Here is a 57671-nt window from a genome sequence, read left to right as displayed (position 1 = left end):
CTCACATGACGGTGTCCGACGCCACCCTGCGCCCATTCGAGACCGCCGAACTCGGCCTCGCCGACTTCGCAGCCGCCCTCGCACAGGGCAGGATCAGCTCCGTGGCCGCGGTCGGCGCCGCACTGGACCGGATCGAGGCGAGTCAGCCGACCCTGAATGCCTTCCGTATCGTCCGGCGCGAAAAGGCACTCGCCGAGGCCGTCGCGGCCGACGAGCGCTTGGCCGCCGGCGAACGTCTCCCTCTGCTCGGCGTGCCGATCGCGATCAAGGACGATACCGATATCGCCGGTGAGCCAACGGCATTCGGCTGCGGTGGCGAGCTCCCGCCGAAAACCGAAGACGCGGAATCGGTTCGACGACTGCGCGCGGCCGGTGCGGTGATCGTCGGCAAGACCAATACCTGCGAACTCGGCCAACTGCCGTTCACCAGCGGCGCCGCCTTCGGCCACACTCGCAACCCATGGGGTGCCGAATACACACCGGGCGGCTCATCCGGCGGTTCCGCGGCTGCCGTCGCGGCCGGATTGGTACCCGCCGCACTGGGTTCCGACGGCGCGGGCTCGGTCCGCATCCCGACCGCGTGGACCAATCTCGTCGGCATCAAACCACAGCGCGGCCGCATCTCCACCTGGCCCGCGGCCGAGGCATTCCACGGCCTCACCGTGAACGGACCGTTGGCCCGAACCGTCGCCGATGCCGCCCTGCTGCTCGACACCGCCGCCGGACCGCATCCCGGCGATCTGCACACCCCCGAACCGCTCACCATCTCCGATGCCGTCGGCCGCGATCCAGGACGACTACGCATCGCCCTCTCGCTGCGAATCCCGTTCACCGCCACCAGAACCGCGCTACATCCGGAGGTCGAAGTCGCGGTGCAGCGCATCGCCACCACACTGCGCCGCCTCGGTCATTCGGTAACCGTGGCGGATCTGCACTACGGCATCATGATCGGTGCGTCCTTCCTACCGCGCTCGCTGGCGGGGGTCCGCCACGTCTACGACAAAATGCCTGGCATACAAGTGGATCCACGCACCACCGCGAACGTCCGGTTCGGCCGCGCACTCAGCGGACCCGCACTGTTCGCGGCACGTCAGGCGGAAACGTTGCTGCACAAGCAAATCGGCGGCTTCTTCCGCGACTACGATCTGGTGCTGGCCCCGACCACCGCGACTCCCCCGCCACGCGCCGAAGAGATCGACGGTATCGGCGTCAACGCCACCAACGACCTCATCACGGCCGCATGCCCGTATACCTGGCCCTGGAATGTACTCGGCTGGCCCGCGGTGAATGTCCCAGCCGGATTCACCGACACCGGCCTGCCGGTGGGCGCACAACTCATGGGCACCGCGAACACCGAGCCGCTCCTGGTTTCCGTTGCCGCACAACTGGAATCGGAACTGCGCTGGGAGCGCCACCGCCCCGAGCCGTGGTGGTGAGTCCAGCGTTCGGGCAGGGTCCAGACCTCGGTATCGCTCTTGGTACCCGTCCGGACCCCGGCCGTTGACGGCGCCCTGCGGATACATCAGCAAACACTGCCGCGGCTGGCTGGACTTCCCGAGGACGGTGGCAATGAGAATGCCGATGGTCGACTCGGCGGCCACTCGACCTCGGGAGAAGTACAGACTCCGAGATAGTCGGTGCCGCGCAGTTGCAGTGCGATGGCGGCGCGATTGACATCGCGGGCGCGCTCGGGCCGGGCACGATTGGCACGGACCACACCGGCTACGTCGTAGACCAGTCCGGTGCGGTCGCCGCCGCGGCGGATGGTAGTGCGCCAGATCGGGGTAGGCAGCGAGATCCGCTACAAGCCTGGGCAATTCACCGCACCTGCAAGTCCAGGGTGGGCGCTTCGCTGCCGATCACACCGTTGCCGCGCACGCACTCCGCGCCGCCCCGATCGCCCGCGCCGTCTCCGCGCTGGTGTATGTCCCGGCGCTGCGCGGCGTCTCTTGCTCAGTGACCTCCCCGTGGTTCAGTAGTACGACGTACAAGACCTTTCGGTGCTCGACCGGTACGTTTCGCCACCAGCGTTCGAGGAGGTCCCGGCGACAGCGGGGATATCCCTGCGTCAGAACCCGAGCTTGCCAAGCTGTTTCGGGTCGCGCTGCCAATCCTTGGCAACCTTGACATGCAGGTGTAGGTAGATGCGGACGCCGAGGATGTGTTCGATTTGTTTGCGGGCGTTGGTGCCTACCTCTTTGAGGCGGGCACCGCCCTTGCCGATGATGATGGCCTTCTGCGAGGCGCGTTCGACGTAGAGCAGGGCGTGCACGTCGAGCAGGTCTTCGTTTTCTTCGCGCGGGAGGACTTCTTCGATAACCACGGCGAGCGAATGCGGGAGCTCGTCGCGGACACCCTCCAGGGCGGCTTCGCGGATGAGCTCGGCCATCAGGGTTTCCTCGGGCTCGTCGGTGAGCTCGCCGTCGGGGTAGAAGGCCGGTCCCTCAGGCATTTTCGAGGCGATGACGTCGACGAGGACCTCGACCTGTTCGCCCTTGACGGCGGAGACCGGTACGACATCGTGGTCCGGGCCGAGCAGTCGCGACAGCGCCATCAGCTGTTCGGCGACCTGGTCGCGGCTCACCTTGTCGATCTTGGTGACCACACCGAGCAGAGTGGTCTTCGGCGCCATCTGCTTGATCTGCTGCAGGATCCATTTGTCGCCGGGGCCGATTTTCTCATCGGCCGGAATACACAGGGCGATCACGTCGACTTCGGAATACGTATCGCGGACAAGGTCGTTCAGGCGTTGGCCGAGCAGAGTGCGCGGGCGGTGCAGACCGGGGGTGTCGACCAGGATGAGCTGGGCGTGCTCGCGGTGCACGATGCCGCGGATGGTGTGGCGGGTGGTCTGCGGGCGCGAGGAGGTGATCGCGATCTTCTGGCCGACCAGCGCATTGGTCAGCGTCGACTTGCCGGTATTCGGACGGCCGACGAAACAGACGAAGCCGGAACGGAATTCGGTGGATGTATCAGCCACCCTGCACCTCCGCGCCTGCGGCATCGTCGACGATCTCGAAGACCGCGCCCGAGCGGTCGGTGAAGACGATGCGCGCCTCGGGCGAAACCTCGCGAATCGCGAAGACGCCCGGATCCGATAGCTTGCCGCTGACGACCACGGCCGCCTCGAATCCCTCTGCGCCACTGGAGATCGCGGCCGCGACGGCGGCCTGCAAGGCGGTCAGTCGCAGGGACTGCAGGGCGACATCACCAGCCGCGTAGGTGCGGCCGTCGGTATCGCGGATGGCCGCGCCCGAGTTGCCGCCGGTGCGGCCGAGCGCGCCCTTGGCCAGCACCACGAGTTTGGTGTCCTCGGCGTCCAATTCGGTCATTCGCTGTCTCCGTTCTCATCACGATCGGTCGGGATTTCCCGCTCGGATCCGTTACTTTTGCGCTTGCCGTTGGCCTTCTCGGCATGCGATTTCTCCAGCGCCTTGCGCACCACGACGGTGTGCACCCGCACCCGTCCCCGCGCGTCCGCACCGCCTTCGCCACGCAGCACCAGGCCGTGCACAACGGCTTTGGAGCCGGGCAGCGGCACCCGGCCCAGTGCGTGGGCGAGTAGGCCGCCGACGGTATCGACGTCCTCCTCCTCGATTTCCAGGCCGTACAGTTCGGCCAGATCGTCGACCGACAGTCGAGCCGAAACCCGGTAGCGGCCCTCGCCGAGGTCCTCGATGGGTGGGGTTTCGTCGGTGTCGTATTCGTCGGCGATCTCACCGACGATCTCCTCGAGCACATCCTCGATGGTCACCAGTCCGGCAATGCCGCCGTATTCGTCGACCAGTAGCGCCATATGGTTTCTGCGGCGCTGCATTTCGTCGAGCAGGCTGTCCAGCGGTTTGGAGTCGGGCATGAACACCGCCGGGCGCATGGCATCGCGCACCTGCACCTTGCGACTTCTATCCGCATACGGCACAAGGTCTTTCAGATATACCACGCCGAGGATGTCGTCTACGTTCTCGCCGACCACCGGAATGCGGGAGTGTCCACTGCGCACCGCGAGCGACATCGCCTGTGCCGCAGTCTTATCCGCCTCGATCCAGACCATTTCGGTGCGCGGCACCATGACCGCGCGGGCCGGGGTATCGCCGAGTTCGAAGACCGACTGGATCATGCGGCGTTCGTCGTCGGCCACCACACCGCGTTCACTGGCCATCTCGACCACTTCCCGCAGCTCGATCTCGGATGCGAAGGGGCCGTTGCGAAATCCCTTACCCGGGGTGATCGCATTGCCGATGAGGATCAGCAGCCTGCTGACCGGACCGAGCACCGTGCCGATGAACTGCAGCGGCAGCGCCGAGGCCAATGCGATGGAGTAGGCGTGCTGACGCCCGAGTGTGCGCGGTCCGACTCCGATCACCACATAGTCCACCAGCACCATGACGGCCGCGGTGAACAGCAGCGCCCAATTGTCGTCCCACAGCGGAATCAGCGCCGCCGCCAACAGCACCGTCGCGCATATCTCGCACAGAATACGAAGCAGCACAAGCAGATTCACATATCGTGGCCGATCGGCCACGATCCTGGTCAGCCGCACCGCGCCGGGCCGCTCCGCCCGCACCATATCGTCGAGACGCGCCGGTGAGATGGTGTTCAGCGCCGAATCGACTCCGGCGAACACCCCACCGACCGGGACGAGCAGAACCGCCAGCAGGATCAGAGTCAGCGAACTCACGCGGGGCCTAGCGCCTCACCGGGCGTTGTGAAACCGGCCTTCCCCAGCAGCCGGGCATCGCGCTCGGCCAATTCGGCTCGCCGCTGTGCCTCGCGCAGGCTCTCGTACCACTCCTCGAGCAGCCGTGCCTGCAGCGCGAACATCTCCTTCTCCTCCTCCGGCTCGGCATGGTCGTAGCCGAGCAGGTGGAGCACACCGTGCACGGTGAGCAGCGCGAGTTCGTGATCGAGCGAGTGACCGGCCTTGCGGGCCTGGCCGGCGGCGAATTCGGGGCACAGCACGATATCGCCGAGCATGGACGGACCCGGTTCGGCACTGTCCGGTCGGCCACCGGGCTCCAGTTCGTCCATGGGGAAGGACATGACATCGGTCGGGCCGGGTAGGTCCATCCAGCGCATGTGCAGATCCGCCATGGTGTCGAGATCGACGAGCACCATCGACAGCTCGGCCGCCGGATGCACGTCCATCCGGCCGATCACGAATCGCGCGACACTGACCAGGTCTTCTTCGGGTACGTCGACACCCGACTCGTTGGCGATCTCGATGCTCACCTGATCAGGGTATTCGGTGTGCCCGGGCCCGCACCGCGCGGCTGGCCCGGACACGTCCGTCCCACTATCGCCGATCTCCCCGGCTCGCGGCACGACGCTGTGCGCGATTGCCCGGATAGTGCGGTCCGACCTGGGTGACCCGCTCGGCCTCGGCCCGCTCGTAGGCGTCGACAATATCGGAGACCAACCGGTGCCGAACCACATCGCTGCTGGTCAGCTGGGCGAAATGGATATCTTCGATGCCGGTCAGGATCTCACTCGCCGCGCGCAGACCCGAGCGCGCGCCATTGGGCAGGTCGACCTGGGTGACGTCACCGGTCACCACGATCTTCGAACCGAATCCGAGCCGGGTGAGGAACATCTTCATCTGCTCGGCCGTGGTGTTCTGCGCCTCGTCGAGAATGATGAACGAATCGTTCAGCGTGCGACCTCGCATATACGCCAGCGGCGCGACCTCGATGACACCGGCCGCCATCAGCTTCGGAATGGCCTCCGGATCCATCATGTCGTGCAGCGCGTCGTAGAGCGGGCGCAGATACGGATCGATCTTCTCGTTCAGCGTGCCGGGCAGGAAGCCGAGCCGCTCGCCCGCCTCGACGGCGGGACGGGTGAGGATGATCCGGTTGACCTGCTTGGTCTGCAATGCCTGCACGGCCTTGGCCATCGCCAGATACGTCTTGCCGGTACCCGCGGGGCCGATGCCGAACACGATGGTGTTGGCGTCGATTGCGTCGACGTAGCGCTTCTGGTTGAGCGTCTTGGGCCGGATGGTCTTGCCGCGTCGGGACAGGATGTCCAGGCTCAGTACCTCGGCCGGGGATTCCGAGGAACCCTCGGTGAGCATGGATACCGTGTGGCGCACCGCCTCCGGGGTCACCACTCGATTGCGACCGGTCAGCGCGACGAGCTGTTCGATCACCCGCTCGGCCAGCGCGACATCGGCCGCCTTACCGGTGAGGGTCACGGAATTGCCGCGGACATGGATATCCGCATCCAGCAGCTGCTCGAGTTCACGCAGGTTCTGGTCGGCCGAACCGAGGAACGGGAACACGGATTCGGGAGCGAGTTCGATACTGGAACGCACGGTGCGTGCTGCCGGGCCCGAGCCGTTGTCTGCACCACCGGGCATGGAAGCCGACGAAGTCGGCGGGGTGGGTGAGCTCAGGCCTGCAGTGGGGGTAGTCGGGTCGCCGATCTCGCCTTGTGTTCTCAAAAGTGGCTATAGCCTGCTTTCCGGTCTCGAATTGCTGCGTCGTTGATGAAAGTTTAACGCGCCGCACTGACAACACGCAGTGAATAAACCGCTACCTCGGCCGTCGCGATTGCTTGCGGATCGTTCGAAGCGGTAAGTAGCGATTGCCTGCTGATCGCTACTTACCGTCGTGGCATCTGGATTCCCACGCGCCGGCGTGCCCAATCCTCGGTGAAGTCACGAAATCGACGCACCGCATCCGATGGTGGGGCGGTCGCCGACCAGATCAGCCCCACATCGCGGGCCGCTGCGGCATCGGCGAGCGGCACGGTCACGATGCCCGATAGCGAACCGGCTGCGGGCGTGCGATCTTCCAGCGGCAGCAGCGCGACGCCGAGTCCGGCCGCGACCAGACCCGCGGCGGTGAGCAGATCGCTCGATTCGAAGGCGATGCGGGGGCGGATATTCGCGGCGGCACAGAGTTCGTCGAGAATGCGGCGCATACCGAAACCCGAGTGCATGGTGATGAATTCGGCGTCGCCGAGCTCGGCGAGACGGATCTGTCGGCGGGCGGCGAGCCGATGTTCCGCGGGCACGGCCAGCGCGAGCGGCTGCGCGAGCAGTTTGCGCCAGCCGATGCCCGGGACCGACGGACGGGGCGACACGATCGCCAAATCCGCTGTGCCGTCGACTATCTGATCGATTACCGCATCGAACGCACCCTGCCAGAGGGTGAACGAGATGCGGGACGAACCGCGCCGGAAGCCGCCGATCAGTTGCGGGATCAGCCAGCTGCCGAAGGAGTGCTGAAACGACAGGCGGACAACGCCTTTCGCGGGATCAGCGAGGTCGGCGACGGCCTGGGCGGCGGCATCGAGTTCGGACTGGGCACGGCGGGCGTGTTCGTAGTAGGTCCGGCCGAATTCGTTCAGCACGATGCGTTTTCCGTGGCGGTCGAAGAGTTCGACGCCGAGACGGCGCTCGAGGCGGGCCAGCATGCGCGAGAGCGTCGGCTGGGCGATATGCAGCCGCTCGGCGGCCGCGCCGACTCGCTCCAGCTCGGCGAGTGTCGTGAACCACAGCAGGTCGTCACCCAGCACGTACGGACCTTTCCTTATGCATCTGGCGCATTAGAAACCAGATTACTATTCATTTCCCTTCTTAATGACGAGTCTCGATCCTGGTGCCATGACCAGCACGGATATCCGTTCGACCAGCACATCGCACGAACGTCGGATCACTACTGCGCTGTTCGCCGCAGGGCTGGCCACCTTCGTGTCGATGTACAGCGCGCAGGCGTTGCTGCCGAGTCTGTCGGCCGCATTCGGAGTCGCCCCGGCGCAGGCCGCGCTGGCCGTGTCGTTGACCACCGGGTTTCTCGCGCTGGCGATCGTGCCGGTCAGTGCGTTGTCCTCACGAATAGGACGGACCAGGGTGATGACGGGGTCGGCGCTGATGTCTGCGGCCATCGGTCTGCTGCTGCCGTTGAGTCCATCGTTGGAGGTGCTGTTGGTAGGGCGGGCGCTACAGGGCGTGGCGTTGGCCGGAGTGCCCGCGGTCGCGATGGCGTATTTGGCGGAGGAGATCGGTGGGGACGGGTTGGGCGCGGCGATGGGTGTTTATGTCGCGGGCACGTCGATCGGCGGGTTGGCTGGGCGGTTGATTCCGGCATTCGCTTTGGATCTGACCTCGTGGCGCTGGGCCGAGGCCGCGGTTGGCGTTGCGGCTGCCGGTTGCACCGTTTGGTTCGTGCGGGGGTTGCCGCCGTCGCGTGGGTTCGTCGCTCGACCCGCCGGAATGCGTACCGTGCTGCGCGATATCGGCGCGCCGTTGCGGCACGGCGGGCTGCTGGCGCTGTTCGGGTTGGCCTTCGTATTGGTCGGCGGATTCGTATCGATCTACAACTTCCTCGGCTATCGGCTGACCCGGCCACCGTTCGAATTGCCTGCGGCCGTTGCGGGTTCGGTGTTCCTGCTGTACCTGGCAGGCACTCTCGCCTCGGCCGCGGCCGGGCGTTGGGCCGATCGCATCGGTAAGCACCGTGTGCTCGCAGCCTCCGTCGCGCTGATGGGCATCGGAATACTGGTCACCATTCCGGACCAGTTGATCGCGGTCATCTTGGGGATAACACTTTGCACCGCAGGGTTTTTCGGTGCCCACGCGGTGGCGAGCACCTGGGTCGGCACGATAGCTCCCGGTGGCGCCGCATCATCGCTGTACTTGTTCACCTACTACCTCGGCAGCGCCATCATCGGTGGTACGGCAGGCATCGCATATGCGAAGGGAGGATGGGTCGGTCTGGCGGCCTGCGTCGGGGCGCTGCTGGCCGTGGCCGCGGTTCTGGTGTGGTACTTGATGATTCACGCTCGCCGCGGAGTCGGAACCGTTGCCGCTTCCGAAGTATGCGCGGCGCCGACGGCGTGATATCCGACGGTCGCCCGAGGCGTCGGCGTTCATGACCGCTAGGTCGCAGGCCAACGATCTCGGGGCCCAGGGCGAAGGGACTGTACACACCTGAGTTCGGACGTTTTCAGCAATCGAATGGCAATGTCGCTGGATACCGATCCACCGATAACACCGCAGGATTCTGGCCATATGCGCCAACCGCAGAGGTGGCCGCCTGTTAACTAGATAGGTCGCTCGGCCGATCTACTACTGTGACCGACATCAGATTCTCTTTCTTCGGGGGTTTCACATGCTGATCTTCGGCTGGCAGAGGCGTCTCCACACGCTCGCCATGATCACCTTGGTCTGCGGCCGCTGCGGCAACCCCGCCGCGCACGCGCTGCGCAGACTCGCCACCACATTCACAGTCTTCTTCATCCCGATCCTCCCGCTCGGCAACAAGCACTACATGGAATGCACTTGGTGCGGCGCATCGACACCCCTCGCCGTACCCCAAGTCACCGGCCTCATCGCACGCGCCAATGCCGAGAAAATGGGCTCCGCCCAGTACCAGCAGCCTGCCCCAGGCCCGAACGGCCAGTGGCCCGCCCCCGGCACACCCAACACCCACCCGCAACAGTCCGCCCCGGCCGCACCCAACACCAATTGGCAGCAGCAGCCCGCTCTTGGCGTACCCAACGCCTACCCGCAGCAGCCTGCTCCCAGCACACCCAACGCCTCCTGGCAGCAGCAGCCCGCCCCCGGCGCGCCGAACGGCCCGTGGCAGCGCTGACCCAATCGAGGGTCGGCCCGCGACGACCGTAGCCGAATGGCAGCACGCCCCCGAACACACGGCAACAACCGGGTCAGCCCCCGCCTCGTCCGTTCGGCTTCGGTTGCGCGATGATCGCGGCCCCCATCCAGCGTCGTAAATATCGACGCAGCTCACCGTCGCTCCGTGGCGGATTGCCCGGGGAAACGAAGAACGACTGCATCGTTCGCAGAATGTATTCGACGAGTTCGTGCAGCGATGTGTCGTCGTATCCGTACCGCTCCCAATCGACGTCGAAGCGCTTGATCATCGTCATGCCGAAGGTTTGCGCCTCTTGGGAGGTAAGGCTTTCGGGGTGCACATTCGAATATGTGCTGGAGAGCAGAATGCCCAGGTGGGGCGTCCGACGCACCTCGGCCAGCGTGTAGACCACGCCCTCGGTCATGGCTTCGACCGGGTCCTCGATACCGCTGACCTGCTGTGTCAGCCGATCCAGAAAGCCGTCGACCGACGCGATCGCCGCGGCCTGCATCAGCGCGTCCGCACTGGGGAAGTATCGGTACACCGTCTGACGGATGACACCCAGTGACTCCGCGACATCGGCGATGCTGATCTCCGAACCTGTCCGTCCGATCAGATCTACTGCGGCGGCGACTATTCGACGGGACGCTTCTTCATCGCTGTTCGGCGGACTCCCGCCCCACCCGCGCCTTCCTGCCACTGCTCGCTTCCTCGGTTCGAACGATGTCCCTCGTATGCGAAACCGACAGCGGGACAACCCCGCCGACCGTCCAGATCAGGGGCTCGACGCTACCACAGGGCCGTCGTCGCCCCAGCTCGAGCAATTCTGATCATACACTCGATCCGATCTGTGTATGATCAGCCGCATCGAAGCTTCGGCACGTCCGAACACGGCTACAGCCCCCTTCCGAATTACGAGGTACAGCCAAGTGACCGATCTACAAGTCCGAAAGATGCGATTCGCATTCGCGGACTACGACGTACCGTTCCTGTGGAACGAAGAGAATCCGGCCTTCTCGTCCATGGCCAACGCGGTGTCCTTCCTGGCCATCGGCTTCGAGAAGATGATCGTCAATATGATTCGCGAGGCCATGCCGCGGATAACCGATCCCGCGGTCGCCGAAGAGGCGGACGCGTTCGTGCGTCAGGAGGGGCAGCATTCGACCGCCCACCGCCAGCACGCCAATGGTCTGATCAGGCGATACCCGGGGCTCCAGGAGACCCTCAACGAAGTAATCGCGGAATTCGATCGCCTCACCGTGCAGACCTCGCTGGAATATCGGCTCGCCTACACCGCCGACCTGGAGGCCACCTTCACCCCGGTGTTCAAACTGATGCTCGACAACGATTCGACCCTGTTCCAGCCGGGAGACGACCGTGTCGCATCGCTGTTCATCTGGCACTTCGTCGAGGAAGTCGAACATCGGAGCTCGGCGCTGATCATCTTCGATTCCATTGTCGGCAGTGACGCCTACCGGATGCGCATGGCTCCGTCGATCTTCCGGCACGTCATGAAGGTCATCAAGGTGGCCTGCGCAGGCTTCAATAAGCATGTGCCGCAGGAGGATCGGCGCATCGATGCACTGGCGATGTTCGCGATGCACCGGAATAAGCAGAAGCTGCGGAAATTGTTGCGGCTGCCCGTCGAGGACAATGGTCCGATGTCGCGCGCGTTCGACGATCTACGACTCGGCGAACAACTGATCGCGCTGGTCGGCATCATCCGCAGTCAATTGCCCAGGCACAACCCGGATCACGAGAAGCTGCCCGCACTCGCCGATGTGTGGTTCAAGCGCTATGACGCCGGTTACGACGTATCGCACTGGTACACCGCCGATTCCATTGCAGCGCAGGGGGACTGATGTCCGATCATTGCGCACCCACCTTCGACGAACTCGCGAAGGCGCTCGGCTTTTCCTGTCAGGAGGCCGGTGGACTCGTCGAGGTGCGAAACCCTTTCGCATTGGAGAACTGGACGCTGCCGGTTCTCGAGTTCACCATCGTCCTCGGCGCGGTGCTCGCGCTGATCTACGCGATTGTGCGCCTGCGACGTCACGGCGATCCCACCAATCTCGTGGTCTGGTTCGGCGCGACCGCATATCTGTTCATTATCGAACCGCCGCTGTACTTTCCGGCGGCCTTCGGTATCGACGGACACGTCGACACGATGTTCGCGCACAACGTCTTCACGGTGGATTTCCTCTGGGGTCGACTCCCCCTCTATATCGTGGCGATCTACCCATTGATGGCCACCTTGGCCTTCGAAATCGTCCGAATGCTGGGCGTATTCCGTCGATACGGTGTTCTCGTCGGCGCCGTCTGTGTGGGCTTCGTCCACCACGGCTTCTATGAGATCTTCGACCATCTGGGACCGCAGCTGCGCTGGTGGGAATGGTCGACCGAAAATTCGCTCAATCAACCGATGTTCGACTCGGTTCCGCTACCGAGTGTGGTGGTATTCGCCGCGCTGTGGCCGATGTCGCTGGCGTTCTTCGTCCAGTTGTTCGTCGGTCGTCATATCGACCAGGGGCGCAGTTTCACTGGACCACAATTGGTCTGGCGCACTGTCGTCATCGGCATTCTCGGGTCTTTGGGTACGGGCGTATTGCCGATCCCGGCAACAGTTTTCGGCGCCGGGAGCACCACGTTGCGAGGATTCCTCTATGCGGCCGAATTGATCATCCTCAGCATCGTCGCGATTCCGATTCTCACTCGCCAGTGGCTGCGGCTGAGGCGAGACCATTCGGACTACACGAACCGCTTCGTACGGATTTACAGCGTTGTGTATCTGGGCGTGATGGCATTGCTCTGGGTGAGCGCGCTGCCCGATTACTTCGCTGCCGTCGACGGTTCGACGAGCAATGGCGACCCCATCGGGAACCTCTGGTACACACTGTCGTGCTTCGCGGTCGCAATACTTTGCGTGCTCGCGATCTATACGGTGCCGTACCGAGCAGCCGAGTCGCTACCAGCGGGAGGTCAACGCGCCCAAGGCTCCGAGGGCGACGGCGGCGGCGGTGGAGGTGCGCAGGACGGTGGGGCCGAGCAGGGTTACGTCGGCGCCAGCAGCAGCGAAAGCGGTGAGCTCGGAGTCGTCTAGACCGCCTTCGGGGCCGACGATGAGCAGGATTTCGGAGGCCTTGTCGAAAGGCAACTCGACGAAGCGGGCCGCGCCGGACTCGTGGAGTGCCACCGCGATGCCGCCCGCGGCGACGACCGCACGGATCTTGTCGAGCAGGTCGCGGGTGCGGTGCAGGTCGGCGACCTCGGGAATGTAGGCGCGGCGGGACTGCCGGGCGGCCGCGCGGGCGGCGGCACGCCATTTCTCAACGGCCTTGCCCGCCTTGGCTTCCCAGTTGGCGATGCAGCGCGCGGCCTGCCACGGGACGATGACATCGGCGCCCGCCTCGGTCATGAGCTCGACGGCCAGCTCCGAGCGGTCGGACTTCGGCAGCGCCTGAACGATGGTCACCCGCGGCGACGCCGGTGCGGCGAGCACCCGGTCGAGCACCTTCAGCTCGAGCCGATCCTTCTGCGCCGCAACGACTTCCGATGCCGCGAGCAGACCGGAGCCGTCGGACAGCGTGATCGGCTCGCCGACCCGGATGCGGCGGACCGTCGCGGCATGTCGTCCCTCCGGACCGTCCAGAACCGCGATGGCACCCGGCTCCGGAATCTCGGCGAGATAGAAGACCGTGGCGGCCAACGCCTATCGCCCGCTGAACGACGCTCGCAGCCGGGCGAACAGGCCGCTGTTGTGCTCGGACTGCGCCGACATCACCTCGGCGCGTTCGCCGGTGCGCATGCCCTTGTACTTGCGCAGCAGATCGGTGGTCTTGGCGTCGAGTTTGGTCGGCACCACGATATCCAGATGCGCGAGCAGATCACCGCGCGCGCCGGAGCGCAGGCGCGGCATGCCGTGGCCGCGCAGCACCGAGATCTCACCCGGCTGGGTGCCCGGCGGGATGGTCAGCTCGGTCGGGCCGTCCAGGATGGTGTCGATGACGACGGTGGTGCCGAGTGCGGCATCGACCATCGGCACCCGAACCGTGCAGTGCAGATCGTCGCCGTCGCGAACGAAGACATCGTGCGGCTGCTCGACGATCTCCACATACAGATCGCCCGCGTGCCCGCCGCCGGGACCGACCTCGCCCTGTGCGGCCAGCCGCACCCGCATGCCGTTGGCGACACCGGCCGGAATCGGCGCGGCGATCTCGCGACGCGCCCGCACCCGCCCGTCACCACCGCACTTGTGGCACGGATCGGGAATGGTCTCACCCGCGCCGCGACAGGTCGGACACGGACGTGAGGTCAGCACCTGACCGAGGAACGAACGCTGCACGGACTGGACCTCACCCGCACCACCGCAGGTTTCGCAGCGCACCGCCTTGGACTTGCCGTTGGTGCCTGCGCCGTGGCAGATATCGCACAGGATGGCGGTGTCGACGGTGAGGTGTTTGGTGACACCGACCGCGCATTCGGCCAGGCTGAGCCGGGTCCGCAGCAGCGAATCCGCGCCGGGCTGCACCCGGCCGCGCGCCTTGCGCGTCCCGCTGGAGCCGCTCATACCGCCGAAGAAGGCCTCGAAGACGTCGCCGAGCCCGCCGAAACCGGCGCCGGAGAAGCCCGCGCCGCCACCACCGGACTCCATCGGGTCGCCGCCCATATCGACGACGCGCCGCTTCTCCGGGTCCGACAGCACCTCGTAGGCGGTCGACACTTCCTTGAACCTGGCCTGCGCCGCCTCGTCGGGGTTGACGTCGGGGTGGAGCTCCCGCGCCAGCTTGCGGTAGGCGCGCTTGATCTCCTGGTCGGTCGCGTTCTTCGCGACGCCGAGCAGTCCGTAGTAGTCCCGTGCCACTTTGAGTTCTCTAGTCCTTGGTTTGCAACAGCATTAGTCGGATGCACTCAACTTTATCCGCCGGAGGATCGAGCGTATCAGCGACGGGTGCCCTCAGCGCTCCGCGAGCACCTCACCGATATAACGGGCAACGGCCGCGACCGATGCGATGGTCCCCGGATAGTCCATCCGGGTCGGACCGAGCACGCCCATACCGCCGAGCACCGCACCCGCGGCACCGTAGCCGGTCGACACCACCGAAGTTCCCCGCATCTGCTCGACCTGGGTTTCCTCGCCGATGCGCACCGTGATGGTGCCCGGATGCTGTGCGGCCGCCAACAGCTTCAGCACGATGACCTGCTCCTCCAATGCCTCGAGCACATCGCGCAGCGAACCAGGGAAGACGAAGTCGGCGGCATTGCGGGTCAGGTTGGCGGTGCCGCCGAGGACCAACCGCTCCTCCGGATGCTCGACCAGCGTCTCGACGAGCACGGTCGAGACGCGCACCAGCACATCCTTCAGTCGTACCGGCGCCCGCTCGGGCAGTTCGGCGACGGCCGCGGAGGCGTCGGACAGGCGCTTGCCGTCCATCGCACCACCGAGCATGCCGCGCAGTGCGGCGAGGTCCTGATCATCGATGAGTGCGCCGAGTTCCACGAGACGCTGATCGACGCGACCGGTATCGGTGATCACTACCAGCAGCAACCGCGCCGGATTCAGCGCGACCACCTCGATGTGACGGACCGTGGAGGCCGACACCGTCGGATACTGGACGACCGCGACCTGGCGGGTGAGCTGAGCAAGCAGCCGAACACCGCGGCGCAGCACGTCGTCGAGATCGACGCCGGACTCCAGGAATTCCATGATCGCTCGGCGCTCGGCCGGCGAGAGCGGCTTCACCTCGGAGATGCGATCGACGAACTGCCGGTAGCCCTTATCGGTCGGAATGCGACCGGAACTGGTGTGCGGCTGGGTGATGTAGCCCTCGGCCTCCAGTACCGCCATATCGTTGCGAACCGTCGCGCTGGATACCCCGAGGTTGTGCCGCTCCACCAGGGTCTTCGACCCGATCGGCTCCTTGGTCGCGACATAGTCCGCGACGATCGCACGTAGGACCTCGAAGCGCCGATCCTCGGTGCTCGACATGGGCCCCACCTCCTCGCTCGTCCTCGGGTACGTCGTAACGGTCACGTGCGCACCGTCCGCATCGACCCGAATTCGATGCAGGTTACTAGGTACGTCTGTTTATCCAGTCTAATTGCCTATTCGACAATTGCCCGTTCGCGCACCCTGGACGCTTGTGATCCAGATCCTCTCGGGACCGACTGACGTTGCGCCGGAGCGAGATCCGACTGCTAACCTCACCGCGCAGCCAGTGTGACAGGGGGATTCGGAAGCAGTGAACAAACCGGACTATCCGCAAATCCTCGCGCCCGCCCTCGGCGGTCCAGCGACTCCACCGATCGGCTTCCGCCCCTTCGGGTTGCCGCCGAAAGCGCCGGACTACCGGGTGCTGCAGTTGGCCGACTACGTGCTGCCCGACGGCTCGCTCCCCCGGACCCCGATGCCGCCCTACCGAGGCACCCTCCTGCCGTTCAACTTCATCCTGGCGCACGGCGTCGACGAGGACGATCCGATGCCCCGCTTCCAGCCGGAGCCTGCGGAGACCGGAATCGCGTTGGTGGCGTCCTGCATGCCGAGGGTCTTGGCGCATCTGTTCACCCGCCCGGAAGTCGTGCTCAACGGACAGCATGTGCCACAGGAGGTCGGCTGGGGCGTCACCTTCATCCCAGCCGAACCGGGACTACACCATCTGCGCGTCGGACCACCGCCATGGCGAGCGCCCTGGTCCCGCTTCGGCAGCCACCCCATGCCCGCCGACATCATGGTGCCGGTCACCGCGGGCCACCAGACCCGCGTCTACTCCCGGGCATCCCTGGCCGTCAGCACCCCGGGCCGACTCGGACCACAACCACAGCGCTGGATCCCCGGCATCATCGGCTGGATGTTGTTCACCTCGATAGCGATTCTGGCTATGATGCTCGGCGCTTACCAAGTCTGGACATATTAGGCCCGGCGATCGGATCTTGTTATCGACCGGCGGCGGCTTCTACTACGGTGGCGACCTCGTTGGGGCGGGAGACCAGGGAGGCGTGGCAAGCGTCGATTTCGCTGGTGTGGGCACCCATGCGATTTGCCATGAAGCGTTGGGAGGCAGGGGGGATTATGCGGTCGTTGGCTGAGACGAGGTACCAGCTGGGGGTTGCGGACCAGGAGGGAGCGCCGGAGGGTTCGACGTTGGCGGATACGGCCAGGGAGTGTTGGTGGGCGATCATGTCGGCGGCTACTTCGGGGGATACGTCTTGGCAGAAGACGGAGTTGAAGTAGGCAGGGGCTATGTAGCCGTCGAGGTTCTTGCCTGCCAAGCCATTTGGATCGTCGACGACGCGTACCTGGAGCGCCGGGGGCAGCAACTGGCTGCCGGGGAAGCTGATCGGGTTGAGTTCGAGGAGACCGGTTTCGCCCTGCGCCGGGGCGAAGGCCGCAATGTAGACCAGCGCTTGGACTTTCGGGTCGTGGACATTGGTGATGACGAAGCCGCCATACGAATGGCCCACCAGGACAACAGGTCCGGAGATGGTGTCCAGGGTTCGCTGGATGGCCGCGGCGTCGTTGGCGGGGCCGCGCAGCGGGTTGTCGGGAACAACCACTTGATAACCGTGGTCGCGCAGCGTCGCGGCAACGCCGTTCCAACTCGTGGTGTCGGCGAAGGCGCCGTGCACGAGCACGATCGTCGGGAGCGGTTCGGCAGTCGCGGGGGCGGCCGCGAGGACGGGTGTGAAAGCCAGGGCGAGCGCCGCGATGCAGGCGCGGAGACTACGGGTGATGTTCATCGGAGTCCTGCCTGTCGTCGTTGATGCTGTCGGCTCATGATGTTGTCACCTTTTGCCGAGCACCGACAGGAAGACGGACTGATCAGTCGGTTATGGCGCTCTCATCAACCCGCCTGAATTGGCGCACCACAACGTGGAGCTCACCACCCCCGAGCGCGTGTGACGCCTGTTCCGCGCTCTCGCAAAGGCTCGAGCACCTCGCATAGCGGGTCACGACGTCGCACACAGTAGACGTTGTGCGACGCCGTGACAGCTTGTGCGGGAGCGCAGCCGGGACCCGATGCCGCAGATGGCACCTCGAGGCGGCACGGAGCGAGGCGGACGAGCCCCGCTACTAGAGCTCGGACACGGTTCTTGCCATCTTGCCCGCCAGTGCGTCGAGGCCGAGCATGGCGAGGAGGGACTCACAATCAGCCGCGTCCTCGGCGTGGCTGGCGACCGTCCGGGCGGCTATCGCGCACTGTCGCGCGGTTTCAGCCTTCTCCGCGGCGCGCGCCTCGGCGAACTCGCTCTGCTCAGAGATAAGGGTGATATGTCGTGCCGATGGCATAAGACTCCTTGGGTTGGTCCGAAGCCTACGCGTCTTTACCGATCTGTGATAGTGCAACGGCCCGCATCCACGAAACCGGCCGTGAAGTGGAGATAAGTCACAATGTCGCGCTATGCCAGTGCCTGCTCGCCGTTTTCACAAGTGTCCAGCGGTTCGATGATGACCTTGCCGCCTCACCATGCGGGCGATCGAGACGGCCACGAAGGAAATTGCCCGAGCGGGGTCAGGTCAGGAGGTCTCGAACGACGCCGTCGGCGAGCAGGCGACCGCGGTCGGTGAGGATCAGATGGTCACCGGAGCGAACTGCCAGACCGTCGGCGATGATTCGGGTTGCGGCGACGGATTCCGTTGGGGCCAACTCGTTCAGCGGCAGGCCGGTGCGCAAGCGAACGGTGAGCATGACGCGTTCGGTGTGCTGCTCGTCGGCGGTGAGTATTTCCCAGCCCGCCGCGGGCAGACCGCCGCGCCCGACGGTATCGGCATAGCGCGCAGGGTGTTTGACGTTCCACCAGCGCACGCCGCCGACGTGGCTGTGCGCACCGGGGCCCGCGCCGAGCCAATCGCCGCCGTCCCAGTAGCCGAGGTTGTGCCGACAGCGCGCGGAATCGCCTGCGGCCCAATTGGATACCTCGTACCAGGTGAGGCCGGCCGCGGCCAGGCGGGAGTCGATGCGTTCATAGCGGGCGGCGAGCACATCGTCGTCGGGGGCGGGGAGTTCGCCGCGGCGGACGCGGCGAGCCAGCGCGGTGCCGTCCTCGACGATGAGCGAGTAGGCCGAGACGTGGTCGACGCCCGCGCTCAGCACCGCGTCCAGGCTCGCGTCCAGATCACTGTCCCGTTCGCCCGGGGTGCCGTAGATCAGGTCGAGATTCACATGGTCGAATCCCGCGGCACGTGCCTCTTTCGCCGCGGCGACGGCCCGACCCGGCGTATGGGTGCGATCCAGCACCTTCAGCACATGCTGGGCCGCGGATTGCATGCCGAGCGAGACCCGGGTGAATCCGGCCGTGCGGATACGTTCGAAGAACTCCGCTGAGGTCGACTCCGGGTTGGATTCGGTGGTCACCTCGGCGTCGGCGGCAAGGGTGAAGTTCGCGCGCACCGAGTCCAGCACCTCCGACAGGCCGTCACCGCCGAGCAGCGACGGCGTGCCACCGCCGACGAAGATCGTCGCGACCTCGGGCGTGTCCGTCGGCAGCTTCGCGAACTCGCCGGCCGCTGTCGCCAATTCGCCGCGCAGCGCTTCGAGCCAGGACTGCGGCGATGCCGAGGTGCCCAGCTCACCCGCGGTATAGGTGTTGAAATCGCAATATCCGCAGCGTGTCGCACAGAACGGCACATGGACGTAGATCCCGAACGGGCCGCCCCCGAAATCGCGCAGCACGAGGGCAGACCTCTCGGCTTCGATCGGGGCGGCGACGGAACTCACCCCACCAGTTTGATTCCTCCCCCGCCTGAAGTCGAAGGCGGGGGATACTTGGCTCAAACCGCCTGAACCCGTTTCTTCGGTGAGCGCGGCTCCCTGGGCTGTTGCGAGCGGATTCAGTCGGCGACGACGGTGTTCTGGTTCGCGGTGAGCAGCCAGCGGCCCTCCTCCTTGGCCATGACGTACATCGGCGAGCCCTGACCGGACAGCTGACCGTCGCCGTCGAAGTACCGCTGGACCACCTTGACCGCGGCCACGTCCGGGCGGATGAACAGCACATGCTCGACCTCGTAGGTCGCGGTACCGTCCCGCATCGCACCCGGCAGCACCTGGGCGGTGAACTCACCGATGGCCGCGCGGCCGAACAGGCGCTTACCGCCTCCGGTCGTCCAGATGGCGTCCTCGCGGAACAGACCGACGAATTCGTCGACGAGCTCGTTCTGCTGGGAATGCTGAATGGTGGCGACGACCTCGCGGATGGCGTCCAGGTCGGTATCGGTACTCATGCCACAGAGCTTGCTACCTCGACCTAGCTCGAGGTCAATCCGAGTGACTCGCTTCACTGGCGATGATCTTGACGAATCATGCGACGCATTGAGACCGCTAACTATGACAGCCATCACAATCGGCCCGCATAGTCCAGGGAATTTCCCTCGATTTCGCGGGAAATATGGCCGCCCGGTCGGAAGGGCCACCCTGACGTGGCACAATAGGCGCCATGCGCGGATCTGGAGTACGACTTGTGGCACGTCGCCACGTCGACTACAAGCGCGTCTGTAGCGCCTGCTGTCTGCCCGGTTCTCTCCGGTAGCTCAGCGGCGCGCATTCCCGGGTTTGCCCGGTGATTCCCGATTTCGACGGACATCGGCCCGCTGACACCGCAGGCGTGAGTCAGCCCCTCACGCCTTCAGCACGGATGTACCTTCACCCAGCAGGAGCGACCCCCATGACGTCGAGCACCGACGCCGGTCCCACGGATCAGCCCCAGCCGGAATCCCGGCCTGGGCAGCACGCGCGCCCGGTCCGACCGGCCTCCGAACGACGGGTCCGCCCGGACCGTCCCCGGACCGAGGTAGCGGCGGGTCCGCGGGTCCGCACCGGTAAGCCGGTGCGCCGCAAGGCCGAGGGCCAGTGGGCGCTCGGCTACCGCGAGCCGCTGAACCCGAACGAGCAGTCCAAGAAGGACGACAACCCGCTCAATGTCCGGGCCCGGATCGAGAACATCTATTCCAAGCAGGGCTTCGACAGCATCGACAAGGGCGATCTGCGCGGCCGGTTCCGCTGGTGGGGTCTCTACACCCAGCGCGAACAGGGCTACGACGGCACCTGGACCGGTGACGAGAACATCGACATTCTCGAGGCCAGGTACTTCATGATGCGCATCCGCTGCGATGCGGGCGCATTGAACGTCGCGCAGCTGAAGACCCTCGGCCAGATCTCCACCGAGTTCGCCCGCGACACCGCCGACCTGTCCGACCGCGAGAACGTCCAGTACCACTGGATCGAGGTCGAGAACGTCCCCGAGATCTGGAAGCGGATCGAAGGCGTCGGCCTCAAGACCACCGAGGCGTGCGGCGACTGCCCGCGCGTGGTGCTCGGCTCGCCGCTGGCCGGTGAATCGCTGACCGAGATCATCGACCCGACGCCCGCGATCGACGAGATCGTGCGCCGCTACATCGGCAAGAAGGAATACTCCAACCTGCCGCGCAAGTTCAAGACCGCGATCTCGGGCCAGCAGGATGTGGTGCACGAGATCAACGATGTCGCGTTCGTCGGCGTGAATCACCCGGAGCGCGGCCCTGGTCTGGATCTGTGGGTCGGCGGCGGTCTGTCGACGAATCCGATGCTGGCCCAGCGCGTCGGCGTGTGGGTGCCGCTGGACGAGGTTCCCGATGTGTGGGAGGCCGTCGTCTCGCTGTTCCGCGATTACGGCTATCGCCGCCTGCGCACCAAGGCGCGGCTGAAGTTCCTCATCAAGGACTGGGGCATCGAGAAGTTCCGTCAGGTGCTCGAGGACGAGTACCTGAAGCGCAAGCTGATCGACGGTCCCGCGCCGGAACAGCCGAAAAAGCCGATCGATCACGTCGGCGTGCAGAAGCTGCGCAACGGGCTCAACGCGATCGGCTTCTCCCCCATCGCCGGCCGGGTTTCGGGCACCGTCCTGACCAAGGTCGCCGAGGCGGCGGAGAAGTACGGCTCGGACCGGATCCGGTTCACCCCGTACCAGAAGCTGATCGTGCTCGATATCGCCGACGACAAGGTCGACGCGCTGATCGACGAGCTGGAACCCCTTGGCCTGCAGGCACGTCCGTCGCTGTGGCGCCGGAACCTGATGGCCTGCTCCGGAATCGAGTTCTGCAAGCTCTCCTTCGCCGAGACCCGCAAGCGGTCCCAGGCGCTGGTGCCGGAGCTGGAGGAGCGGCTCGCGGATCTCAATGCGCAGCTGGACGTTCCCGTGACCATCAATATCAACGGCTGCCCGAACTCCTGCGCGCGTGCGCAGGTCGCCGATATCGGCTTCAAGGGTCAGCTGATCGATGACGGCTCCGGGAATCATGTCGAGGGTTTCCAGGTTCATCTCGGTGGCAGCCTCGGCTTCGACAGCGCCTTCGGTCGCAAACTGCGTCAGCACAAGGTGACCACCAACGAACTCGGTGACTACATCGAACGGGTGGTGCGCAACTTCATCAAGCACCGCGAGGACGGCGAACGGTTCGCTCAGTGGGCGGTTCGTGCCGACGAGGCCGACCTTCGGTAAATGGGAGAACTAGCGTGACAACGGATCAAGTAACGGCGGACCTGCCCGCGAAGCTGTCGGAAGACGAATTGCGGGCGATCGCCGAAAAAGGCGCGGCCGAACTCGGGCCCGACGCCACGGCACTGGATTTGCTGCGGTGGACCGAGGACGTTTTCGGCACCGGCTACATCGTCGCCTCGAATATGCAGGACGGCGTGCTGGTTCACCTTGCCGCCCAAGTGCATTCGGGTGTGGACGTGCTTTTCCTGGATACCGGCTACCACTTCGCCGAGACCATCGGCACCCGAGATGCGGTGGAGGCCGTATACGGCGTCAACGTGGTCAATGTGCGGCCGGAAAGCACTGTGGCCGAACAGGATCAGCTGCTCGGCAAGGATTTGTTCGCGCGTGATGCCGGTGAATGCTGCCGGTTGCGCAAGGTTGTGCCGCTGAAGCGCTCGCTCGGCGGTTACAACGCCTGGGTCACCGGCATCCGCCGCGTGGAGGCACCGACCCGGGCCAACGCCCCGCTCATCTCGTTCGACGAGGCGTTCGGACTGGTGAAGATCAACCCGATCGCCGCCTGGTCCGACGACGAGATGCAAGCCTATATCGAACAGCACGGCATCCTCGTCAATCCCCTGGTGGAGGAGGGATATCCGTCCATCGGCTGCGCTCCGTGCACACGGAAACCGGAGCCGGGTTCCGATCCGCGAAGCGGCCGCTGGGCCGGCCTCGCCAAGACCGAATGCGGGTTGCATCAGTCATGACCGAAACCATCAGCGCACGTTCCTTGGGCATCACCGATTTCGACACCCTCGCGGCGTTGGAGTCGGAATCGATCCACATTTTCCGTGAAGTGGCAGGTGAATTCGAGCGGCCGGTGATCCTGTTCTCCGGCGGTAAGGATTCCACGGTGCTGCTGCACCTGGCGCTCAAGGCCTTCTGGCCCGCGCCGCTGCCGTTCGCGCTGCTGCACGTCGACACCGGGCACAACCTGCCCGAGGTGCTCGAATTCCGCGACAAGGTGGTCGAAAAGTACGGCCTGCGACTGCATGTCGCGAAGGTCGAGGACTATCTGGCCGACGGCAGGCTCACCGAGCGCGCCGACGGCATCCGCAATCCCCTACAGACGGTTCCGCTGCTGGACGCCATCACCGAGCACCGCTTCGACGCGGTCTTCGGCGGTGGCCGCCGCGATGAAGAGCGTTCACGCGCCAAGGAACGAATCTTCTCGCTGCGCAATGCCTTCGGGCAGTGGGATCCGAAGCGGCAGCGGCCCGAGCTGTGGAATCTGTACAACGGCAAGCATGCTCCCGGCGAGCACGTCCGGGTGTTCCCGCTGAGCAACTGGACCGAACTCGATATCTGGCGCTACATCGCACGTGAGGATGTCGATCTGGCGAACATCTACTACTCGCACGAGCGTCCGGTGTACCAGCGCGACGGCATGTGGATGACCCCCGGCGTCTGGGGCGGCCCGCGCGATGGTGAGGTGCTCGAGACCCGTTCGGTGCGCTACCGCACCGTCGGCGACGGATCCTCCACCGGCGCGATTCTTTCCGACGCGGCCGATAACCAGGCGATTCTCGCCGAGGTCGCCGCGTCCCGTTTGACCGAGCGCGGCGCTACTCGCGGTGACGACCGAGTGTCCGAGGCCGCAATGGAAGACCGCAAACGAGAAGGATATTTCTGACATGTCCGACCTACTGAGGCTGGCCACCGCCGGTTCTGTCGACGACGGTAAGTCCACCCTGGTCGGACGCCTGCTCTACGATACGAAATCCGTACTGGCCGACCAGATCGACGCCGTCACCCGCGCGTCGGTGGACAAAGGTCTTGCCACACCGGATCTTTCGCTGCTCGTGGACGGGCTGCGCGCGGAACGCGAGCAGGGCATCACCATCGATGTCGCCTACCGCTACTTCGCAACGCCCAAGCGGTCTTTCGTGCTCGCGGATACGCCCGGGCATGTGCAGTACACCCGCAACACCGTCTCCGGCGCGTCCACCGCGCAGCTGGTGATCCTGCTCGTCGACGCGCGCAAGGGCGTCATCGAGCAGACCCGTCGCCATGCCGCGGTTCTCGCGCTGCTCGGCGTGCCGAAGCTGGTGCTCGCGGTGAACAAGATCGACCTGGTCGATGACCCGGCGACCGTATTCGCCGCGATCTCGGCCGAATTCAACACCCTCACCAGCACGCTCGGCTGGGCCGCCGAGGATGTGCTGGAGATTCCGGTCTCCGCACTGCACGGTGACAATATCGCCTCGCGATCGGCGAACACTCCGTACTACGACGGGCCTTCGCTGATCGAGCACCTCGAATCGGTGCCGGTGGACGCCGACAGCTCGGGCGAGCACGCGCTCGGCCTGCGCTTCCCGGTGCAGTACGTGATCCGTCCGCGCACCGCCGAATACCCGGACTACCGCGGCTACGCGGGCCAGATCGCGGCGGGCTCGGTCTCGCCCGGCGACGAAATCGTCGTGCTGCCCTCGGGAATTCGCTCCACCGTCGAGCGGGTCGATACCCCCGATGGTGAGCTCGCCGTCGCACAGGTCGGGCGCAGTGTCACGCTGATCCTGGCCGACGATGTGGACATCTCGCGCGGTGACATCATCGCCTCCCGCGCCGATGCGCCGGAACCGATCGACACCTTCGACGCGACCGTCTGCTGGCTCGGTGATAAGCCGCTGCGCCCCGGCGCGCGCCTGCTGCTCAAGCACGGCACCCGCACCACGCAGGCGATCGTCGGCGCGCTCGTCGAGCGGTTCGACGAGCAGAACCTGACCGCGGAAGCGAGCCCGGAGTCGTTGGCGCTCAACGATATCGGTCGCATCTCGGTGCGCGTCGCCGAGCCGATCGCGGCCGACGACTACCGCGTCAACCGGCACACCGGCAGCTTCCTGCTCATCGATCCGGCGGGCGGCAATACCCTCGCCGCCGGTCTGGTCGGTGACGTGCTGACCGCGGTCGAGGTCGGAGTCTGAGGTGAATTCGCCCGGTGGTGTCGGCTCGGTGGCGCGGCTGCCGGGCGGGTCCATGTGGGCGGAACTGGAGCGCTTATCGGACCACGGACAGGGACCGAGTAGACCGATGTTCGGGCCTGTCCGGGTCACGGCTGCCACGCCGATCGGCGGATACGCGGAGCCCAGGCCTGCGCTCGTCGCGGTGGCGCACGGCAGTCGGGATCCGCGCTCGGCCGCGACGATGTCGGCGGTCGTCGCCGATATTGCCGCCGCCCGGCCGGATATCGATGTGCGGCTCGCGTTCCTCGATCTGAATGCGCCGTCGGTCGAGCAGGTCGTGAATGCCATTGCCGCGCAAGGGCACACGCATGCGGTCGTGGCTCCGTTGCTGTTGGGCAGCGCTTATCATGCGCGAGTCGATCTACCCGGCCTGCTTACTGCCGCCCGCGCCGCCCACCCCCAACTCGTGCTGACCCAAGCCGACGTTCTCGGGCCGGACCCGCGACTCATCACTACCCTCCGCGACCGCACCCTGGCCGCGCTGGGGACGACGGTGCATGGCATACAACCACTCGATGGACAGTCGAGAACGGGGGTCGTTGTGGCGGCGGTCGGGACGGCATCCGCGACGGCGAATGCCCGGACTACCGAGGTCGCGCGACAGCTTGCGGCACTGACCGGCTGGCACACCGAGATCTGCTTCGCGACCACCGAACCTTCTGTTACCCAGGCAATTTCGCGTTTGTACGCCAGGGGTGCCGATCGGGTGCTCGTGGCGCCGTGGTTCCTCGCACCCGGGCGGCTCACCGATCGTCTGGTGGCCGCCGCACCCGATGTGGTGCATGCGCACCTCATCGGCGCCGACACGGCATTGACCGAAATAGTCTGGGACCGTTATGACACCGCGCTCACCAACGCACTGAGCCTCTCCGCCTGATCGGGGCCGACAGCCTCCGAACAGTTCCGCGCCTGAGGCCATTAGCATTCGAATGACCAGCGCCTCAGGATGACCCGCTGCTTGTGGTGCAGGTCAACGACATCCGGTCCGTATCTTTCACGCCTCCGAAGACCGAAGGCGTAAAAGTCATCAGCAGCACAGAATCTCGCATCGCCGCCAGCCCGACTATCCGGCGGTGCTTCCGGTTAGTGGATACGTCGCGAAGTCTTAGTGGAACGCCGGTGACCTTGTACGCTTTTGACCTAGTTGAACATGAGCGAGGCATCGGGGGATCCTGTGTCGGTCGGAGACGGTGAGCGGGGCGATGACACTGTGGCGGTGAAGGTGACCACGGTGCGGCCGATTGTCCGCGACGTCGTTGCGGAGGTGGCTCCTGATGAGCTGTCGTTGTTCGATGGGCTGGACGCATTCGATGATGACGTGGTGACCCGAAGGTTGCGACGCACGGGGAAGCGAGGCGATCCGCTGGGATTCGGCGTGGCCGAGATCGCGGCGCTGGCGACGCCGGTCATCTGGATCGGTGTCCAGCATGCCGCACAGCGCTTCGGTGAGGCCGCCGCCGACACAGCTACCGTCCGAGTGAAACGGTTGCTCCGCAAAGCTTTCCGGATCCGTCCAACGCCGGTTCCCGTACCGGCGCTGACGCCGGAGCAGCTTGCCGAGGTTCGCAGCCATATTCTGGCGCTGGCCGCCGAACGCGGAATGGACCGCAACCGTGCCGCCGTCGTGGCCGACGCTGTGGTGGCCAGGCTGGCGCTGGCACCCAACGGCCGACGGTTGGTGACGGGTGAGCACAACACGGAAGACGAACCCGCTGGCGACAGCGCCTAACGATGATGGTTTCGGGGGGCGCTCGCTCTCGCGTCGATGAGCGAGTGATCGGGGCCGGGACGGCCATGCGGTTCGCGCTGTTGCTGGTTCTGCTGTTCGTGACCAGTGGTCACATGGCGCAAGATGCCCTGTCGAGCAGTGGTGGTTGGGGTTGTTTCCTGGCTGCGGGAGGCCAGCGGGGCGAGTCCCTTCTGCGTGGCACGTTGCTGATCCAGCACCAGCAGCGTGCGTATGACTTGTGTGAGCAGCGTTTCGGCGGATTTCTCGCCCCTTGGTGGGTCGCGCTGGCTATTCCAGTGGCGGTGCTGGCTGCGGCGAGTGTGGTGTTCCTTCTCATCCCGATGTGGAAGGCACGCCGAGGCAAGGTCGTCCCGCTGGACTCGGTGGACCGGGACGGTGAGATCAGCAGACTCGTCAGCGATCTCGCGGCCGTGTCCGGGCTCGATCGCACACCCCGGATCGTTGTCGACCCTGTGACGTCCTCGACCGGTGCGGTCGTGTTCGGCCGGACGCGGCGGCCGGTGGTGTGCCTGCACGGTGGTCTGGTGGCCTGCCGGAACACAGACCCGCACCGCTTCCGAGCTGTGCTCCTTCACGAGCTGGCGCATATCCGCAACCGCGATATCACCATCACCTATTTCACCGTTGCCGTGTGGCGGGTGTTCCTCGTCTGTGTGCTCGTACCGTACGCGGTCCGGTACGGGCTTGTTGCGATCGGAAGCCGGTCGCCTGGCGACCTTCCGTACTCGACTCGGAATGTCCTGCTCACTGTCTTCCTGATCGCGATCACATATCTTGCGAGATCGGATGTACTGCGCAGCCGCGAGATCCATGCTGATCTGGCCGCGGTCCGCTGGGGCGCCGACCCGAGGGGATGGATCGTGCCCGCCTATGATGCGAAACGAAGTAGGTCACGCCGTGCTGTGTCGTCGTTCGTCGAGCTGTGGCAGACGCATCCGCGCTGGCAGCTGCGCAGTGGGGCCCTGGATGACCCCGCCGACCTGTTCGCCCTAAGAGCGGTACCGATGTTTCTCACCGGTGCCGCAGCCGGGCTGGTGTTCAGCCAACTGTCATTCAATAAACAAGTGTCCGGCCTGAAGTCGACGGTGGCCGGATATCTCGGCGCAGTGTCGGCATCCGTTTTGATCACAACAGTAGCCGGAATCGCGTTGTGGCGTGCCGTCGTTCATGCGACGGCCACCGGTCGGCCGGTGCCGACGGGCAGCCTCGCGGGGCTGTCGTTGGGATGCGGGCTCGCGTCCACTGAGTTCGTCATCGATCGGGCAGCGATCACGAAGTGGCTCCCGCAATGGCCGGTGGTCCTGTCAGTGGTCGTCCTGTTCGGTGTCATGTTCGCGTGGTGGGTCATACAATGCGGTGTGCTGTGGGCCAGAGCATGGCCGGGACAATCGCTTCGCCCGGTGATGTACCTGATTCTGGCGGGCTCAGTCGTCGGGTGGATCGCATGGTTTGGGTGGTGGGGACCGCTCGGTCAGCAGTACATGGTCGGCTGGCCGCTAGGCCACACAAACTATTCCGATTACTTGCTGGAGCAGACCGGCGGGCCGATCGCTGGACATACCGCGGAGTGGACCGCGATCAGCACCGTGACACCGCACCTGATTTCGTTGACCGTGCCGGTGAGCTCCATCGCCATCGGCGCGGCCACGCTCGTGCCCTTACTGGCGTGGACAGTGGCCCCCACCCGCATTCGCCCACGCTGGATACGAGAAATGTTCCGCGATAGCGGCGCAGCCGATCCACCGCGGCTCGTGCCACTACCGACGCTGCGAACGATCGTCGTTCCCGGGCTGCTCGGCGGAATCGCCTGCTGGATGGCCGCCGCGGGTGTGCTGCAGTACCTGCATATGTGGCGCCCGCAACCCGGAGCCTCGTTCGGGTTCTATGCCTGGATCTACCTCGGTTGGATCGTCGTCTGCCTGCTGCTGGCGATGATCGTCGCGGCGACAATGGCCAGCGTACGAACAAGCTCTTGCCGCTTCGTGGTCGCACTTGCCGCCACGCAGGTTGCATTGCTGGTCGGCTTCGCCGGCGTGTTCGTTCTGATGTCGTCCGAGGGCTGCTTTCGACCGCTGAACACGTTGACCACGGTCTGCGTGTGGCGGCCGAAGGCGACCGGCTCGCTGGTCGAGTTTCTTCTCGTACCGATCGCGATTCTGGGGCTGGCGATCGCATTTATGACAGCGGCGGCGGCATCGGCGGTACTTGCGATCCGTCCGGCACGCACTAGAGTCCGTTCAGCGCCGAGGCGGGTGCCGGTCACCGTTGTCGCTGTGAGAAACCGACGACTGGCAGTCGGAGTCGTCGTGACGGCGCTTACCGCGCTGGGGGCGGTGCCGGTCTTCGCCCCGAACCACGAATCAGCCGACGACAGGTCCGGCGTGGTCGTCAAGGATCCCGCCGCGACACCCGTCTCCCCCGAGATCAGGACGGAAGAAATCAAAGCATGGTTTCTCTACGGCGGCAAGGAGTACCTGGACCGCATCTTCTCGGCGTCTGATCGTTTGTTCGCCCTGCTGCAGGGCTTGCCGGAATCCGGCGAGGCCGACATTTCACCACTTGCCGACATATGCAACGACCTCGAACAGACCGTGCGAGAGGCTACGGAATACTTCGACCTACCCGACCCGGACCTAGGCCTTCTCTGGCGACGGTTCCTCACCCTGGCCGACAACAGCAGCGGACACTGCCGCCGCGTAATACAGCAGCTGAACAGCGATGACCTCGACCCTCAACTGTTCCGAACTCTATCGGCCGAACTCGGCACAGCGCTATCAGAGATCGGTGATGCACTAGAGCTTTTCAGCGCCGTCACCGACCGGATCCTGCTAGTAGTGCTGGGTCGGTAACGACTCACTTTCGACCGAACGCCGCTACCAGTTGTGTTTCATGCAACATTGTCGAGATGGAATCGGCGGGAGGCGAGAGCGACAGTAACAACTGATACACGCTCGAACTCGACGGAACCATCATTCGCCCAAGCGAATTCGACTTTCGATTTCGAATTCTCGGCCCGGACCGCCCTCCGGCCCGGAGAATAAATCCGGTGTGCCGAAAGACAATTCAGTCGACATAGACGACGATAGCCGTCGCGTTATCTTTTCCGCCCGCCCGATCGGCGGCAGCCAAGAGCCTGACGACAACGGACTGCGGATTGACCCCACGGCTCAACCAGTTCCGGAGGTCGTCGTAGCCGACCTGCTCGGATACACCGTCGGTGCACAGCAGGTACCTATCGCCGGGTTGCATCGTCACGCTCAGCACATCCGGTTCCGGGGCGTCACCGTGTCCGATGTAGCGGGTCAGCTGATACCGCGCCGACGCGGCCTGCGGCGAATCGAACGGATACCAGCCGTGCACAGCGCCGAGCCACGCCATCGTGTGGTCGGTTGTCAGTAGTTCGAGCAGCCCGGCGCGCAGCCGGTACACCCGGGAGTCGCCGATCTGCACAAGCCAGCAGCCCTGCGGCGCGGCGACCATGGCGGTCAGCGTGCATCCGGCCAAAGTCCGCAATTCCTGACCGATCCGACTCACCCGAGCGTGCGCCGCCGCCACCGCGGCACGCAACGTGTCCGGCCCGAGTTCCACCGCATCCGCGACGTGTTCGACGAAGATATCCACCGCGGTCCGCCCCGCCGACGCGCTGCCCGGCCCATCTCCCATACCATCGGCCACCAGCGCCAGCAACGGCTGCTCACGGAGATAGGTGACATCGAAATTCGCCGCATAGCGTCTGCCGATATCGCTGCCCACCGCAACGTCGATCACGGGACTGCGCACCCGCGAATTCTGGCACACCGCGCCATCTCAGGGAGGCCGCATCACCTTCTACGGTCGGGCTGGAACGCGCGCGCCGAATACGGTCCGGCACTCACCGCGGCATGATCGAGTCCAGATCGGCCGGGGTCGCGGACCCCGAAACGATGCGGCGGTCGATGGCACCCAGCGCGAACTCCCCCCAGCGAATGTTCTCCTGCTCGAAGGAGATTCCGCGCAGCAAGGTCAGGTAGGGACCGATGCGCTCGGCCTCGGCCAGATACGCCTGCTCGCTGCGCCCATCGAGCAGCCGGGCGCGCAAGCGTTCGTAGCGGGCCAGTTTCGCCCTGGACCAGTCCAGCTTCTCGGCCACCGCGGCGCGTACGGTCGGCGCATCGTCTGCATCCATGCCCTGCACCTTGACCATCAATTCATCGCGGACGGCGGTCGGTTTGGCGGGCTCGGCGATGAATGCGCGCAGCGCGGCCCGACCGGCCGCCGTGATGGCGTGCAGGCGCTTGTTCGGACGACGCTCCTGCTGCACGACCCGGGTCTCGATCAAGCCCTCGGCGGCCATCCGCTCTAGTTCCTTGTAGAGCTGCTGGGGAGTGGCCATCCAGAAGTTGGCCACCGAGGCGTCGAAGCCTTTGGCCAGGTCATAGCCGGACGCCTCCCCTTCCAGCAGAGCGGCCAACACCGCGTCTCGTAACGCCATCTGCCCAGACTACCACTCTCGATGACTATTCAAATTATTGTCTAATCAACTCTAGACACTAGAGCGCATACACGGATACCGTTCGGAGTTGATAGGCAAATAATTGACGATGAAAGGTGGAATCGATGCATCCCTTCCGTGCAGCTGTGGAGGCCCGCGACGAGGCCGCGATCGAGGCGCTGCTGGCCGACGACGTGGTGTTCACCAGTCCGGTCGCGTTCAAGCCGTATCCGGGCAAGGCGATCACCGCGGCCATCCTGCGTGGGGTGATCCGCGTATTCGAGGACTTCCGCTACGTACGCGAGATCGCCGACGCGAACGGCCGCGACCACGCCTTCGTCTTCGAGGCCACCGTCGACGGCAAACAGCTCACCGGCTGCGACTTCCTGCATTTCGACGAGCACGGCAAGATCGACGACTTCATGGTGATGGTGCGTCCGCTCTCGGCCGCGCAGGCGTTGGCCGCGCGCATGGGTGAGCAGTTCGAGCAGATCAAGGCCGAGGCCACCGAGCAGTTGCAGCGTGAGGCGGCGCAGGCGTGACCGATTACGACGCCATCGTCATCGGCGCAGGCAATGCCGGGCTGACGGCCGCGGCCACCTTGCAGCGCGCGGGTGCGCGAACTCTGTTGCTGGAGCGGCACAACGTTCCGGGCGGCTGCGGAACCTCTTTCCGCCGTGGACGTTTCGAATTCGAGGTTGCGCTGCACCAACTTTCGGGTGTCGGTGCCGAAGGGCAGCCGATGTCGTTGCGGGATGGCCTGTTCCAGCAGCTGGGTATCGCCGACAAGCTTGAATTCGTACAGGAGCACGACCTGTACCGTGCGGTGATTCCCGGGCAGCTCGATCTCACGCTGCCCGCGGACTGGGATGCCGCGATCGACGCTATCGAAGCAGAGTTCCCCGGCAACCGCGACCGGACGGCGAAGTTCTTCGAACTGCTGAAGCAGGTGACGTTCTGGCAGATCGCCGCCATGCGCGGGATGCCGGTCGAGCAGATCGACCCGGTGCTGTTCGAATACGGGCTGCGGCCAATGAAGGCGGTGCTCGACGAGTTCTTCGACGACGACCGGATCAAGGTCGCGCTCGGCATGTACTGGACCTATCTCGGGCAGCCGCCGTCGAAGCTGCGGTTCCAGGATCTGGCGCTTACCTTGTTCGCCTACTTCGAATTCAAGCCATGGCATCTGCGCGGCGGCTCACAAGCCATGTCCACCGCCATCCTCGACGCCTTCCTGCAGGCGGGCGGTGCGGTGCGGTTCAACACCGCGGTCGAGGCCATTCTCACCGATGCGGACCAGGTATTCGGCGTCCGGCTCGATGACGGCACCGAGGTCACCGCTCCCGACGTAGTATCCAACGCCTCGCTGCCGACCACCTACGGAATGCTCGAAGGCATCGACCTGCCCGCTGCGGTACGAGATGATCTGGCTACCAGGCGAATCGGCGTATCCGGTTTCGTGCTGCACATGGGCCTGGACGCCACCCCGGCCGAACTCGGGTTCACCACCAGCACAACCTTCGTCAATATGGACACCGACGACGACCGCACCTACAACGCGTGGCGATCCTTCCAGCCCGCGCGCGGAATCTGCGTCAGCTCTTACGATGTCGCGCCGATCGGGTTCGCGCCCACCGGCACCACCCATGTCAGCCTCATGACCCTGCAATACGGCGAAATCTGGCGCAATGTGGCTCCGTCGGAATACGCACGCACCAAATTCGCCTATGCCCAAACGCTGCTCGACCTGTGCGAGACCATCACCCCCGGCATCCGGGACGCCATCGAAGAGGTCGATGTCGCAACACCATTGACCATGATGCGCTACCTCGGCCACCCCGGCGGCACGATCTACGGCTACGACCAGGACGCCACCGAGAACTGGCTGTTCCGCAACAGCGAACGCGAAACCCACATACCCGGACTGCATCTGGCCGGTTCCTGGGCAGGCCTCGGCGGATTCCAACCCACCCTCGAAGCCGGCGCACGCGTCGCGCGTCGCCTGCTGCGCGCCAAGGCCGCCTGAACGGAGCACACCATGAAGCACCCCCTCGCAGAACGGTTCGACGGCGCGGCACAGATCCTCGTCGAAATCGATTCCCGCATCCCCGACACCCGCGACCACCCCGCCGAAACCCGCGCCACCATCGACGCCTACCACCCCCAGCGGCTGCGGCTGATCGTCGCCGAGATCATCGGCGAGACCGCGACCACCAAAACCTTCCGGCTCGAGGGTGTCGACCAGCTCGAGCTGCCGCCCTTCCTGGCGGGACAGTACGTCAATGTCTTCGTCGACGGCACCAGCCGCCCGTACGCCATCTCCTCGAGCCCGGCCACGCTCGACCATTACGACCTGACCGTGCGGCGCGTCCCCGGCGGACGCATCAGCAATCTGCTCATCGAAACGGTGCAGGTCGGGCAGGTACTCACCACGACCGGGCCGATGGGTACGTTCCACCACAACCCGCTCTTCCACGGCGACGACCTGGTATTCCTCGCGGGCGGCTCCGGTGTCGCCCCGGCGATGAGCATGATCCGCGAGATCGTCGACCGCGATCTGGACCGCACAGTCCACCTCGTCTACGGCTCCCGCTCCGCCGACGACATCATCTTCCGCGCCGAACTCGACGCACTCGCCACCCGATATCCCGGTGTCGTCGTCGACCACGTCATCACCGAACCCGACACCGACTGGACCGGGCCAACCGGATTCCTCACCGCCGACACCATCCGCGCCCTGACCGGCGAACTCGACGGCCGCATGGTCTACGTCTGCGGCCCGCAGGCACTCTATCCGTACGCGCTCGGACAACTCCGCGCACTCGGCCAGCCGCGCAAGCGAATCCGCTTCGAAGCAAATGGCGCACCGAGCGACCCGGCCGCCCAACCCCGTTGGCCCGCCGACGTGGATCCTGCCGAGCACGTGACCGTCACCGTCGGCGGCATCAGCTTCCGTACACCACGCAACCGACCCCTGCTGGATGCGTTGGAGGACAACGGTATTCGGCCCGAAACGGCATGCCGATCCGGTGAGTGCAGCCTGTGCCGGGTGCGGGTCGTCAAAGGTGAGGTGCACACCGCCGAGGAAGCGAAACTACGACTGTCCGACGAGCAGTTCGGCTACACCCACTCCTGCGTGGCCTACCCGATCAGCGATGTGGAGATCGATCTGTGAACATGCCCCTCCCTGAATCCGCCTTCTGACGCGGCTTCAGTGGTCACGCCGCGGCGTGATATCAGGCGGCGTTGTCCGGCACCGCGCCGATCGGCGGCAGCGGTCGCTCGCAGATCTCACGCGCCTCGTCCGGCGGAATACCGAACATGCGCAGCAGATCCTCGGTGACCTCGTCCGCGGCCGCGGCATCGTCGCGTTCGGGGTTGTCGTGCAGGAGCTGACCGAGGCATAGCGAGGCGCCGGCGACGATGGTCATGGCCAGCTCCACATCGCGGACCTGGAACCGTCCCGCGCGCACAGCGGCATCGATATCACGGCGTGCGCGGGGCGCGAGACCCTTCGTGGAGCTGACAAGGGCCAAACCGTGATTGAGCAGCACCTTGCTCAACGTGGGATTTCTGCGGTGCAGACGACCGGTCAACCGGAAGCTCTGCGCGAAGATATGCGCTGGATCGTCCATGCCCTCGGTCAGCACGTCGAGGGTTGAGCCGTGCCGATCGAGCGCCTCCTCGATCGCGGCGCGGAACAAATCCTCACGACTTTCGAAGTGGTTGTAGAACGATCCCATCCCGACATCGGCGGCCTGGGTGATCTCCAGGATCGGCACATTCGGTTTTCCGGCGGCGAGGAAGGACTGGGCCGCGCTGACCAGCGCCGACCGGGTACGTGCTTTTCGCCGCTCCAAGCGATTGGGTTCGGCGCCGGTTTGCTCGCTCATCACCTCTCCCTGGTCCATCCCGCAATCCTAACCCGTCGAGTCAGTAATGACGAATTCCTCAGAATATCTTGACTGAACGCGCCCTCGTAAGTGACGATATATTCAGTTACTTGAAGGGAGAGGCCGATGATCGACCAGCACGACCCGCACGCGGGTCTGCACAGCGAGTTCGGCGCCGAGGCGGGGGAGCATCCGGGTCGGGCCCGGAATCCGATCATCAAGGTGCACGATCTGGCGTGGCTGGAGTTCGAGAAGCCCGACCTGGCCGCCGCCGAAATCTTCGCTTGCGCTTTCGGTTTCACGACCGTGCTGCGCACCGCGGACGAATTGCAGCTGCGTGGCACCGACCCCGGTGCACCGTGTGTGGTCATCCGCCGGGGCAACCGTTCGAGGTTCATCGGACCCGCATTCCAGGCGGCGACCTCGACGGACCTGTTCCGACTCGCGCAGGCCACCGGCCTCGAGCCGGTACCGCTGCCGGAGAGCATCGGCGGCTCAGCCGTCGACCTGCCCGATCCGAGCGGATTGCGGGTGCGGGTGGTCGCCGATACGCATGTGCTCTCCGCCCTGCCCGCCCAGCAGCCGCACACCTTCAATTTCGGCCACGAATCGCCGCGGACGAACCTGACCCAACGGCCGCCGCGGGAACCAGCCAAGGTGCAGCGGATCGGGCATGTGGTGATGCAGACGACCCGTTATCGGGAGACGCTCGACTGGTATCTGAAATACCTGGGCATGATCGTCAGCGATTTCCACTATTACGCGGGACAACGCGAGCGCGGCCCGGTCATGAGTTTCATCCGTTGCGACCGCGGCCGCACTCCCGCCGACCACCACACACTCGCGCTGACGCTGGGTCCGGTCAACCGGTACGTGCACTCCGCCTATCAGGTCGCCGATCTCGACGCCCTGGCCGCGGGCGGGGAATATCTACTCGACCACGGTTACCGGCGGTCGTGGGGCATCGGCAGGCACATCCAGGGCAGCCAGATCTTCGACTACTGGCGCGATCCGGACGGGTTTTTGGTCGAGCACTTCAGCGACGGCGATATGTTCGACTGCACACTGGAGCCCGGCTGGGCGCCGATGACCGCATCCGGGCTGGCCCAATGGGGACCGCCCATCACCAAGGACTTCCTCGGCCTCAAACCCGGTCGGGAATCGGTTCGCGAACTGCGCGGCATATTCGACGCGCTGCGCGCGGACAACGAATTCGACCTACACCGCCTGCGCGGTCTACTGAAAGTTGCCAACTCATGAGTATTTCCGTTCTCCGAACCGCCGGCGCCTGGTGGGTGTCGACGTCGACGGGGGCCGCGCCGGTGGATACCGCCGCGACCACCACCGGTCAGTTGCTCGCCGACCGGCAGGCGCTGGCGGCGGCTGCGGCGGGTACCGAGGTTGTCCCCGTCGAAAGCCTCGCGCTGGTGTCACCGGTTACCGCACCGTGCCGTGTGGTTGCGCAGATGACGAATTTCGCATCCCACGTGCGGGATTCGGGTGGCGATCCGGAAACCGTGCCACTGACGTTCTTCCGCAAATCCTCCGGTTCGATCAGCGGACCGCTCGACGATGTCATCCGGCCCGCGCACGTGCGGTTGCTGGATTACGAGGTGGAGATCGGGTTGGTCTTCGGTAGGGAGCTGCCGGTCGGGACCGCGATCACCGCCGACAATCTCGCCGACTACGTCGCCGGACTCGTTGTCACCAATGATGTTTCGGCGCGCGATGTGCAATTGCCGAAAACCCAGTTCTACGAGGCGAAGTCGTATCCGACCTTCACACCGGTGGGTCCGGCGTTGGTGCTGTTGGATGCCGACGAGTTGAAGCGGTTCACCGATCTGCGGTTGCGGCTGTGGGTCAATGGTGAAGTGCGCCAGGATATGACGGTCGCCGATATGATCTACGGCCCCGTCGAGACGCTGCAGGCACTGACCCGATTCCAACGACTCGATGCGGGTGATCTGCTGCTCACCGGTACCCCGATCGGCACCGCGATCAGCGCCCCGCCGAAACCGGTCGCGATCATCGCCTCGCTGCTCCCGGCGGCGACGAAGTGGAAGCTGTTCTTCAAGGGGCAGGCCAAGAACCCGAAGTATCTGCGCGACGGCGACATCGTCGAGGCCGCAGTGGCAACAGATGACGGCACGATCGATCTGGGTCGCCAGCGTACGGTTGTGCGGTACGCGCGGTGAACATGACGACGACGGATCTGCTGTGGCCGCGCTACTCGGGCCCCGGCGACCTGGCCGAGATCGAATCCCTGCCGCTGGCCGAGCGTGGGCTGCCGGAATCGACCTACGCACTGCTGGTCCGGGCCACCCAACTCTGGCCCGATCGAAATGCGCTCACCGTATTGCCGGAGGCAGCTCGATGGCGAGAACCCTTGCAGCGCAGTTACTCCGAGCTGCTATCCGACGTGCATCGCTATGCGAATCTGCTGCACCGGCTCGGTATCGGACGCGATGACGCGGTCGCATTGATGGCGCCGAACTGCGCGGAGTTGATTCCCGCGACGCTCGCCGCACAGCTGGCCGGTATCGCCGCGCCCATCAATGGCGCGATGTCCGGTCGGCATATCGCGGAACTGCTGCGCCGCTCCGGTGCCAGAGTGCTGGTCGCGGCCGGGCCCGAACTCGCCGCCGACACATGGGAATCCGCACTCGCGCTCGCGAATGACGGGCTGCTCGACGCCGTACTCGTGCTGCGCCGCACCGGCGCCGCCGAGCCGCACCCGCTGCCCGTGATCGACGGTGTGCATATCGGCTATCTGAATGAGCTTGCCGTCGAGGAAGATTCGACCGCCTTCGCCGGAGAGCTCCCGGTATCCGATGATCTGGCCGCGCTGTTCCACACCGGCGGCACCACCGGCGTGCCGAAACTGGCCGCGCACACCCACTCCGGCGAGATCGCCAACGCGTGGATGATCGCCGCCAACTCCCTGCTCGACGCGGATGCGACGATCTTCGCCGCACTTCCGCTTTTCCATGTCAATGCCCTGGTGGTGACGCTGCTCGCGCCGCTGTTCAAGGGGCAGCCGGTGGTGTGGGCCGGACCTCTCGGCTACCGCGATCTCGCACTGTACGGCGAATTCTGGAAGATCGTGGCGCACTATGGCATTGCCGCGATGAGCGCGGTCCCGACCGTGTACGCCGTCCTGGCGCAATGCCCCGTCGACGCCGATATCAGCAGTTTGCGCTACGCGATGGTCGGCGCGTCACCGCTGCCGTCCGCGGTGCGGGTGAACTTCCAGACGCATACCGGTGTGACCCTGGTCGAAGGCTATGGACTCACCGAGGCGACCTGCGCGACCGCCCGCAGCTATCCGGACCGGCCGCGACCGGGCGCGGTCGGGCAGCGGATGCCCTACCAGCAGGTGCGTGTGGTGCGCGCTGGCGATCGGGAGCCGCTGCCCGCCGGTGCGATCGGCGTGCTGGAGATCAGTGGCCCAACGGTTTTCGCAGGTTATGTGACGGGCCGCGATGAGCAGGGCTACCTTCTCGACGGGCTCGGCACCATGGTCGCCGGCTGGCTCGATACCGGCGACCTCGCGCACATCGATGCGGACGGCTTCATCCATCTGCACGGCCGGGCCAAGGATCTCATCATCCGTGGCGGGCACAATATCGACCCGGCGCTGATCGAGGACGCACTCCTGTCACATCCGCAGGTGACCGCGGCCGGTGCCGTCGGACGCCCCGATGTCCACGCCGGTGAAGTACCCGTCGCGTACGTCACGCTCGGAGCCGATGCCGATGTCACCGAGTCGGACCTGCTCATGTGGGCGAGCGAACGGGTGCCCGAGCGAGCGGCCGTGCCGAAATCCGTCGTGGTTCTGGATGCTTTGCCGGTCACCGATGTCGGTAAGCCCTACAAGCTCGGGCTGCGCGCCGATGCGACTCGACGTGAACTGCGGGACGCGCTCGAGCAGGTCGCGGGAGTGCACAGCGTCACGGCGGCAGTAGAAGACGGGGCGATCGTCGCGACCGTCGAACTGGACCTCGCATCCGACGGTATCGCCGCCGCAATCCTCGGCCGTTATGCCATCCGCTGGAAAGTCGTGGTCCGGCAATGAATTTCGTGATCGGAGCGAGCCGATGAACTCGGTTCCGGTGGTCATCGTCGGTGCGGGCCCCACGGGCCTCACCGCGGCGGCGCTGCTCGCCGAGTACGGCATCGAAACCCTGATGCTGGAACGCTGGAACGACATATATCCGCAGCCCCGGGCGGTACATCTCGACGGTGAAATCCGCCGGATCCTGGCACGTCTCGGCGTCGGAGGCGACTTCGACGCGATCTCGCGTCCGGCGCTCGGCCTGCGATTGATCGACCCGGATATGCGGGTACTCGCCCAATTCGATCGCGATCCGGCGGGCGGCGCAAATGGCTACCCGGAGGCGAACCTATTCGACCAACCGGAGCTCGAAGCAATCCTGCGCGCCAATGTGCGGCGGTATCCCGGCATCACCCTCCGTGGCAATGCCGAGGTCGTCGGCGTGACACAGGAAAATGACTGTGTGCGTGTCGATTTCACCGACCGAGTATCCGGCGCCACCGAATCGGTTCTGGCCGGATATGTGCTGGGTTGCGACGGCGCCAACAGCGTGGTCCGGTCCGCGATCGGAGCCACGATGCGCGATCTGAACTTCGCGCAGCGCTGGCTCGTCGTCGATGTGGATACCGCTGCCGACTTCGAAGAATGGGAAGGGGTGCACCAGGTTTGCGACCCGGTTCGTGCCGCTACCTACATGCGGATCGGAGCGACTCGCTACCGCTGGGAATTCCGACTCCGCCCCGGCGAAACTGCGGCCGACTACAGCGATTTGACGAGCTTGCGGCCGCTGATCGCGCCATGGACCGGCAGCACCCCATCCGAGGAAATCCGTCTCGTGCGCGCCGCCGAATACACCTTCCGCGCTCAACTCGCCGACCGCTGGCATTCCGGCCGGATATTCATACTCGGCGATGCCGCTCACCTGACCCCACCGTTCATCGGCCAGGGTATGGGCGCTGGGCTACGCGATGCGACCAACCTGGCCTGGAAGCTCGCGGGTGTCCTTGCCGAAGACCTTCCGGCGAGCGTCCTCGACACCTACGAAATCGAACGAAAACCGCACGCGCACGCCATGATCCGGCTCGCCAAGCTCATCGGGCGTGCCATGACCGACGGCGGTGAGTTCGGAAATCTGCTGCGCCGCCTCATCGCGCCGCGGTTGCACCACCTGCCCGGCTTCGCCGAATTGGTCACCAACGGGCAGACGCCGCCGCTACATCGATCCGAACTTGTTGTGGCGCATCACTTTTACCGTGGCCTGGCGGGCAAACTGGTCCCGAACGCAATTCTCGACGGCCGTCGTTTCGACGATATCGCGGCGGGCCGTTTCGTGATCGTCACCGCTGTCCAACCGACACCGGCACAGCGCCGTGAGATCGAACAGCGCGGCTGTGTCATCGTCATCGCTCGGGGTGCGCTGCGGCGCTGGCTAGAGCGAGGACAAGGCGCTCTGGTTCGTCCTGACGGCACAGTGCAGCGAACCAGCCGTCAGCTGTCCGACCTCATCGCCGACTTGCCGCGATTCAAGGCACCCGCTCCGGGTGATTCATCACGCGTGCTCAGTCCCGACGCGTAAGCACGCACCGGTAAGAGGATCTCAGCCCAGAAGCCCGTTCACGATGGTGTGCGCGGTGGCGACACCGCGCTCATCACCCATCTGCTGGGCCGTATTGGCCGCGCTGATCACGGCATCGAGTTCGAAAGCCATGGTATCGGCGTCGCGGCCGGTGAGATCGCCCTGTTCCTGCGCGTGCCGAATCTGCTTGGCCAAGAAGTCGAGCCATTCGCTGTGATCCTCGGCGATCGCATCGCGGACCGGGCCGGGTTTGCTGTCGAATTCGGCAATGGTGGCCACACGGAAGCAGCCGCCTGGAAATGTCGAGTCGATGATGTGGTCGAACCAGCGCTCCATGATGGTGCGCAGGCGCGGTAGGCCGCGCGGTTCGCTGAGACTCGGCGCGATCACTCGTTCGACGAAGGCTTCGCGGGCCGCCTTCACCGCAGCGACCTGCAGCGCTTCCTTGGTGCCGAACAAAGTGGCTATGCCGCTTTTGCTGATGCCGAGATCGGTCGCGAGACGGCCGATGCTCAAGCCTGTCAGCCCTTCGATGGAGGCCACGTCGGCGGCATGTCTGGCGATCGAGGCCCGGGAGCGGGCACCTTTGGCGAGGCGCTGATCGGTGCCCTGCGCGGTGGTTGTCGACTCGGCCATGAGGCCATTCTTCCACTTCCGGGTTGCAAATACGAACGTACGGTCGTACGTTTATTGCACGAACGGTCGTACGTTTAGATTTCGCCTCACCGAAGGATCTCCCTCATGACCGAAGTGTCCGAGCGGACCGACACTCCGCCGACCTCGAAGGCCGCCGTGCGCACGCTCGTCATCGCCTGTGGCGCAGCGTTCATCGCCTTCCTGGACCTGTCCGTCGTCAATATCGCGTTTCCCTCGATCGCCCGCGACTTTCCTGGTACCGCGACAACCACGCTGACCTGGGTGGTAAGCGGATATGCCATCGCCTTCGCGGCACTGCTCACCCCGGCGGGCCGCTTCGCCGACGCCCTCGGACGGCGCAGGCTGTTCCTGATCGCACTGGTCGGTTTCGCCGTGACATCACTGCTGTGCGGACTCGCGCCCACCGCGGGTTGGCTCATTGCCGGACGCCTGCTGCAAGGTGCGGCGGCAGCGCTGATGGTGCCGTCCGCACTCGGCCTCGTCCTCACCGTCACGCCGCGCGAGAAGATCGGTGCGGCCATCGGAGCCTGGTCTGCCGCAGGCGGATTCGCCGCCGTGGTCGGTCCGGCGATCGGCGGCGCACTGGTCGAGGCCTTCGGCTGGCGAGCGGTATTCGTCATCAATATCCCGGTGGCAATCGCGCTGATCGTGCCCGGGCTGCGCATTCCCGTACCCGATATCCGTCAGCCCGGCAGTGCGCTGCCAGACCCTGTCGGGACCATCGCCATTGCCCTTGGACTCGGCGGCGTGGTCGCCGGGGTGACCGAGGGGCAGCGGTGGGGCTGGACCGCACCCGGCACACTCGCGGTACTCGGCGTCGGCACACTGCTGATCGCGGCCGCGCTGATTCGCTCGGTGCGCCACCACAACCCGGCCATCGCCGTCGAATTGTGGCAGAGCAGGCCGTATGCGCTGGCCAATGCCGCCTCGTTCGTCTTCGGTGCGACCATGTTCGCCTGGCTGCTCGCCGGACCGCTGTTCCTGGATGCGGTCTGGCAGTATTCGGTGCTCGGCTCGGCCGCGGCATTGACGGTGGGCGCGGTGTCCTCGATGGTGACCGCGACGATTGCCGGTCGCGTCACGGCGGCCGGCGCCCGGCGTTGGCTCGGTGTTCTCGGGGCGCTGATGTACACCGGCACCAATGTGTGGATGAGCACCGATGCATTCGGGCCGACACCGGCTTTGTGGTCCGCGTGGATACCGGCCGGGCTGTTCGGCGGTGGTGGCGTCGGGATCGTTGTGACGGTGCTCGGCACCGCCGCCGCGAGTTCGCTTCCGCCGCAACGCTTCGCGGCCGGAATCGGCATGAATCTGACCGCCAGGCAGGTGGGCGGCGCGCTCGGTGTCGCGGTGCTGGCTGCGGTCTTCGCCGCCAATGCCGAGGATGCGCTGGCCGCCTTCCACACGCTGTTCGCCGTTTGCGCGGGCATCGGTATCGCGTCCGCGTTGGTTATCGCGATTCCGGCGCGCATCCCTGGTGCCGTTCCCACCCAGAGCTAGGAGTTGCCTTGACGCACAACGATATTCGTACCGAAGCCAACGATCCGATGCTGTTGTCGAACGCCGCCGCACTCGAACTGCTCGCCGACGCGCCCTGGCAGCGCTATGCGGTACTCGGGGATTCGATCGCCCATGGCGTCGGCGATCCGAGTCCCGGATACGACACCGCCGGATGGGCAGATCGCGTCGCCGCGACTTTGACGGCGGCGAATCCCGCTCTGGCATATCTGAATACCGGCCGGATCGGGGCGACGTCCGCGCAGGTACGCGCCGATCAGCTGCCGCAGGTGCTCGAATTCGCACCGGACCTGGTGCATATCAGCTGCGGTGGAAACGATCTGTTCACTCCCGGTGGCAATCTAGACGAGTTGCGCGCGAACCTCGACGCACTCTTCGGCGCCTTGGCCCGCGGCGGGGCGCAAGTGAGCACCTTCACCCTCGCCGATGTGTGGGAGGCGGAACGGATGGCGCCGATGCGCCCGATGCGGGAACGGATGTCGATGCTCAACGACATCATCCGCGAGCTTGCCGCACGTTACGACGCCGTGCTGGTGGAGTTCTGGGACCATCCGCTGCGGCTGCGGCCGGATGTGATGAGCGCCGATCTCATCCACTTCACGATGAGCGGGCATGCGGTGGTGGCCACCGAAATGGTGCGCGCGCTGCACGGACTGCTGCCTGAACCCGCGCATTGATCGAAACCAGGCACCGGGCCGCGTCCGAGCTGATGTGCTCGGACGCGGCCGGGTGGTCTTCTCCTCGATGTTTGCGACCGCGGCACCGCGTCCGGAGCAATGACCCCGACCAGCAGCCCGATGACGGTGCCCGACAGCGCGCCGCTGATGCCGCACGGAATCGCCATAACGATGAATCCGGGTAGGCGCGCTGCAGCACCCAGCACACCCGAACCAGCTGCACCAGCACACCCGAACCAGCTGCACCAGCGCACCCGCGGCGGCGCCATTGGCCAGCGGACCGTGGTTCTTCGCATCCGAATCAGCCGCGACCGGAACTATTCCCAGCCAACCGTTTATGCGATTGCAACCCGTGCGCCACAAGCGATTTCGATCATGAGAGAGCGCGTATCATGATCATCGCGGTGCACGGTCAAGATTCGGTTTGCCGTGCGGTCACTTACCGTATCGATCGACGAGTTCCGCACCGAGTACAGCCAACTCGGCCTGTACCGATTGCGGTGCCAGAACCTCGATTTCGGCACCCCAGCCCGCCAATTGTTGGGCGATCATGCGTGGTGTCGGTGCGGTGATGCGGACCTGAACGCGACCGTCGGCAACCGGACCATCCACCTCACAGTGCCGCCCCTGCTGCTTGCGCAGGACCGGAAGTAGTTGCGGTGCAATGAGTGCGGTGGCGGATGTGGCGGCACGACGTTGTTCGACCTCGCCGACCACCTCCGTCCAGACGGTAGACAGATCGAAATCCGCAGGGCGGTGGGCGATTTCGTCGGTGATCGCGGCATCGACGATGCGATCGACGCGGAAGGTGCGCCTGCCACGGTCGGTGCCTGCGATGAGATACCAGATGGCGTCCTTGTCGACCAGGCCCCACGGGTCGACGACGCGACGGGTGCGCTCCCCCGCCCGCTCATATGTCAGCTGCACCTTGCGGCGTTGAACTACCGCGCGCTGCAACAATTCCACGAGCTGGGGCCGGGTCTGATCGTGCTCACCCCAGCGCGCGGGATCGATCACCACCGCATCGGCCGCTGCCTCCGCATCGGTGCGAAAGGTCTGCGGTAGGGCGCGCACCAGCTTGCGCAGCGCCGATTTCACCTCGGGCACCGCGCTCGCGGACGGTCCGGCCAGCAGGAACAGCGCGCGAGCCTCCGGTTCGGTGAGGCCACTGAGATCCGTGCGCGCGCCGCCGACCAGCGACCAGCCGCCGCCCCGACCCGGCTGCGGATAGACCGGAACTCCTGCGGCCGAGAGCGCCTCCAGGTCGCGGCGCGCGGTGGCGATCGATACCTCGAGTTCGGTGGCGATCTCGGAAGCCGTCACCCGTCCGCGGGTCTGCATCAGCAACAGTGTCGCCACCAATCGGTCTGCTCGCATGAGCACAATTCTGCCGAAAAAAGTGCTCATTCGGTGAGCACTTTAGGCGGAATCATGGATCGCACAAGCAAAGAAGACCCCGATCAGAGGAGACCAAGATGTTGCGAGGAATGGCCACCGTTTCGTTCTATGCCGACGACCTCGAGGCCGCGAAGGACTGGTACACCGAGGTCCTCGGCCTCGAGCCGTACTACGCGGTGCCCGGCGGATACTACGAATTCCGTATCGGCGACTACCAGCACGAACTGGGGATCATCAATCGGAAATTCGCCCCCGCGGGCGCGCAGAACGCCCCCGGCGGAGCCATCCTGAATTGGCATGTCGACGATGTACAGGCAAGTTTCGACCGACTTGTGGCCCTCGGAGCCAAGGAGTACGAGCCGATCACGCCGCGCGGCAACGGAGATTTCATCACCGCCTCGGTAGTAGACCCCTTCGGCAACGTCCTCGGCATCATGCAGAACCCCCACTACCTGGAGATCCTCGGCCGCGCGTAAGCGGCCGCCCAGGGGTGCCCCGGGGATGCAATGGTGGCGAGCGTTCCTGGGGTTTGCCCGTTTCACGACGCCACCCCAAGGCCTGCCTTGCCCCGGGCACGCTTGGCGGCGAGGCGCTCTCGAGGCTTCCCGCCCTTCCACAACGCCACCCGCCTGCCTTGCCCCGAGAATGCTTGGCGGCGGGGTGCTCTCGGGGTTTGCCGCCACTCACGCATGGTGATCGTCGGTCCAGGTCAGTGGCCGAGCCAGCGCTCCAGGATTTGGCGGCGGGGTGCTCTCGAGGTCTGCCCGCACTCAACGGAGCGCATCCCGAGTTTCGCCTTGCTCTGAGAACGCAATAGTGGCCAGGGCTCGCGGGGTCCGCCCGCTCTTCGCGACGCCACCCGAAGCATGCCCTGCCCCGAGAATTCGTTGGTGGCGGGTCCAATGTTTGCCGCCTCCAACGCACGGTGGTGATCATCGGTCCAGGTCAGCGGCCGAACCAGCGCTCCAGGATTTTGGCGACGCCGTCGTCGGCGACATCGTCGGCGACTTCGTCCGCCCAGTTGCGGACCTCGTTCGGTGCGTTCGCCATTGCTACGGAATGTCCTGCCCAGTGCAGCATTTCGCGGTCGTTGTAGCCGTCGCCGATGGCGAGGGTGGCGGCGCGGGGGATGCAGAGTGCGGTTCGCAGTCGCTCCAATGCCCAACCCTTGGAGACGCCGCGGCGCGAAACAGTGAGCCACGGGCCGAATTCGCCGTGCACCCAGCTCGCACCAGGTACCCGCAGTTGGGTGAGCAGGCGCAGCATCTCTTCCAGGGAACCGTCGGGCCACCAACCGTTCAGTCGCGGAGTCGGCTCGCTGCTCAACGCGCCGTCATCGACGAGAACGTATTCGCCGATAGAGAATTCGCCCGGACTGACCCCGGTGGCCCAGGTGCCGATGCCGACCTTCTCCACCGCGAAGATCATCTCCGGAAACAGTGCGCGCAAGGCGGCAACCGCGGGCCCCGGATCGAAGGTCTGCACCGCCACCGGCTGTCCCTTCGCCACATCGACGTGCACCGCACCGTTGGAACACAACGCATGTCCATCGACCAGCCCGAGCTCCCGCAGCACAGGCCGCGTCGTCATCAACGTCCGCCCGGTCGTCACAACCACATGCGCCCCCGCCGCCACCGCCGCCCGCACAGCATCGATCACCCGTTCACTGACCGGCGATCCCGTCTGCAGCAACGTTCCATCGACATCCAGCGCAATAAGCTGAGGTCCCCCGTGTACCACCAACCCATTGTGCATCGCTATGGCACTCGGCGTCATCGAAATTCGACCGGTCCGAATGTACGCCGACCCCTTGCCAACAGCCCGGCACGTCAGTAGCCGTACTCCCGCACCAAGTATTGCGAATCCCGACGAACGATGTCGATCTGCGCAGTCGCGCGGCAGTTTACAACGCAGCCAACAGCCGTGCAGACCAGCGAGTTTCACGCAACCGCCGAAGCTGCGGCAGTAACCGTTCACACGCTGTGCCCCACCGATCGACTACGGACTCCAACACCTCTGCCAGGCCCACCCCACTTGAACCATCCATACTGATTCACCAAAGGATCTCGGCACGAAGTGCCACCAGCTCTACTGTTCCGCCGACGTGCGCAATCAGCCAGCTCTATGCGGGGGCTCGACCGCGCCTCGGTCGAACGGTCAGGACCCCAGTCGTGGCGCGCACCCACGCAGGCGGGCACTAGTGATCCGCTAAGGAGTTACCACCAAACGATCGACTGCGGGCACCGCCCCACGATCGGCCAACACCCGTTCCGCCGCCACCCGGTTCGGTGCTCGGCCTCGGCCACCCGCTCGGTGAAACGTCACGACCCACATCATGCTGCCCACAAACCGACAAACTGCTGATACGCACGAAAGTCACTACCGGACAATCACTTCCGACAACCCGCCAGGAACGGCATGTGCCCGTTCCACCGACCGGTGCGATCGAGAGGTCTAAGGTCGGCCTCGGTCCGCGCTCAATCGGCGATCGCAATTCGGCTGCGTACCTCCGCCGGGGCGAGGCACCGCGGAACCCTCCCGAGGAGTACTACCGCGAACTACCTGCGGCCGCCGCCACCACCGCTACCGCCACCCGAACCGTGTGAGAAGCCTCCGCCGGAGGAGGCGCCGCCGGAGCTGGTGCCGCCGCCGGAAGTGTTTCCGCCGGAGGACCTACCGTTGAAGGAGTTGCCTCCGGTCGCACCGGCGCTGGTCCCGCCTGAGGTCCCGCCACCGGTCGAACCGCCGACCGTGCCGCCGCTCGTCGATCCGCCCGACATACCACCGCTCGTCGAACCACCTGACGTACCACCGCTCGTCGAACCACCGCCCGTCGAACCACCTGACGTACCACCGCTCGTCGAACCACCGCCCGTCGAACCACCGCCCGTCGAACCACCTGACATACCACCGCCCGTCGAACCACCCGAGGTACCGCCGCTCGCGGAGCCGCCCGAAGTACCGCCATTCGTGGAGCCTCCCGACGCATCGCCACCCGTCGAGCCCGATCCACCACCGCTCGTGGAGCCGCCGGATGCGCCACCATCCGCAGAACCGCCCGCGGTGCTGCCGTCGGTCGAACCACCTGAAGCGCCGGTGCTTGTCGAGCCGCCCGAGGTGCTACCCGACGAACCGCCGCTGGTGGAATTCCCCGACGTCGAACCGCTCGTGCCTGACGTCGAACCGCTCGTGCCCGAAGTCGTGCCGCCGGACGCATCACCCGTGCTGCCACCGGAGTTGCCATTGGAGGCGGTTCCGCCCGATGTCACAGTCCCGGTGGATGTTTCGCTTGTAGTCGCACCCGGTACATCAGTGCCCGTCGAGGTGCCGCCGGTCGCCGGGGTCGCGGTACCCGGGGTCGTTGCGGTGCCAGCGGGAACCGCGGGAGTCGAATTAGCCGGGGCGGGAACCGAACCCGGAAGGCTGACGCTCGGGATGGGCGTACCAGGGGCAGGCTGGTTGGGCACGGCGGGAATCGTCCGCGGGCTTCGGATGAATGGCAGCGGGTTCAGGAACCGGGCCGGATTGGCATAGGTGACGCCACCGGAATGTGCTGTCCCACCATGTGGTTCGCTGTGCCTGCCGCCGTGCGCCTCGGCCACGGACGGGCCGATCGTTGGTCCGATCGGCGTTGTATGGGCGACGGGAGCGATCCCGTAGGCCGGTCGACCGGAATAGCCGAAACCCGCTGCCGTGGTCGCCCAACCAACCGCAGCGGAACCGGCCTCGGCGAGCGCCTCGACATCGGGCTCGAGCAGCAAATTGTCCATCGGGAAGATGCCCGGCGAGGCATCCACCAGGGCGGGCATCTGCGAAATATTCGGGCCGCCGAATACCGTGACGGCCGATACCGCCACCGCGGAAGCTACTGCGGCACTGGAGAATACGGCGACCTTCGGCGCTCGATGCCGACCACCGGTCGACAGCGGTGCGAAGCTGCGGGCCGCATAGCCGGCGGCGCCGACGGCGACGGTCTGCCCCGGATCGCTCGACATCACCACCGGTCGGCCGAGTTCGGCAAGGATGCGCGCGACCTCGACGGGCCGGGTGGCGCCACCGACCAGCAGGATGCAGCTGATATCGGACAGGCACCGTCCCGTCGATTCCACACATTCGTGGACCACATCGAGGGAATCCCGGATGTGCTGGGCGCGCATGCTCGAGATATCGACAATCGAGGTCATCTGCAGCATCGACCCGTTGTCGCCGGGTTCGGCGACCCGGGCATACCGCGCGATCATCGAACCGAGCGGCCGGCCGCCGAAATCATATGAGCGAACGGACTTTCCGACGATCGGGTGATCGTCCCAGTCCGGTCCGACCCGCACCATCGACACATCGAGGCTGGCCCCACCGAGGTCGTACACCAGCACGAATCCGGACTCCAGCGGTCCACGTTCCTGTTCGAGCCACTCCGCGGCCGCGACGGGTTCGGGGATGAGCAGCACATCCGCGGCACCGGCCAGATTCAATGCCTGCCGCAGCAATGACAGCTGCTTATCGGAATAGCATGCGGGATAGGTGGCCACGGCTCCCGCGGTCGGCGGGAAGGATTCGAGCAGTCCGTTCACCACAGCGGCGACCAGGTTCGCGGGTGACCAGAGCCGACCGCCCACGACCACCGACTCGGGGTCACGCGCCAGATCTGCGAAATCCGTTACGGCCATGTCGAATTGGGGGATCCCCCCGATTCGGATGCTACCTGCACTGTCGAAGGTCACCGCCGTGCGGCGCGTCCGCACCGACGACAAGGGCCGCTCGCCGGTCACCATGGCGGATACGGAGTTCACTGAACCGATGCTGAAACCCAGACCTGTAGTCATTCGCTATCCCGTCAACGCACCGAGACCACGTCCATCACACAGGAGATCCATGTGGCCGCGGTCGCTTCCCAAACAGCACCCACAGGTTAGCTGCTGCCGGATCGATTCGGATGTCGAATTGATATGAAACGTTTGGCTTCCGTTGACTCTGATTCAAATTCCCAGCTAGATCACATGAAAAAGATTCATCCACTCCCCTGGACGTCCGGCGTTTCGCGACCGAAGGCCCGATTCCACTGCGGTAAGCCAGATTCCGCTACCGCACAGTAACTCGAATCGAGCCCCAGATCTGCCATACCGAACAGAACCACCCAGAACCGACAACACACACCGACTGGTCGGTAACCAATCTGTTGCCAGCGCTGTAGATTTCATAGCACGTGCGTCCCAACTGTCGGAACATGACATGTCAAACTCGACGGCTGATTTCCGCCAGCAGCACCACTCTCCGACCGCTTGACTGGATTCAGCGATGAGCAAGCGCTCGGACGAACCGAGTTCCCGCGCCACCTCGTCGCTCATGAAATCACAAGAACGAGAAGGGAATTCGAAGACGATGTCGACACGTTTCGCGGACAAGGTCGTGCTCATCACCGGGGCCAGCTCGGGTGTCGGCAAGGCGGTGGCCATGCGGGCGGCGACCGAGGGCGCGGCGGTCGTGCTCGGCGCTCGTGGTAAAGACGCGGGCGAGCAGGTCGCGGCCGATATCCGTGCAGCGGGTGGCCGGGCGATGTTCGTGCCGACCGATGTCACCGTCGAGGCCGATGTGGCCCGGCTGACCCAGGCGGCACTCACCGAATACGGTCGGCTGGACGCGGCATTCAATAATGCGGGCGCCGTCAATGCCTTCGGCCCGATCGAGCAGATCGACGAGGCGGGGTGGCGCGCCGATCTCGAACTCAATCTGACCAGCGTGTTCTACGGTCTGCGCCACCAGGTTCCGGCGATTGTCGCCTCCGGCGGCGGCGCGATCCTCAACAACGCGTCGAACCTCGGCGTGGTCGGCATGGGTTCGGTGGCGCCGTATGTGGCGGCCAAACACGGCGTCGTCGGGCTGACCCGCGCGGTGGCGCTGGAGGCCGCTGAACAGGGTGTTCGGGTGAATGCGCTGGTCTCCGGCGCGGTCGATACGCCAGCTTTCCGCAACTCGATGGGTGCGACGCCGGAGGGTGAAGCGGCCATCGCCGCACTGCATCCGCTCGGCCGGATCAGCAAGCCGACGGAGATCGCCTCGTTCTGCGCCTACCTGCTGAGCGATGAGGCCAGCTTCATCACCGGTGCGGCGCTCGCGATCGACGGTGGGTTCACCGCCAAATAGTCGCCAATCGGCACCTCGGCCCGACATTCGCCCTCATCGCGTCGCCGTGCGCCGAGGTGCCAACCGTCGTCACGGACCCTAACCGCGCACCCAACATGTCGGAGGGAGGCGAAAACCGTTACACAGCCGAATGAGACATGGGCGCGCTTGCGCCGCTCAGGCGCGAGCGAGCAGGCGCCGCACGATACCGGTTCGCACCGCGCTTCGGCGGGACAGGACCGAGGGTCGGCGACGGTGCACCAGGTGATCGAAATCCGCCGCGTTGCCTGCCGGTTCACGTAACCGACCGGCGTTGAAATCATCGGCCAACTGCCGAACCGTCTCCTGCGCGCAGGATTTGTTGGTACCGATGAATCCGGTGGGACCACGCTTGATCCAGCCGGTGACATACGTTCCGGGCAGTACCGCACCACCGGACTGTTCCAGCACGCGGCCGTTCAGATTCGGGATCACGGCGGACTGCTCGTCGAATGGCAAGCCCGGCAGGGCAACACCGCGATAACCCACCGAGGTGAGCACCAGCCCGGTATCCAACCGCTCGGTCTCCCCCGTCGCCACCGCACGGACACGACCATCCGGATCGGTGACGAGTTCGTTGCGGCTCAGCTCGATACCGGTCACCTCGTCGGCGCCCAGAATCGCGGTCGGCGCGGACAGATATCGGAACACGATCCGCTTGCGCGCACCGAGCGGCCGCTCGGCCACGCCGGCCCTTTCGAGCGACCTGTCACCAGTCGCTACGGTATGCAGCAACCGCAACTTCTGCTCGACCTGATACGGCAGTTCATCGGTCACCGGGGGCAGTTCACCCTCGATTGCCATATCGACATCCGCGCCGAGCAGCCCGACGAATTCCGGTACGGTGAACGCGGATTCGGCCGGACCGCGCCGACCGAGCACTACCACTTCCTCGATCTTGCTCTCCCGCAGTGCCTGCAACGCATGGGGTGCGATATCAGTGCCCACCAACGCTTCCGGATCGCAAGCAAGAATGCGCGCCACATCGAGGGCCACATTGCCATTGCCGACGATGACGGCTCGGCGCTGCGACAGATCGAAGGTGCGCCCGGCATGATCCGGATGCCCGTTGTACCAGGCGACGAAGTCGGTGGCAGATACATTGCCCGCCAAATCTTCCCCAAGAATGCCGAGCTTACGATCCGAGGACGCACCGACCGCATAGATCACCGCATGGAAGTGCGCGAGCAGCTCCTGGTGCGAAATATGTTTGCCCACTTCGATATTCAGATACGACTCGAACCCGGGCTGCGCCGAGATGATATCGAAGAGCTTGTTGACCTGCCGGGTCTTGGCATGGTCCGGCGCGACGCCGTACCTGGCGAGTCCGTGGGGTACCGGAAGCCGGTCGAAGACCGTCACAGTGACGTCGGGCTGGGTCAGCAGTTCATCGGCCGCGTACATGGCCGAGGGCCCGGACCCGACGATCGCCACCCGCAACGGCTGACGCTCGGTGTGGATCTCGGCCGCGGGCACCGGCTTCGCGAGCAGCGGCCGCGGCCGCGCCTGCCGATAGAAGTCGGCATTGATCTCGATAAACGGCTTCTGCTCGTCGGTCAGCTTCTTCGACGACGTGATGGCATCGACCGGGCACGCACTCGCACATGCGCCGCAGTCCACGCACGCCTGCGGATCGACATACAGCATCTCCGCCGTCAGAAAATCCGGTTCGTCGGGCGTGGGATGGATGCAGTTGACCGGGCAGGCATAGACGCAGGACGCATCGCTACAGCAGGACTGCGTGACGACGTACGGCACGTCAGCCGGCCTTGGCCGTGCGCAACGGCTCGGAGCGGTAGCGGGTGGTGTGGCCGTCGATCTTCAGCAGCTTCCAGACCGCCTTGCCGATGGGGTTCATCAGCCCGATGTCATCGGCCAGCGTGCGCACATCGCCGAAGAAGTCGCTGAACTCCTGCTTGGCCTGTTTCGAACCGTAGAACAGCTCCTTGCGCACCTCGTCCGGGATATCGAACTCCTTGAAGAACGACCGGGGCGGTGTGTAGATGGAGCGGCCGAGGATGAACATGACGATCGGCATGACGATCGAGAGCACCAACTTATTGGCCGCATTCTTATCGGGCACATGCTGCTTGAGGAATTCGTGCGCGAAGGAAATGTGGCGCGCCTCCTCGGCGACGTGAATCGCCATCACGCCGCGCATAATCGGATGCACGTCCTCACCCGAACGCAGGATCGCCTTCTGAATGTGGTCGATCGGCTCCTCACCCGCGAGCACGGCCATGAAGAACAGATTCGGGAATAGAGCGGCCACCGGCGCGCCGATGTACTTGAACTTGCGCACCAGCGGGCCCATACCGGGAACGTCGATGCCGATCCGGTTGACCATCTCCTGGAACATCAGGGTGTGGTTGTGCTCCTCGATCATTTCGTGGGAGCAGTACCGGAATTCGGGCGAACCGTTGGGCAGGCCGAAGCTGTGCGTCACCATGCCGCTGATCAGGATGGATTCGAATTGCAGACCGACCTTGGCGACATTGGCTTGACGGTACTTGCCGATCGCGATCTTCCGATCCTGCGGTAGCGCCTGGTACCAGGGGTGGCGACCGAGCGCATCGCCGGATACCGGGAGCACCCAGCGCTCTTCACCGGCATCGGCGGCAAAATCCGGATTGTCCCAGTCGATGTCCTCGAACGGGTCGAAGTGCTTGTTCACCGAACCTTCGGAGAGCAGCAGCAGCTTGGCGGCATACTCCTGCGCCTTCGCCAGATCGGAATCGACTGCGGGCGTCACGGCTGTAGACATCGTCGTCACTGCCTCTCCTCGTGGGACACATTTACTGTATCCCATAGTTACACCTACGAGGAGTCACGTCAACCTGGCCGGCGATCGGCATCCCCGGCGACGGTGCGGGCGCCGCCGGGTCCGCCTTTACCGCAGCCCGAGTTGCGACAAGCCCGCGACCACCGTGTCGGCGGGCAGCGCCAGCGCGAGCGCCACTCCAGCGGCCGACATCCCCACCGCGATCGCCACCCGGGTCAAGCGGCGCCTGGTACGCCGTGAAAGTAGAAGGGCGCGCGTCGTCACTCTGCGCGGTTTGCGCCGATGGTGATGTCCGGTCGCCTCCTCGTCCGCGGCGGCGGCGCGACGCGCCATGATGGCGGCACCGTCGGCGATCGTGCGTTCTGGATCCGGGGCCGCGATCACCGGGCGCGCCAGTTCACCGGCGAGCACCTGGGCCACCTCGACCGGCCGGGCCGCACCGCCGACCACCAGCACACAGTCGACATCGGCCATGGTCACATCGGCCATCCGCAGACAGCGATAGACCAGCTTCAGCGAGGATCGGATATGGATGGTGCGCAATTCGTCGGCGGTGGCACCGGTGACCACACCGGAGATGGAGGCGGGCACGGTCCCGTTCCCGGCCCGCGCGGCGACCAGCGCACCGAAGGCCCGCCCGCCGAATTCCGTCGAACGGATCGGTACGCCGACAATCGGATTGCGCGGACAGCCCGCACCGACTCGCACGAGGGTGATATCGAGGCTTGCCCCACCTAGGTCATAGACCAGGGCTAGGCCCGGCATCAGCGGCCCGCGTTCGACCTCGAGCCAGGTGGCCGCCGCGACGGGTTCGGCGACCAGCGCGACATGAGTCAAACCGATCGCGTCCAGCGCCGCGCGCAACTCCCCCAACTGGCCTTCGGTGTAGCCCGCAGGATGCGTCAGCGTGACACCCGCACCGACCGCTCGACGATCACGACGCGCCTCGGTGATCAGACATTCCGTGACAACCGCGATCAGATCGGCCGCGGTGAGCGCGCGGTGCCCGACCCTGGCCTGCTTGGTCTTGCGTTGACTCAGATCGGCGAATTCGGTGATGGCGCGCCCGTGCCGCGGAATCATGCCGACCCTGGCCGTTCCGGTGCTGTCGAAGGTGAGGGTGGTGCGGCGGGTGACGGCGGGCGAGCGTTCAGCGGCGGAGCGGCGACCGGGTGGAGCCTTGGCCGAACCCTCCTCCGCCAGAGCGGAAACCGTGTTCACCGTGCCTATGCTCAAACCGAGACCAACCGCCATCGCAATCCTCTGATCGCCGAGCCGATTTGCTTCGAACCTTATTCACGCAACCACTCCGCGACCGGCCTGCCAACCACCGGACACGCGGTTGTCCGCATGCCGCCGCCACTGACACAGGTTGCATAGCAATAGCACCGATCCCTGCTCACCTGGTACGGGAGGTGACGCACCGATGTCGCGGCCGGATCTTCTTACGGCGCGCCGGAATTCAACGATGCCCTGTCGCCGTTTGCCAGCAGGCAGCCAGATCGTCGCCCCAGCCTCCGAGACATGTTCTTACATGCGAAAACAGCCACCACTCGGACACCAACAGAGGTTGCTGAATACGCCGCAGCAAGCCGATCCCGAGCCCTATCGAAACCGACCAGTCCGTCACTGGCCGGATAGGTCCGATCCGGCAACGAGTTCCGACTCCCCGCACCGGAATTCGCGAACGATTCCGGTGCGGGAAATCAAAACCATTACACCCACCGGCAACTCATCAGCAACAGCCCAGCACCGCTTGGGCACTCGCCACCCGCCGCACCGGTCCCTGCCGTGGTCCGAGCAATCGCGACACCATCTGCGCGGCCTGCTCCTGCCACCGCGCGTACGCCGTCGGAAAGCCTGAGCGCTGGGCGGCCTGCGCCGCCTGCCATAGCGGCATCGCCTGGTAGTCAGGCGCGTGGGCCAGCAGTGCGTCCAGGAATCGACCGGTCGCGTAGCGCAGATCGGTGAGCTGCTGGGGCGTACCCCAGCCCGCGGACGGTCGCTGCTGGAACACCCCGAGCGAGTCGTGATCGACCGCCTCGGTCAGATTGCGCAGCATCGATTCCTGCAGTGCGGTGGCCAGCGCGACCACCGCCGCATAGGCGGGCAGATCGCGACGCAGGACCACTTCGACAATCGCCCGCGCATTATCCCATTGCTCCGGATTCGGCGTGAAATGCCGTTGCTCGCCCTCGATTCCGTGCGGTATCAACTGCGCCGGGGTGAGACCGGCATATGAGTTCGGGATCGGCTTCCCCACCGATTCCGGACCGATTGCGGCCACTTCGGGCGAGTCCGCGGGAATCTCGGTGATAACCGGGCCATCCGGTGCGCGCACTGCCGGCGTTCCGGGTGGTGGTGCGGCGATCGCCGGACCGGATTGGATTATCACCGCGACGCCGGCAGCGGCCAGCGCCAGAAATACCTGTCTTCGAATTGACATGGTGATCGATCAACTTCCCGCCGCCCGCATACGGGCCGCGTTCGACGACCATTGCGAATGCTCACATCGGATTACGTTCCGATAATTCACCGGAACCCACTAGCGGGTGTTTCGCATTCAGCACAATATGAGACGTGGAAACCGGAGTTAGGTTTCGACACGCCAGGAATGGCCACGGATTTCGCGTATGCGGAATCCGTGGCCATCAAGCGGAGTCGAATTCGTGGCGTGCGCGCCGGGCCCGGAGGCGGTAGCGGAGGGTAACCACGAAGGGCGCCGCGAATCGAATAGTGCCCTTATCCCGCAGGCAGTTCCGGAATGCGGGTGGCGCGGGCGTAGACGGTTTCCCCATCGTTGAGCTGCAGTGCCTCGGCGTCACCGCGGGTCACCTGGGCGGCGAACAGATCGCCGGTGGCCGCATTGCGCAACTCGACGCGCACCTCGAATCCGAGGTGCACAACGCGTTCCACGGTGGCGCGGGTGACACCCGCCGACTCCGCGGTGCCCTCGTCTTTTGCGAGCGCCATGCTGGCGTCGCGGCCGACGCGAATATCGTGCGGTCGCACCAGATGTCCGTTGAGCCGGGCCACCGCACCGAGGAAGGACATCACGAATTCGTTGGCGGGCCGGTCGTAAACGTCCTCCGGGCTGCCGACCTGTTCGATGCGGCCCTTGTTCATCACCGCGATCCGGTCGGCGACGTCGAGGGCCTCCTCCTGGTCGTGGGTGACCAGCACGGTGGTCACGTGGACCTCCTCGTGCAGCCGACGCAGCCAGGTGCGCAGGTCGGCGCGCACCTTGGCGTCGAGCGCGCCGAACGGCTCGTCGAGCAGCAGCACCTGCGGGTCGACCGCGAGCGCGCGAGCCAGTGCCATGCGCTGACGCTGACCGCCGGAGAGCTGAGCCGGGTAGCGATGCTGGAAGCCGTCGAGGCCGACGATGCCGAGCAATTCGTCGACACGCTTGGCGATTTCGCCCTTGGGACGCTTGCGGATCTTGAGTCCGAAGGCGACGTTGTCACGCACGGTCATATGCTTGAACGCGGCGTAGTGCTGGAATACGAAGCCGATATCGCGTTTCTGCGGCGGCACGTGCGTCACGTCGTTGCCCGCTATGGTGACGATGCCCGCGTCCAGCGATTCCAGGCCGGCGATCGAGCGCAGCAGGGTCGACTTGCCCGAACCCGACGGGCCGAGCAGGGCGGTCAGCTCCCCCGAC

Annotated in this window: 50 protein-coding genes and 1 pseudogene; 25 read left to right on the top strand and 26 right to left on the bottom strand. The window is 65.4% G+C overall.

Annotated elements, in window-relative coordinates:
- Positions 1–5: 5 nt before the first annotated feature.
- Entirely contained in the window at positions 6–1436 is a 1431-nt protein-coding gene (locus tag ON44_RS09270) for an amidase (RefSeq protein ID WP_051181802.1), read from the top strand.
- A 632-nt stretch (positions 1437–2068) separates the two neighbouring features.
- Here ON44_RS09270 and era read toward each other — a convergent pair.
- The 6 genes from era to ON44_RS09240 all read right to left on the bottom strand — a co-directional run bounded on the left by era (position 2069) and on the right by ON44_RS09240 (position 7521).
- The gene (gene era, locus ON44_RS09265) at positions 2069–2980 is read right to left on the bottom strand and encodes a GTPase Era (RefSeq protein ID WP_040688014.1); all 912 of its coding nucleotides are present in this window, start codon (positions 2978–2980) and stop codon (positions 2069–2071) included.
- Positions 2973–3332 (bottom strand): cytidine deaminase-like protein, encoded by a 360-nt coding sequence (locus ON44_RS09260; protein ID WP_040688013.1) that lies wholly within the window; start codon positions 3330–3332, stop codon positions 2973–2975. Before ON44_RS09260 ends, era begins: the two co-directional genes overlap by 8 nt.
- Positions 3329–4678, bottom strand: a complete 1350-nt coding sequence (locus tag ON44_RS09255; protein WP_040688011.1) for a hemolysin family protein — start codon at positions 4676–4678, stop codon at positions 3329–3331. The genes ON44_RS09260 and ON44_RS09255 overlap by 4 nt, the downstream gene beginning before the upstream one ends.
- A complete protein-coding gene (ybeY, locus tag ON44_RS09250; RefSeq protein WP_040688009.1) occupies positions 4675–5229 on the bottom strand; it encodes an rRNA maturation RNase YbeY in 555 nt (184 codons plus the stop codon). Before ybeY ends, ON44_RS09255 begins: the two co-directional genes overlap by 4 nt.
- 64 nt (positions 5230–5293) lie before the next feature.
- Positions 5294–6358, bottom strand: a complete 1065-nt coding sequence (locus ON44_RS09245) for a PhoH family protein (protein WP_040688007.1) — start codon at positions 6356–6358, stop codon at positions 5294–5296.
- Positions 6359–6603: 245 nt separating this feature from the next.
- A complete protein-coding gene (locus tag ON44_RS09240; protein ID WP_040688004.1) occupies positions 6604–7521 on the bottom strand; it encodes a LysR family transcriptional regulator in 918 nt (305 codons plus the stop codon).
- Between the two features lie 88 nt (positions 7522–7609).
- Between ON44_RS09240 and ON44_RS09235 the strand changes: the two genes are divergently transcribed.
- Together ON44_RS09235 and ON44_RS46620 are read left to right on the top strand one after the other, a co-directional pair.
- On the top strand, positions 7610–8845 hold the full coding sequence (locus ON44_RS09235; protein WP_083897747.1) for an MFS transporter: 1236 nt from the start codon (positions 7610–7612) through the stop codon (positions 8843–8845).
- Between the two features lie 313 nt (positions 8846–9158).
- Positions 9159–9599 (top strand): zinc-ribbon domain-containing protein, encoded by a 441-nt coding sequence (locus tag ON44_RS46620; protein ID WP_157187090.1) that lies wholly within the window; start codon positions 9159–9161, stop codon positions 9597–9599.
- 73 nt (positions 9600–9672) lie between these two features.
- Here ON44_RS46620 and ON44_RS09225 read toward each other — a convergent pair whose 3' ends face one another.
- A complete protein-coding gene (locus ON44_RS09225) occupies positions 9673–10299 on the bottom strand; it encodes a TetR/AcrR family transcriptional regulator (protein ID WP_040688002.1) in 627 nt (208 codons plus the stop codon).
- Between the two features lie 229 nt (positions 10300–10528).
- Here ON44_RS09225 and ON44_RS09220 point away from each other — a divergent pair, with 229 nt between their 5' ends.
- Positions 10529–11461: a metal-dependent hydrolase gene (locus ON44_RS09220; RefSeq protein ID WP_040687999.1), complete on the top strand. Its 933-nt coding sequence runs from the start codon at positions 10529–10531 to the stop codon at positions 11459–11461.
- Complete coding sequence (locus ON44_RS09215; protein ID WP_245567075.1) at positions 11461–12699, top strand: hypothetical protein; 1239 nt, start codon at positions 11461–11463, stop codon at positions 12697–12699. Before ON44_RS09220 ends, ON44_RS09215 begins: the two co-directional genes overlap by 1 nt.
- On the opposite strand, the pseudogene ON44_RS09210 reads toward ON44_RS09215, so the two are convergent.
- The 3 genes and pseudogenes from ON44_RS09210 to hrcA form a co-directional block, all read right to left on the bottom strand.
- Positions 12628–13305 (bottom strand): annotated as a pseudogene (locus ON44_RS09210) (16S rRNA (uracil(1498)-N(3))-methyltransferase); the annotation flags it as partial. The gene ON44_RS09215 and the pseudogene ON44_RS09210 sit on opposite strands and share 72 nt — an antisense overlap.
- A 3-nt stretch (positions 13306–13308) precedes the next feature.
- A complete protein-coding gene (dnaJ, locus tag ON44_RS09205) occupies positions 13309–14460 on the bottom strand; it encodes a molecular chaperone DnaJ (RefSeq protein WP_040687996.1) in 1152 nt (383 codons plus the stop codon).
- Positions 14461–14553: 93 nt separating this feature from the next.
- Positions 14554–15585 carry a heat-inducible transcriptional repressor HrcA gene (gene hrcA, locus ON44_RS09200; RefSeq protein ID WP_040687994.1) on the bottom strand — a complete coding sequence of 344 codons (1032 nt, stop codon included), beginning with the start codon at positions 15583–15585 and terminating at the stop codon, positions 14554–14556.
- Between the two features lie 253 nt (positions 15586–15838).
- On the opposite strand from hrcA, the gene ON44_RS46615 reads away from it, so the two are divergent.
- Entirely contained in the window at positions 15839–16510 is a 672-nt protein-coding gene (locus ON44_RS46615; protein WP_051181798.1) for a hypothetical protein, read from the top strand.
- Positions 16511–16529: 19 nt separating this feature from the next.
- Here ON44_RS46615 and ON44_RS09190 read toward each other — a convergent pair whose 3' ends face one another.
- The 4 genes from ON44_RS09190 to ON44_RS09175 form a co-directional block, all read right to left on the bottom strand.
- Positions 16530–17333: an alpha/beta fold hydrolase gene (locus ON44_RS09190; protein ID WP_040687992.1), complete on the bottom strand. Its 804-nt coding sequence runs from the start codon at positions 17331–17333 to the stop codon at positions 16530–16532.
- Positions 17334–17667: 334 nt separating this feature from the next.
- The gene (locus ON44_RS09185) at positions 17668–17883 is read right to left on the bottom strand and encodes a hypothetical protein (protein WP_040687990.1); all 216 of its coding nucleotides are present in this window, start codon (positions 17881–17883) and stop codon (positions 17668–17670) included.
- A 223-nt stretch (positions 17884–18106) separates the two neighbouring features.
- Positions 18107–19312 (bottom strand): radical SAM family heme chaperone HemW, encoded by a 1206-nt coding sequence (gene hemW / locus ON44_RS09180; protein WP_040687988.1) that lies wholly within the window; start codon positions 19310–19312, stop codon positions 18107–18109.
- A gap of 113 nt (positions 19313–19425) precedes the next feature.
- Entirely contained in the window at positions 19426–19815 is a 390-nt protein-coding gene (locus ON44_RS09175) for an SgcJ/EcaC family oxidoreductase (RefSeq protein WP_040687985.1), read from the bottom strand.
- A gap of 212 nt (positions 19816–20027) precedes the next feature.
- Between ON44_RS09175 and ON44_RS53950 the strand changes: the two genes are divergently transcribed.
- The 8 genes from ON44_RS53950 to ON44_RS09140 all read left to right on the top strand — a co-directional run bounded on the left by ON44_RS53950 (position 20028) and on the right by ON44_RS09140 (position 29671).
- Positions 20028–20120, top strand: coding sequence for an Ms4527A family Cys-rich leader peptide (locus tag ON44_RS53950; RefSeq protein ID WP_357470198.1), 93 nt, complete (start codon positions 20028–20030; stop codon positions 20118–20120).
- A gap of 135 nt (positions 20121–20255) precedes the next feature.
- Positions 20256–22067, top strand: coding sequence for a nitrite/sulfite reductase (locus tag ON44_RS09170; RefSeq protein WP_040687982.1), 1812 nt, complete (start codon positions 20256–20258; stop codon positions 22065–22067).
- A 14-nt stretch (positions 22068–22081) separates the two neighbouring features.
- Positions 22082–22816 (top strand): phosphoadenylyl-sulfate reductase, encoded by a 735-nt coding sequence (locus ON44_RS09165; RefSeq protein WP_051181797.1) that lies wholly within the window; start codon positions 22082–22084, stop codon positions 22814–22816.
- Positions 22813–23742, top strand: a complete 930-nt coding sequence (gene cysD, locus ON44_RS09160) for a sulfate adenylyltransferase subunit CysD (protein WP_051181796.1) — start codon at positions 22813–22815, stop codon at positions 23740–23742. Before ON44_RS09165 ends, cysD begins: the two co-directional genes overlap by 4 nt.
- Before the next feature lies 1 nt (position 23743).
- Positions 23744–25033: a sulfate adenylyltransferase subunit 1 gene (locus ON44_RS09155; protein ID WP_040687980.1), complete on the top strand. Its 1290-nt coding sequence runs from the start codon at positions 23744–23746 to the stop codon at positions 25031–25033.
- Between the two features lie 106 nt (positions 25034–25139).
- Positions 25140–25949, top strand: a complete 810-nt coding sequence (locus tag ON44_RS09150) for a sirohydrochlorin chelatase (protein WP_083897752.1) — start codon at positions 25140–25142, stop codon at positions 25947–25949.
- Between the two features lie 273 nt (positions 25950–26222).
- Positions 26223–26801, top strand: coding sequence for a hypothetical protein (locus tag ON44_RS09145; RefSeq protein ID WP_051181795.1), 579 nt, complete (start codon positions 26223–26225; stop codon positions 26799–26801).
- Between the two features lie 2 nt (positions 26802–26803).
- Complete coding sequence (locus ON44_RS09140; protein WP_083897745.1) at positions 26804–29671, top strand: M48 family metallopeptidase; 2868 nt, start codon at positions 26804–26806, stop codon at positions 29669–29671.
- A gap of 214 nt (positions 29672–29885) precedes the next feature.
- Here the strand turns inward: ON44_RS09140 and ON44_RS09135 are convergent, their stop codons facing one another.
- Both ON44_RS09135 and ON44_RS09130 read right to left on the bottom strand, forming a co-directional pair.
- Positions 29886–30602 carry a PP2C family protein-serine/threonine phosphatase gene (locus ON44_RS09135; protein WP_040688060.1) on the bottom strand — a complete coding sequence of 239 codons (717 nt, stop codon included), beginning with the start codon at positions 30600–30602 and terminating at the stop codon, positions 29886–29888.
- Positions 30603–30693: 91 nt separating this feature from the next.
- A complete protein-coding gene (locus ON44_RS09130; protein WP_040687976.1) occupies positions 30694–31293 on the bottom strand; it encodes a PadR family transcriptional regulator in 600 nt (199 codons plus the stop codon).
- A 125-nt stretch (positions 31294–31418) separates the two neighbouring features.
- On the opposite strand from ON44_RS09130, the gene ON44_RS09125 reads away from it, so the two are divergent.
- The 3 genes from ON44_RS09125 to ON44_RS09115 are packed head-to-tail and all read left to right on the top strand — an operon-like array spanning position 31419 to position 34468.
- A complete protein-coding gene (locus tag ON44_RS09125; protein WP_040688058.1) occupies positions 31419–31835 on the top strand; it encodes a nuclear transport factor 2 family protein in 417 nt (138 codons plus the stop codon).
- The gene (locus tag ON44_RS09120) at positions 31832–33319 is read left to right on the top strand and encodes a phytoene desaturase family protein (protein WP_040687973.1); all 1488 of its coding nucleotides are present in this window, start codon (positions 31832–31834) and stop codon (positions 33317–33319) included. Before ON44_RS09125 ends, ON44_RS09120 begins: the two co-directional genes overlap by 4 nt.
- A gap of 12 nt (positions 33320–33331) precedes the next feature.
- On the top strand, positions 33332–34468 hold the full coding sequence (locus tag ON44_RS09115; protein WP_040687971.1) for a 2Fe-2S iron-sulfur cluster-binding protein: 1137 nt from the start codon (positions 33332–33334) through the stop codon (positions 34466–34468).
- 61 nt (positions 34469–34529) lie between these two features.
- Here ON44_RS09115 and ON44_RS09110 read toward each other — a convergent pair whose 3' ends face one another.
- Positions 34530–35186: a TetR/AcrR family transcriptional regulator gene (locus ON44_RS09110; RefSeq protein WP_040688056.1), complete on the bottom strand. Its 657-nt coding sequence runs from the start codon at positions 35184–35186 to the stop codon at positions 34530–34532.
- 126 nt (positions 35187–35312) lie between these two features.
- On the opposite strand from ON44_RS09110, the gene ON44_RS09105 reads away from it, so the two are divergent.
- Genes ON44_RS09105 through mhpA form a run of 4 tightly spaced genes read left to right on the top strand, consistent with a single transcriptional unit; the run spans position 35313 to position 40816 of the window.
- A complete protein-coding gene (locus ON44_RS09105; RefSeq protein ID WP_040687968.1) occupies positions 35313–36446 on the top strand; it encodes a VOC family protein in 1134 nt (377 codons plus the stop codon).
- Positions 36443–37381: a fumarylacetoacetate hydrolase family protein gene (locus tag ON44_RS09100; RefSeq protein WP_040687966.1), complete on the top strand. Its 939-nt coding sequence runs from the start codon at positions 36443–36445 to the stop codon at positions 37379–37381. The genes ON44_RS09105 and ON44_RS09100 overlap by 4 nt, the downstream gene beginning before the upstream one ends.
- A 2-nt stretch (positions 37382–37383) precedes the next feature.
- Positions 37384–39261 carry an acyl-CoA synthetase gene (locus ON44_RS09095; RefSeq protein ID WP_040687963.1) on the top strand — a complete coding sequence of 626 codons (1878 nt, stop codon included), beginning with the start codon at positions 37384–37386 and terminating at the stop codon, positions 39259–39261.
- Positions 39262–39283: 22 nt separating this feature from the next.
- Entirely contained in the window at positions 39284–40816 is a 1533-nt protein-coding gene (gene mhpA, locus ON44_RS09090) for a bifunctional 3-(3-hydroxy-phenyl)propionate/3-hydroxycinnamic acid hydroxylase MhpA (RefSeq protein WP_051181794.1), read from the top strand.
- 21 nt (positions 40817–40837) lie between these two features.
- Here the strand turns inward: mhpA and ON44_RS09085 are convergent, their stop codons facing one another.
- On the bottom strand, positions 40838–41452 hold the full coding sequence (locus tag ON44_RS09085; protein WP_040687960.1) for a TetR/AcrR family transcriptional regulator: 615 nt from the start codon (positions 41450–41452) through the stop codon (positions 40838–40840).
- A 105-nt stretch (positions 41453–41557) separates the two neighbouring features.
- Here ON44_RS09085 and ON44_RS09080 point away from each other — a divergent pair, with 105 nt between their 5' ends.
- Together ON44_RS09080 and ON44_RS09075 are read left to right on the top strand one after the other, a co-directional pair.
- A complete protein-coding gene (locus ON44_RS09080) occupies positions 41558–42973 on the top strand; it encodes an MFS transporter (protein WP_040687957.1) in 1416 nt (471 codons plus the stop codon).
- An 8-nt stretch (positions 42974–42981) separates the two neighbouring features.
- Entirely contained in the window at positions 42982–43668 is a 687-nt protein-coding gene (locus tag ON44_RS09075; protein WP_040687954.1) for an SGNH/GDSL hydrolase family protein, read from the top strand.
- A gap of 435 nt (positions 43669–44103) precedes the next feature.
- On the opposite strand, the gene ON44_RS09070 is transcribed toward ON44_RS09075, so the two are convergent.
- The gene (locus ON44_RS09070; RefSeq protein ID WP_040687952.1) at positions 44104–45045 is read right to left on the bottom strand and encodes a helix-turn-helix transcriptional regulator; all 942 of its coding nucleotides are present in this window, start codon (positions 45043–45045) and stop codon (positions 44104–44106) included.
- Between the two features lie 98 nt (positions 45046–45143).
- On the opposite strand from ON44_RS09070, the gene ON44_RS09065 reads away from it, so the two are divergent.
- On the top strand, positions 45144–45542 hold the full coding sequence (locus ON44_RS09065) for a VOC family protein (protein WP_040687951.1): 399 nt from the start codon (positions 45144–45146) through the stop codon (positions 45540–45542).
- 469 nt (positions 45543–46011) lie between these two features.
- On the opposite strand, the gene ON44_RS09060 is transcribed toward ON44_RS09065, so the two are convergent.
- Both ON44_RS09060 and ON44_RS46610 read right to left on the bottom strand, forming a co-directional pair.
- A complete protein-coding gene (locus ON44_RS09060; RefSeq protein WP_040687948.1) occupies positions 46012–46821 on the bottom strand; it encodes an HAD family hydrolase in 810 nt (269 codons plus the stop codon).
- Positions 46822–47624: 803 nt separating this feature from the next.
- Positions 47625–49856, bottom strand: coding sequence for an Hsp70 family protein (locus ON44_RS46610; protein ID WP_169338050.1), 2232 nt, complete (start codon positions 49854–49856; stop codon positions 47625–47627).
- 589 nt (positions 49857–50445) lie between these two features.
- Between ON44_RS46610 and ON44_RS09050 the strand changes: the two genes are divergently transcribed.
- Entirely contained in the window at positions 50446–51207 is a 762-nt protein-coding gene (locus tag ON44_RS09050) for an SDR family NAD(P)-dependent oxidoreductase (protein WP_040687946.1), read from the top strand.
- Positions 51208–51363: 156 nt separating this feature from the next.
- Here the strand turns inward: ON44_RS09050 and ON44_RS09045 are convergent, their stop codons facing one another.
- From ON44_RS09045 to ON44_RS09025, 5 genes are all read right to left on the bottom strand, one after another.
- On the bottom strand, positions 51364–52983 hold the full coding sequence (locus tag ON44_RS09045; RefSeq protein ID WP_040687944.1) for an FAD-dependent oxidoreductase: 1620 nt from the start codon (positions 52981–52983) through the stop codon (positions 51364–51366).
- Between the two features lies 1 nt (position 52984).
- Positions 52985–53989 (bottom strand): AurF N-oxygenase family protein, encoded by a 1005-nt coding sequence (locus ON44_RS09040; RefSeq protein WP_040687941.1) that lies wholly within the window; start codon positions 53987–53989, stop codon positions 52985–52987.
- Positions 53990–54115: 126 nt separating this feature from the next.
- The gene (locus tag ON44_RS09035) at positions 54116–55228 is read right to left on the bottom strand and encodes an Hsp70 family protein (RefSeq protein WP_245567073.1); all 1113 of its coding nucleotides are present in this window, start codon (positions 55226–55228) and stop codon (positions 54116–54118) included.
- Positions 55229–55742: 514 nt separating this feature from the next.
- Entirely contained in the window at positions 55743–56453 is a 711-nt protein-coding gene (locus ON44_RS09030) for a hypothetical protein (RefSeq protein ID WP_051181789.1), read from the bottom strand.
- Between the two features lie 296 nt (positions 56454–56749).
- The coding region (locus ON44_RS09025) for a sulfate/molybdate ABC transporter ATP-binding protein (protein WP_040687936.1) at positions 56750–57671 on the bottom strand (922 nt) is incomplete at its 5' end.

The organism is Nocardia vinacea NBRC 16497, from assembly GCF_000308835.1.
GTDB lineage: Bacteria > Actinomycetota > Actinomycetes > Mycobacteriales > Mycobacteriaceae > Nocardia > Nocardia vinacea.
Note: the sequence above shows the minus strand (reverse complement) of the source record. Positions and strands in the feature narration are given on the sequence as shown.

Bases quoted from the DNA above. Each gene is read 5' to 3' on its own strand.
- ON44_RS09270 (WP_051181802.1), top strand. From the start codon at position 6: ATGACGGTGTCCGACGCCACCCTGCGCCCATTCGAGACCGCCGAACTC.
- ON44_RS09260 (WP_040688013.1), bottom strand. From the start codon at position 3,332: ATGACCGAATTGGACGCCGAGGACACCAAACTCGTGGTGCTGGCCAAG.
- ON44_RS09245 (WP_040688007.1), bottom strand. From the start codon at position 6,358: ATGCCCGGTGGTGCAGACAACGGCTCGGGCCCGGCAGCACGCACCGTG.
- ON44_RS09235 (WP_083897747.1), top strand. From the start codon at position 7,610: ATGACCAGCACGGATATCCGTTCGACCAGCACATCGCACGAACGTCGG.
- ON44_RS46620 (WP_157187090.1), top strand. From the start codon at position 9,159: ATGATCACCTTGGTCTGCGGCCGCTGCGGCAACCCCGCCGCGCACGCG.
- ON44_RS09215 (WP_245567075.1), top strand. From the start codon at position 11,461: ATGTCCGATCATTGCGCACCCACCTTCGACGAACTCGCGAAGGCGCTC.
- hrcA (WP_040687994.1), bottom strand. From the start codon at position 15,585: ATGTCGAGCACCGAGGATCGGCGCTTCGAGGTCCTACGTGCGATCGTC.
- ON44_RS09190 (WP_040687992.1), bottom strand. From the start codon at position 17,333: ATGAACATCACCCGTAGTCTCCGCGCCTGCATCGCGGCGCTCGCCCTG.
- ON44_RS09185 (WP_040687990.1), bottom strand. From the start codon at position 17,883: ATGCCATCGGCACGACATATCACCCTTATCTCTGAGCAGAGCGAGTTC.
- ON44_RS09175 (WP_040687985.1), bottom strand. From the start codon at position 19,815: ATGAGTACCGATACCGACCTGGACGCCATCCGCGAGGTCGTCGCCACC.
- ON44_RS53950 (WP_357470198.1), top strand. From the start codon at position 20,028: ATGCGCGGATCTGGAGTACGACTTGTGGCACGTCGCCACGTCGACTAC.
- ON44_RS09170 (WP_040687982.1), top strand. From the start codon at position 20,256: ATGACGTCGAGCACCGACGCCGGTCCCACGGATCAGCCCCAGCCGGAA.
- cysD (WP_051181796.1), top strand. From the start codon at position 22,813: ATGACCGAAACCATCAGCGCACGTTCCTTGGGCATCACCGATTTCGAC.
- ON44_RS09155 (WP_040687980.1), top strand. From the start codon at position 23,744: ATGTCCGACCTACTGAGGCTGGCCACCGCCGGTTCTGTCGACGACGGT.
- ON44_RS09150 (WP_083897752.1), top strand. From the start codon at position 25,140: ATGTTCGGGCCTGTCCGGGTCACGGCTGCCACGCCGATCGGCGGATAC.
- ON44_RS09145 (WP_051181795.1), top strand. From the start codon at position 26,223: ATGAGCGAGGCATCGGGGGATCCTGTGTCGGTCGGAGACGGTGAGCGG.
- ON44_RS09140 (WP_083897745.1), top strand. From the start codon at position 26,804: ATGATGGTTTCGGGGGGCGCTCGCTCTCGCGTCGATGAGCGAGTGATC.
- ON44_RS09130 (WP_040687976.1), bottom strand. From the start codon at position 31,293: ATGGCGTTACGAGACGCGGTGTTGGCCGCTCTGCTGGAAGGGGAGGCG.
- ON44_RS09125 (WP_040688058.1), top strand. From the start codon at position 31,419: ATGCATCCCTTCCGTGCAGCTGTGGAGGCCCGCGACGAGGCCGCGATC.
- ON44_RS09115 (WP_040687971.1), top strand. From the start codon at position 33,332: ATGAAGCACCCCCTCGCAGAACGGTTCGACGGCGCGGCACAGATCCTC.
- ON44_RS09110 (WP_040688056.1), bottom strand. From the start codon at position 35,186: ATGAGCGAGCAAACCGGCGCCGAACCCAATCGCTTGGAGCGGCGAAAA.
- ON44_RS09105 (WP_040687968.1), top strand. From the start codon at position 35,313: ATGATCGACCAGCACGACCCGCACGCGGGTCTGCACAGCGAGTTCGGC.
- ON44_RS09100 (WP_040687966.1), top strand. From the start codon at position 36,443: ATGAGTATTTCCGTTCTCCGAACCGCCGGCGCCTGGTGGGTGTCGACG.
- ON44_RS09095 (WP_040687963.1), top strand. From the start codon at position 37,384: ATGACGACGACGGATCTGCTGTGGCCGCGCTACTCGGGCCCCGGCGAC.
- mhpA (WP_051181794.1), top strand. From the start codon at position 39,284: ATGAACTCGGTTCCGGTGGTCATCGTCGGTGCGGGCCCCACGGGCCTC.
- ON44_RS09085 (WP_040687960.1), bottom strand. From the start codon at position 41,452: ATGGCCGAGTCGACAACCACCGCGCAGGGCACCGATCAGCGCCTCGCC.
- ON44_RS09080 (WP_040687957.1), top strand. From the start codon at position 41,558: ATGACCGAAGTGTCCGAGCGGACCGACACTCCGCCGACCTCGAAGGCC.
- ON44_RS09070 (WP_040687952.1), bottom strand. From the start codon at position 45,045: ATGCGAGCAGACCGATTGGTGGCGACACTGTTGCTGATGCAGACCCGC.
- ON44_RS09065 (WP_040687951.1), top strand. From the start codon at position 45,144: ATGTTGCGAGGAATGGCCACCGTTTCGTTCTATGCCGACGACCTCGAG.
- ON44_RS09060 (WP_040687948.1), bottom strand. From the start codon at position 46,821: ATGCACAATGGGTTGGTGGTACACGGGGGACCTCAGCTTATTGCGCTG.
- ON44_RS09050 (WP_040687946.1), top strand. From the start codon at position 50,446: ATGTCGACACGTTTCGCGGACAAGGTCGTGCTCATCACCGGGGCCAGC.
- ON44_RS09040 (WP_040687941.1), bottom strand. From the start codon at position 53,989: ATGTCTACAGCCGTGACGCCCGCAGTCGATTCCGATCTGGCGAAGGCG.
- ON44_RS09030 (WP_051181789.1), bottom strand. From the start codon at position 56,453: ATGTCAATTCGAAGACAGGTATTTCTGGCGCTGGCCGCTGCCGGCGTC.